Genomic DNA, 56,100 nt, shown 5'->3' with positions numbered 1-56,100 from the left:
CGTGCTGAAGCCGGTGCACCGGCTCGGGGTCGCCGCGCGGCGGCTCGGGGAGGGCAAGCTGGACACGCGGCTGCGGGTCTCCGGGACCGACGAACTGGCCGATCTGTCGCGGACGTTCAACAAGGCGGCCGAGGCGCTGGAGAAGCGGGTCGCGGACATGGCGGCGCGGGACGAGGCGTCGCGGCGGTTCGTCGCGGACATGAGCCACGAGCTGCGTACGCCGCTGACGGCGATCACCGCCGTGACGGAGGTGCTGGAGGAGGAGCTGGACTCCGAGGCCGGCGGTATCGACCCGATGATCGAGCCCGCCGTACGGCTGGTGGTCAGCGAGACGCGGCGGCTGAACGACCTGGTCGAGAACCTGATGGAGGTCACCCGGTTCGACGCGGGCACCGCGCGGCTGGTGCTGGACGACGTCGACGTCGCCGACCAGATCACCGCGTGCATCGACGCGCGGGCCTGGCTGGACGCGGTGGAGCTGGACGCCGAGCGCGGCATCCACGCCCGGCTCGACCCGCGCCGCCTGGACGTGATACTCGCCAACCTGATCGGCAACGCGCTCAAGCACGGCGGGTCGCCGGTGCGGGTGTCGGTGCGGGAGGCGGACGACGCGGTGGTGATCGCGGTGCGCGACCACGGGCCCGGCATCCCCGAGGACGTGCTGCCACATGTCTTCGACCGGTTCTACAAGGCCAGCGCCTCCCGGCCGCGCTCCGAGGGCAGCGGGCTGGGGCTGTCCATCGCGCTGGAGAACGCGCACATCCACGGGGGCGAGATCACCGCCGCGAACTCGCCCGAGGGTGGCGCGGTGTTCACGCTGCGGCTGCCGAAGGACGCCTCGGAGCTGGCGCGGCAGGACTCCGAGAAGGCCGCGGAGAACGCGGGCGACGGCGGCGCGAAGGGGAAGGGTGCCTGATGAACGTACGCCGTCCGCTGTCGGCCGTACTGCTCGCCGGGGTGGCCGGCGGGCTGCTCGCCGGGTGCGGGATCCGGGCCACCGAGGTGCCGACGGACTTCGGGCCCGCGCCGTCGCGCGCGCACTGCTCGCTCACCGCGCCGGACGTGACGACGCAGGCGTCGCGCGGGATGCCGGTGCAGGTGTTCCTGCTGTGCGGGTCGTCGCTGGTGACCGTCGACCGGACGGTGCGGGTCGCGGAGGGCGCGACGGACACCGAACGGCGGGTGCTGGTGGCGCAGGGGCTGCTGGACGAGCTGGCGAAGTCCCCGTCCCAGGCCGAGACGGAGGCCGGGTACAAGACGGAGGTGCGCGGCGGTACGACGGTCGCCGGACCGCGCCCCGGGGACCCCGAGGACACACTGCGACTGAGCACCGCGCCGTCCGCGCTCGCCGCCTCCGCGCTGGCCCAGATCGTCTGTACGTTCTCCGACTCGGCGGCGGCCGAGGGTGACGGCTCGGTCATCCTGGGCGGCCCCGACGAGGCGGAGCCGCGCCGCTACGAGTGCACGGACGAGGTCCGCGCCCATCCGGCCTCGACGGAGCCGCCCTCGACGGGCGTGTCGAACGGCTGACCCCGGGCGCTCCCGGGCGGGACGGCGCGGCCCCGCGGCGGCGGGTGTGGTGGACGCCTCACCCGGATGGGCCGTGGTGAAGCGGAACCGATCCCGGCGAAGGTCGCGTCTAGGGGGGCGTGCAGCGTCAAGGCTCCAGGGGCGGCAGCGCCGCGATCCGCATCCGGGTGACAGGGGGTGTCCTCCTCGTCGCGCACCTCGCGCTCGTCGCCTGGCTGACGCTGCGTCCGCTGGACCTGCCCTGGGTGATGCCCGCCAATCTGCGTCCGCTGGACGGCATCAGGGCCGATCTGGCGCTGGGCTGGCCGCAGGCGGCCCGGCGGATCGGGGAGGGGCTGGCGCTGCTGGCGCCGCTCGGGGTGCTGCTGCCGATGGCGGGCGGGCGGCTGTTCGTCTCGCCGCTGGTCTCGTTCGTCCGGACGACCGCCGCCGGGGTGCTGATCTCGCTGGCCATCGAGCTGCTGCAGAGCGGCGTGCCGGGCCGGGTCGTGGACGTGGACTCGCTGCTGCTCAACACCACCGGGGTGGCCCTGGCGCATCTGCTGGTGGTGCCGGCCGGGCGGGCGTGGCTGCGGCGGCGGGCGGGGCACCGGCCGGCGGCCTCCCAGGAGGGGCCGTCTCAGGGGCGTACCCCGACGATTCCCAGGGTCGGGATCGCCCCGTGGAGTGACGCTTTGCCCCCTTCGTCTCCGTAACGTGGAAGGGAGAGGGGGCGGCCGGCCGGGCTGCCTCGCCCGACGCTCATCGCGAGCATGAAGGAGTCGCCATGTCCCGCCTTGCCCGCCCCACCAGCGGCCGGATGATCGGCGGAGTGTGCGCAGCGCTGGCGCGGCGCTTCGGCACCTCCGCGACGACGATGCGGGTGATCTTCCTGGTCTCCTGCCTGCTGCCCGGGCCCCAGTTCCTGCTCTATCTCGCGCTGTGGATCCTGCTGCCCTCGGAGGGCAAGGCCGGCGACGCGACGCGTACGGCCTGGTGATCCGGCCGGCGCGGACACACCGACGGGGCGCACCCCCGGGAGGCCGGAGGTGCGCCCCGTCGGCGCGTGCGGGCGGCGGGTCAGCCCAGCGGGACGCCGTTCACCGGCAGGCCGTGCGTGGGCAGCCCCTGCACCGGCAGACCGCCGAGCAGGTGGGCGGCCGGACCGTTCGGGCCCTCGGCGAGCAGCTGCTCGGCGGCGGGCTGCGCGGCCCTCAGGCCCGGCTCCAGCGCGGTCTGCCCCTGGGCCAGCGCCTCGCTCGTGCCCGGCATCGTCTGGTCGAGGTTCTCCGCCGGGAGGGTGCGGTTGGCGGTGTCCAGGACCGTGCCGGTGGTGTCCGCGAGGCTGGGGGCGGCGTTGGCGGCACCCGCTCCGGCGGCGGCGAAGGCGGCGCCGAGGGCGGCGACACCGAGGGTCTTGGCAGCAGACTGCTTCATGGTGAATTGCGTCCTTGACTGATCGTGGGGGGATGACGGTGGGATGTGAGAGGCGTCCAGAAACGTAAACACGCGGGCCCGGCCGTCGCAAACATAAAAATGCGAACGGATGGTGAAAGCCCCTTCACGACCCCGGTCTCCCGACCGCCTCGAATCAGCCTTGCGGAGGGGTGAAACCGCTGGTGGAGGCCGTCTGCTGAAACAGCCATTCGGATTTCAGCTCGGCATATCCGGGTTTGATGACGTCATTGATCATGGCCAGTCGTTCATCGAAAGGAATGAACGCTGATTTCATCGCATTGACGGAGAACCACTGCATGTCGTCGAGCGTGTAACCGAATGCCTCGACAAGGTGCTCGAATTCCCGGCTCATGCTCGTCCCGGACATCAGTCTGTTGTCCGTGTTGACCGTGGCGCGGAACCGCAGGCGGCGCAGCAGGCCGATGGGGTGCTCGGCGTAGGAGCGGGCGGCACCGGTCTGGAGGTTGGAGGTGGGGCACAGCTCCAGCGGGATCCGCTTGTCGCGGACGTAGGAGGCGAGGCGGCCGAGGCGGACCGTGCCGTCCTCGGCGACCTCGATGTCGTCGACGATCCGCACCCCGTGCCCGAGCCGGTCGGCGCCGCACCACTGGAGCGCCTGCCAGATGGACGGCAGGCCGAAGGCCTCGCCGGCGTGGATGGTGAAGTGGTTGTTCTCCCGCTTCAGGAACTCGAAGGCGTCGAGGTGGCGGGTGGGCGGGTGGCCGGCCTCGGCACCCGCGATGTCGAAGCCGACGACGCCCTCGTCACGGTAGCGGTTGGCGAGTTCGGCGATCTCCAGCGAGCGGGCCGCGTGCCGCATGGCGGTGAGCAGCGCGCCCACGCGGATGCGCCGGCCGGCCTGTCCGGCCCGCCGCTCGCCCTCGCGGAAGCCCTCGTTCACGGCCTCGACGACCTCTTCGAGGCCGAGCCCGCCGTCGAGGTGCTGTTCGGGGGCGTAGCGGATCTCGGCGTAGACGACGCCGTCCTCGGCGAGGTCCTCGACGCACTCGGCGGCGACCCGGAACAGCGCGTCGCGGGTCTGCATGACGCCGACGGTGTGCGAGAAGGTCTCCAGGTACCGCTCCAGAGAGCCGGAGTCGGCGGCCTCGCGGAACCAGAGACCCAGTTTGCCGGGGTCGGACTGCGGGAGGTGACGGTAGCCCGTCTGGTGGGCCAGCTCGACGACGGTGGCGGGGCGCAGGCCGCCGTCGAGGTGGTCGTGGAGCAGAACTTTGGGTGCCCGGCGGATCTGGTCCGGGCTCGGGGTGGTCCCCATCCGGTCAGTCTGGCTCGTCATTTTCGCACCATAACGCCTACGCGCGTAGAGCGCGTTCCGTACGCCGGCGTCGATACGGAACGGTGACCGCACGGACGGATGGCGTACCCGGCGTCTTCTGACACTGTTCTGTCATGGCACAGCAAGCGACGGCGGTTCGCAGGGCCCGGCTGGGGCGGGCGTTCGGTGCGGAGCGGACGGCGGTGAGCGGTGTGGTACTGCTGCTCCCCGGCGGCGAGGAGACCTCCGACCGCAGGCCGTCCGCCCTCCTGGCGGCCGCGTCCGTACGGGCGTTGGGGCGGCGGCTGATGCGGGCGGGCGGCGGTGACGGCCTCGCCGTCCACGTCGTGCACTACCGCTACCGCGGCTGGAACGGCGGCGAGGCGCGGCTGGCGAGCGACGCGACCTGGGCCGCGGACGAGATCGTGCGGCGGTACGGCGATGTGCCCGTGTGTCTCGCCGGGGTCGACATGGGCGCGCGGGCGGCGCTGCACGCGGGCGGGCACCAGGCCGTCAACTCGGTGGTCGCGATCGCCCCCTGGCTGCCGGAGGAGGATCTCGCGGCGCCACCCGAACCGGTGAAGCAGCTGGCGGGGCGGCGGGTGCTGATGGTGCACGGCACGAACGACGAGCGGACCGATCCGGAGCTGTCGTTCCGGCTGGCGGCGCGGGTGAAGAAGGTGAACCGGGAGGTGTGCCGGTTCGAAGTGCACTCGGACCGGCATCGGTTGCGGCAGCACCGGGACGAAGTGGCGGCGCTCGTCGAGGACTTCGTGATGGGGGCGGTGTTCGGGCGGCCGTTGTCGCGGCCGGTGGAGGACGCGCTGGCGGCTCCGCCTCCTCTGGGGTTGCGGATGCCGCTCGCTTCCGGGTTCGGGAAGTCGTTGCGGCGGTAGCGCCGTTGGGGTGTCTGTTCGTCTTCGGGGTGCGGGTTGTGGGTGGTTGCTCGCGCAGTTCCCCGCGCCCCTTCGAGTGGGTCCGGTCGCCCTCAGTTCAAGAGGTTGCCCTTGCGTGAGAGGAGGAACTTCTTGAAGGCCGCGACCGGAGGGGTGTCCACGCTTCCCGCCATCCAGGCCACGCCGATCTCTCGTACGGCCCTCGGGGCAGTGACCGTCAGTTCCGCCACTCCGGGGCGGGGGACGGCGGGCGGGGGCAGGAGGGCGACGCCGAGGCCCGCGGCGACCAGGCCCCGCAGGGTTTCGGCCTCCTCGCCCTCGAAGGCGACCTTCGGGCGGAAGCCCGCCTCCTGGCAGAGCGCGTCGGTGATGCGGCGCAGGCCGTAGCCCGGCTCCAGGGTCACGAAGGACTCGTCGGCGGCCTCGGCGAGGCGGACGCGTTTGCGGGTGGCCAGGCGGTGGTCGGCGGGGACGACGAGGCGGAGCTTCTGTTCGTCCAGGCGGCGGGCGACGAGGTCGGGGGCGTCGGGGACCGGGGAGGTCAGGCAGAGGTCGAGTTCGCCGGCGCGCATCCGTTCGATCATGGCCTCGCCGTAGTTCTGGACGAGGGTGAAGCGCACGCGCGGGTGGTCGGCGCGGAAGGCGCGGATGAGGCCGGGCACGGTCTCCGTGCCCATGGTGTGCAGGAAGCCGAAGGCGACCTTGCCGGTGGTGGGGTCGGCGTCGGCGCGGACCTCCTCGGCGGCGCGCTCGATCTCCGCGAGGGCGCGCTCGACGGAGGTGAGGAAGGTACGGCCGGCGGGGGTGAGGGCGACGGTCCGGCCGCGGCGGGCGAACAGCTCGACGCCGAGGTCCTGTTCGAGGCGGACCATCGCCCGCGAGAGCGTCGACTGGGGGACGTTCATCTCCTGGGCGGCGCGGGTGACGTGCTCGGTGCGGGCGACGCCCGCGAAGTACGCGAGGCGGGGGGCGAGCGTCGTCGCCATGTCTTCTGTGTCACCGGACTGTGACAGGTGGGGCTGTGACCTCTGTTGATGCACCATGGGAACGATTATGGCGAATCCATGCATTGGACGGATGAGTGGTGGGGTCCGTACGTTCGAGGCATGTCTCCCGCCAGTACCGGGGCGTCCACCACCGTGGGCGCCGTATCGACCGTTTCCGACTCACGTATGGCCCCGGGCGGGCCCGGCTACCGCCGGATGAGCTTCGCCCTCTTCCTCGCGGGCGTGGCGACCTTCGCGCTGCTGTACTCCACCCAGGCCCTGCTGCCGCTGATCTCCGGTGACTTCGGGGTGACGGCGAGCGAGGCGAGCTGGACCGTGGCGGCCTCCACCGGCGCGCTGGCCCTGTTCGTCATCCCGATGAGCGCGCTGTCCGAGCGGTTCGGACGCCGTACGGTCATGACCGCGTCCCTGGCGGTGGCGGTGACCGTCGCGCTGCTGGTGCCCTTCGCGCCCTCGCTGACCGCGCTGGTCCTGCTGCGGGCGGTGCAGGGCGCGGCGCTGGCCGGGGTGCCGGCGTCGGCGACGGCGTATCTGGCGGAGGAGGTCCGGCCCCGGGCGCTGATCACCGCGATCGGTCTGTTCGTGGCGGGCAACAGCGTCGGCGGGATGAGCGGCCGGGTCATCACCGGCTGGGTCGCGCAGGAATGGGGCTGGCGGGTCGCGCTCGGCGCGCTGGGCCTGGTCGCGGTGGGCTGCGCGGTCGCCTTCCGGCTCCTGCTGCCGGCGCCGCGGCACTTCACGCGGGGCTCGCTGCGCCCGCGGGTGCTGGCCCGCACGGTCCGCGACCACCTCGCGAACCCGCTGCTGCGGCGGCTGTACGCGATCGGCGCGCTGTTCATGACCGTCTTCGGCGGGGTCTACACGGTGATCGGCTACCGGCTGACGGACGCGCCGTTCTCGCTGCCGCAGGGCGTCGTCGGTTCCATCTTCCTGGTGTACCTGGTCGGCACCGTGTCGGCGTCGGCGGCGGGGCGGCTGGTCGGCCGGCTGGGCCGTCGCGGCGCGCTCTACCTGGGCGGCGGTACGACGGCGGCGGGGCTGCTGCTGTCGCTGGCGGACTCGCTGCCGCTGGTGCTGCTGGGCCTGGTGCTCATCACGGCGGGCTTCTTCGCGGGGCACGCGGTGGCCTCCTCGGCGGTCAGCAGGACCGCGACGCACGGGCGGGCGCAGGCCTCGGCGCTGTACCAGTCGGCGTACTACGTCGGCTCCAGCGTGGGCAGCACGGCGGGCGCGGTGGCCTTCCACGCGGGCGGCTGGGCCGGGACGGTCGGGGTCGGGCTGCTGGCGGTGGCCGGGGTCGTCGGCATCACCGTGCTGGGGACGCTGGCGGCGGCGCGCGGCCGCTCCCGGACGGTCGCCCGGGCAGCCTGATCCGCGGAAACCCTTTCACCTGCGGCTTTTCCCGCTCCGGGGGCCATTGTCAGTGGGCTGCGGTAGCTTCCGAAGTGCTGGGGCGCGAAGGCGCGGCACGGAACGGCCACATGGGGTGGGTGGACGATGAGCGACACCACGGCGACGACGGACCTCGACGTCGAACTGGAGAAATACCGCGTCGAACTGACCGGCTACTGCTACCGCATGCTCGGCTCCTCCTTCGAGGCCGAGGACGCGGTCCAGGACACCATGGTCCGCGCCTGGCGGAGCCACGACAAGTTCGAAGGCCGTTCCAGCCTCCGTTCCTGGCTCTACCGGATCGCGACCAACGTCTGCCTGGACATGCTGACGGCGGGCAACAAGCGCGCCCGGCCGATGGACCTGACCGAGGCGACGCCGCTCGCCCAGGCGGCCCTCTCCCCCCGCCCGGACCACACCTGGCTGGAGCCGATGCCGGACGCGCGGGTGCTGCCGGCCACTGCGGACCCGGCGGAGGCCGCGGTCGCCAAGGAGTCGGTGCGGCTCGCGTTCATGGCGGCGCTCCAGCGGCTGCCGGCCAAGCAGCGGGCGGTGCTGATCCTGCGGGAGGTGCTGGCGTGGAAGGCGAGCGAGGTCGCCGAGTTGCTCGACACCTCGGTCGCCTCCGTGAACAGCGCGCTGCAGCGGGCCCGGGCGACGCTCTCCGAGCGGGCCGAGTCGGGCGCCGACGCGGCGGTCTCCGACCCGCTGGACGAGGAGCAGAAGAAGCTCCTGGAGCGCTATGTGGCGGCCTTCGAGGGCTATGACATGTCGGCGCTGACGGCGTTGCTGCACGAGGACGCCGTGATGACGATGCCGCCGTTCGACCTGTGGCTGCGCGGCCCGGCCGACATCACCGGCTTCATGACCACCCTGGGCTCCGCGTGCGCGGGCTCGAAGCTGCGGCCCGTCGAGGTCAACGGCCTGCCGGGCTTCGCGCACTACAAGCCCGACCCGGACAGCGGCGGCTTCGTCCCGTGGGCGGTGCAGGTGCTGGAGATCTCAGACGGCCGGATCACCGGGTTCCACTGCTTCCTGGACACCAAGCGGTGGTTCCCGCTGTTCGGGCTGCCCCTCCACCTCGAAGCGGAGGCCGACCAGGTCGAGAAGGGCGTGTAGCGCGGGGTCCGGGTCCCGCAGCCGGATCCGGCCCCCGGCGCGGCGGGCCGTCAGATGAAGCCGGGCGAGCAGATCGACGGCGGCGAGTCCCGGTGGCCCGAGCCCGCCGACGTCACACACCACGATCCGCGCCCCGCCGCCCTTTCCTTCCAGCAGAGCGCGCACGTCCTCGCACAGGCCCCTCACCTCGTCCCGGGTGACGGGGCCGGCCAGCACGAGTTCCGCGGGTGTCATGGCGTCCACGTGCGGTAGACCGGGCGGGCGGGCGGAACTCATCGCGGCGTGTCGCCGAGTGGGGTCGTCGGCGTCACATTGACCGGGGCGGGCGCGGTGACCAGGGTTGCGTGCATGCCCCATCGATCATCGTCGCGCTCCCCCGGCCGTCTGTGCCTCCGTCTCACCGAGGGGGCGCCGTGCAGGGGGTGCTGAGCGGCTTCGCGGTGATCGCGGTGGTGATCGCCGTCGGCTACGCGATCGGCCGGCTCGGCTACCTCGGCGAACAGGGCCGGGAGGTCCTGACCAAGCTCGCCTTCCACGTCGCGTCTCCCGCGCTGCTGTTCACCACGCTCGCGGAGGCCGACCTGTCGGTGGTCTTCTCGACCCGGCTGCTGGTGACCGCGCTCAGCACGGCGGCGATGGCGGCGGCGTTCGTGGCGGTGGGGGTCGTACGCCGGTGGGGGGTGGGCCGTACGACGATCGGCGCGCTGTGCGCCGGGTACGTCAACTCCGGCAACCTCGGCATCCCGATCGCCGTGTACGTCCTCGGCGATGCCTCGCTGGTGGCGCCGGTGCTGCTGTTCCAGCTGGTCGGGGTGACCCCGGTCGCGGTGACGATCCTCGACCTGGCGTCGGGCGGGGCGAAGCGGCCCCTGTGGCAGCGGCTGCTGACTCCGCTGCGCAATCCGATCGCGGTGGGTTCGCTGGCGGGGGTCGCGGTGTCGGCGGCGGGCGTCTCGGTGCCCGGGCCGGTCATGGACCCGCTGACCCTGATCGGCAACATGTCCGTCCCGGCGGTGCTGCTGGCCTTCGGCATCGCACTGCGGGGCAGCACCCTGCCGCTGCGGGACGGGGAGAGGGGGCCGGTGCTGCTGGCCGTGGGACTCAAGACCCTGGCCATGCCGGTGGTCGCCTGGGCCCTGGCGGCGGGCGTCTTCGGCCTGCGGGGAGCGGCCCTGCTGGACGTGGTGGTGACCTCGGCCCTGCCCGCCGCGCAGAACCTGTTCACCTACGCGAGCACCTACCGGGTGGGTGAGGTGCTGGCCCGCGAGGCGATCCTGCTGTCGACGGTGGTGTCGGTGCCGGGGCTTGTGGTGGTGGCGGCGGTGCTGGGGTGACGCCGGGTCAGCCGATGGGGAACTCGCCGGTGTCGAGGGTCAGGCCGAACGGCTCGGGCAGCTTGATCGGGTCGCCGAACTTGACCGCGCTCAGGACTGTGTAGACGTCGCCCTTCGGCTCGCCGTGGAGCGTCACGGTGGGGCCGCCGGGGGCCCAGCGGTCGACGAGGAGGTAGAACGGGATGCCGGCCATCGCGTAGGCGGCGGGCTTGCTGACGCGGTCGTGGCGGGCGTTGGACTGGGAGGTGACTTCGACGACGAGCTCAGCGAGGGCGGCTGACATATGGGACTCCGCTTCCTCGAATGCCCGCACCGGTGCCACCAGCAGATCCGGGATGAAAAGGCCCATCCGCGACGGCACAGCGACAGCCTGGGTCTGGGACATCTCCAAGTGTTCGGGAAGCACGGTGTAGAGGCGACGCTGAATGCGGGACGCGATCAAATTGTGGCGGGCCGCGGGAGCAGGTGTCACGGTGACGATCCCCTCAATGATCTCCACCTTGCTGCCCTCAGGCCATTCCGCCTCCTCCCAGAACCGGACGAGGTCGTCCCAGCCCAGCCCGGGGTCGTGGCTGACGGTGAGTGCGCTCATGGCGGTCTCCTATCGGTGCGTCACCGATCCCAGCATGCCGAACGGGACCGGTGGTGGTCCACCGATCCCGTTCACCCGTACGAGGAAACCGCAGGTCAGGCGATACGTTCCAGCACCACCGGGGACGGGGTGAAGTCCGTGCCGGGGGCCGCGATGTCGTACGAGCCCTCGGCCGCCTCCAGCGCGTACTCGAAGCGTTCCGGAGTGTCCGTGTGGAGGGTCAGGAGAGGCTGGCCCTCGGTGACCGTGTCGCCCGGCTTGGCGTGCATCTCGACGCCGGCCGCCGCCTGCACCGGGTCCTCCTTGCGGGCGCGGCCCGCGCCGAGGCGCCAGGCGGCGATGCCGATGTCGTAGGCGTCGAGGCGGGTCAGGACTCCGGAGGACGGGGCCTTGATCACGTGCTGTTCGCGGGAGGTGGGCAGCGGGGCGTCCGGGTCGCCGCCCTGGGCCGCGATCATGCGGCGCCAGACGTCCATCGCGGAGCCGTCGGCCAGGGCCTTCGCGGGGTCGGCGTCCTTCACGCCCGCCGCGTCGAGCATCTCGCGGGCCAGGGCGATGGTCAGCTCGACCACGTCGGCGGGGCCGCCGCCGGCCAGGACCTCGACCGACTCGCGGACCTCCAGGGCGTTGCCGGCCGTGAGGCCGAGCGGGGTCGACATGTCGGTCAGCAGCGCGACCGTCTTCACGCCGTGGTCCGTGCCGAGGCCGACCATCGTGGAGGCCAGCTCACGCGCGTCCTCGATGGTCTTCATGAAGGCGCCGGAGCCGACCTTCACGTCCAGGACCAGGGAGCCCGTACCTTCGGCGATCTTCTTCGACATGATCGAGGAGGCGATGAGCGGGATCGCCTCGACCGTGCCGGTGACGTCCCGGAGCGCGTAGAGCTTCTTGTCGGCGGGGGCGAGGCCGTCGCCCGCCGCGCAGATCACCGCGCCCGTCCCCTCCAGGACCGACAGCATCTCCTCGTTGGAGAGCAGCGCGCGCCAGCCGGGGATCGACTCCAGCTTGTCCAGGGTGCCGCCGGTGTGGCCGAGGCCGCGGCCGGAGAGCTGGGGGACGGCCGCGCCGCACGCCGCGACCAGGGGGGCCAGCGGCAGGGTGATCTTGTCGCCGACGCCGCCCGTGGAGTGCTTGTCGGCGGTCGGGCGGGACAGGGAGGAGAAGTCCATGCGCTCGCCGGAAGCGATCATCGCGGCGGTCCAGCGGGCGATCTCCCGGCGGTTCATGCCGTTGAGCAGGATCGCCATCGCGAGCGCGGACATCTGCTCGTCGGCGACCTCCCCGCGGGTGTACGCGTCGATGACCCAGTCGATCTGCTCGTCGCTGAGTTCACCGCGGTCCCGCTTGGTGCGGATGACGGAGATGGCGTCCATGGCCTGGCTTTCCTTCCGATGGTCCGGGAAGTGTCCGGGAAATGCGCGGCCCCTCTGATCAGTGTCGGTTCAGAGGGGCCGCGAACAGGAGTTACTTGGTGAGATGGTCCGGGCCGAAGGCCTGGGGCAACATCTGAGCGAGGCGGAGGATCCCCGCCGGGGTCTCCAGCAGGAGGTCCGGGCCGCCGAACTCGTACAGCAGCTGGCGGCAGCGCCCGCACGGGACGAGGATGTCGCCGTTGCCGTCGACGCAGGTGAAGTGGGTCAGCCGGCCGCCGCCGGTGCGCTGCAGCTCGGAGACCAGCCCGCACTCGGCGCACAGGCCGAGGCCGTAGGAGGCGTTCTCCACGTTGCAGCCGGAGACCGTGCGGCCGTCGTCGACGAGGGCGGCGACGCCGACCGGGTAACCCGAGTAGGGGGCGTAGGCGTGGGACATGGCCTCCCGCGCCACCTCCCGCAGGGCGTCCCAGTCGACGGTCACTTGCCCTGCCCCTTCCGGTACGGCAGTCCGTTCGCCTTCGGCATCCGCAGGCGCTGCGCCGACAGGGCGAGGACGACCAGCGTGATGACGTACGGCGTGGCGGAGACGACCTGGTTGGGGACCTCGTTGGTGCCGGCGTACCAGGCGAAGACGAGGGCGCCGACCACCAGGGTGATCACGGCGTGCACGTACTTCTTGCGGACCGCCAGCCAGATCGCGCCGACGAGCAGCAGGATCGCGCCGAGCAGCAGCAGGGCGTGGACGTTCTCGGAGCCGCCGCGCAGGTTGAGACTGTCGGTGTAGCCGAACAGTCCGGCGCCGAGGGCGAGGCCGCCCGGCATCCAGTTGCCGAAGATCATCGCCGCGAGGCCGATGAAGCCGCGGCCGGAGACCTGACCCTCCAGGTAGAAGGGGTTGGCCACGAGGGACAGGAAGGCGCCGCCGAGGCCGGCCAGGCCGCCGGAGATGATCACGGCGAGGTACTTGTACTTGTAGACGTTGACGCCCAGGGACTCGGCCGCGACCGGGTTCTCGCCGCAGGAGCGCAGCCGCAGGCCGAACGCGGTCCGCCACAGGATCCACCAGGTGGCGGGGACCAGGGCGACGGCGATCAGGGTCAGCCAGGACACGTTGGTGACCAGGCCGCCGAGCAGGCCGGCGATGTCCGAGACCAGGAACCAGCCCTTGTCGTTGAGGTCCCGGAGGGCATCGGACAGGCCCGGCACGGTGAAGTGGCCGAGGGGCTCGACCGCCGGGGACTGCTTGGCGGAGCCGCCCTGGTGGCCGACGAAGGCGAGCGGGGCCAGGTAGCGGGTGGCGCCGAGGGCGAGGATGTTGATCGCCACACCGGAGACGATGTGGTTGACGTTGAAGGTGACGGTGACGAAGGCGTGCAGCAGGCCGCCGAGGCAGCCGCCGATGATGCCGACGAGGACACCGGTCCACGGGCCCCACTGGAAGCCCGCCCAGGCACCGAACCAGGTGCCGAGGATCATCATGCCCTCGAGGCCGATGTTGACGACGCCCGCGCGCTCGGCCCACAGGCCGCCGAGGCCGGCGAGGCCGATCGGCACGGCGAGCTGGAGCGCGGTGGACATCTGGCTGACGTTGGTGATGCCGTCGGCGCCGGTGATGATGCGCACCAGCGAGGTCAGCGCCAGGGCTCCGGCGATGACCAGGAGCAGTACGGGCCACGACATCCGGCGGCCGGTCGGCGCCGTGGGCTGGAGGGTGGGCTGGTTGACGTCGGTCGCGGTGGTCATCGGCCTGCCGCCTCCTTCGTGTTGTTGTCGGCGCCGAGGACGTGACCGGCGGCCAGCTCCGCGCCGACCCGGCGCTGCTGGCGGCGCAGGCCCCACTCGCGGACGGCCTCGTAGGAGACGACGACCGAGAGGACGATCAGGCCCTGCATGATGACCGCGATCTCCTTGTCGTAGCCGTGGAAGTCCAGCTCGGGCGAGGCCTTGTCGAGCCAGGCCCACAGCAGCGCGGCGAAGGCGATGCCGACCGGGCTGTTGCGGCCGAGCAGGGCGATGCCGATGCCGAGGAAGCCGATGCCGGTGGGGAAGTTCAGGCTGTAGGTGTGGGTGTCGCCCATCAGGATGGGCAGGCCCGCGAGGCCGGCGATGGCGCCGGAGATGAGCATCGCGGTCAGGACCATGCGCTTGGGGTCGACGCCGCTGGCCGCCGCGGCGGTCTCGGAGGCGCCGGAGGCGCGCAGGTCGAAGCCGAAGCGGGTGCGGTTGAGGACGACCCAGTAGCCGATGCCGAGCAGCACGGCGAGGACGACCAGGCCGTAGATCTCGCCGGCCTTGCCCAGGTCGATGCCGGGGATCCAGCCGGAGGAGTGCATCTCGCCGGTGGTGTTGTTGTTGCCGACCTTGACGCCGAAGACGTCCGGCAGCCACAGGTAGGCGATGACGGAGGTGGCGATCGCGTTGAGCATGATCGTCGCGACGACCTCGCTCACGCCCCGGGTGACCTTGAGGACACCGGCGATGCCGGACCAGAAGGCGCCGGTGAGCAGCGCGGTCAGCAGCAGCAGCGGCACCTGGAGGACGGCCGGCAGGTTGGCGTGGGCGCCGACGATGGCGGCCATCATGGCGGCGAGCTGGTACTGGCCGTCGACGCCGATGTTGAACAGGTTCATCCGGAAGCCGATGGCCACCGCGAGGGCCGCGATGTAGTACAGCGTGGCCTGGTTGAGGATCCGGACCTGGATGTCGGAGAAGGTGGCCTGCTCGAACATCACGGCGAACGGCTCGACCGGGTTCTTGCCGGAGGCGATCAGCACGATGGCGCTGAGCGCGAAGGCCACGGCGAGCGCGATGACCGGCCCGGCCACCGCGAGGAGCACGCGCTCCTTGTCGAACTTCTTCATCAGCGGGCCTCGTCTTCCGGAGACTCGTCAGACTTGCGCAGGCCGGGAGTCTCGGGGGTCTCTTCGTGTTCCAGGTGGCCGGTGGCGGCGCCGGTCATCGCCGAGCCCAGCTCCTCGGGGGTGATGGTGGCCGGGTCGGCGTCCGCGACGAGCTTGCCGTTGTAGATCACCCGGAGGGTGTCGGACAGGCCGATCAGCTCGTCGAGGTCGGCGGAGATCAGCAGCACGGCCAGGCCTTCGCGGCGGGCCTCGCGGATGTGGTCCCAGATGGCGGCCTGCGCGCCGACGTCCACACCGCGGGTGGGGTGCGCGGCGATCAGGAACTTCGGGTTGTGGCTCATCTCGCGGCCGACGATCAGCTTCTGCTGGTTGCCGCCGGAGAGAGAGGCCGCGGTGACGTCGATGCCGGGGGTGCGGACGTCGTACTCCGTCACGATCCGGCGGGTGTCGTCCTGGGCCGCCTTCGGGTCCAGCCAGACGCCCTTGGCGTTGGGCTTCTCGGTGACGTGGCCGAGGATGCGGTTCTCCCAGAGGGGGGCCTCCAGGAGCAGGCCGTGGCGGTGGCGGTCCTCGGGGATGTAGCCGATGCCCTGCTCACGGCGCTTGCGGGTGGCCCAGGCGGTGATCTCCTCACCCTCCAGGGTGATGGTGCCGGAGTCGGCGTGCCTCAGGCCGATCAGGGCGTCGACCAGTTCCGTCTGGCCGTTGCCCTCGACGCCGGCGATGCCCAGGACCTCGCCCGCGTGGATGGTGAAGGAGATGTCGTCGAGGATCGCCTTGCCGCCGGGGGCCGCGAGGCGCAGCTTGTCGACGGTGAGCACCGGGCGGTCGGTGACCGTGGACTCGGCGGTCTCGGGGGTGGGCAGCTCGCTGCCGACCATCATCTCGGCGAGCTGGCGCGGGGTGATCTCGGAGGGGACGGCCGTGCCGACGGTCGTGCCGCGGCGGATGACGGTGATGTCGTCGGCGACCGAGAGGACCTCGCCCAGCTTGTGGGAGATGAAGATGACCGACAGGCCCTCGGCCTTCAGCTCGCGCAGGTTGGCGAAGAGCGCGTCGACCTCCTGCGGCACGAGCACGGCGGTCGGCTCGTCCAGGATCAGGGTGCGGGCGCCGCGGTAGAGGACCTTGAGGATCTCCACGCGCTGGCGGGCGGCGACACCCAGCTCCTCGACCAGCAGGTCGGGCTGGACGTCGAGGCCGTAGCGCTCGGAGATCTCCTTGATCTTGCGCCGGGCCTTAGCGCCGATGCCGTACAGCTTCTCGCTGCCCAGCACCACGTTCTCCAGCACGGTCAGGTTGTCGGCCAGCATGAAGTGCTGGTGGACCATGCCGATGCCGCGGGCGATGGCGTCGGCCGGGGACGAGAAGGAGACCTGCTCGCCGTCGATCGCGATGGTGCCCTCGTCCGGCTTCTGCATGCCGTAGAGGATCTTCATCAGGGTCGACTTGCCGGCGCCGTTCTCGCCGACGAGGGCGTGGACGGTGCCCTTGCGGACGGTGAGGTGGATGTCGTGGTTGGCCACGACTCCGGGGAATCGCTTGGTGATCCCGGCGAGTTCGACGGCGGTCGCCTGACCGTTGACCGCCGCTCCGGCCGGAGGGCTGCTGGACGCGTTGATGGCGCACTCTCCTGGGGACGGGGGTCGTCTACGCGCGTAGCGCCCCTACGGCATACAAGGGGGCCGACGCACCGCGACAACGGGGTACGAGGAGCGGACTCCCCGTACCCCGTCGAGCGGACGCAACCCCGTGGTTACACGCTGCTCAGGGTGTACTCAGGGTGCAGCGGACGATCAGCTGTTCTTGACCTTGATCTCGCCGCTGACGATCTTCTCCTTGGCGGTCTCGACGGCTTCCTGGACCTCGGCGTCGTCCGCGAACTTCGGGTTGGAGTTCGACAGGCTCACCTCGCCGGACTTCAGATCGCCACGAACGATACCGGTCTGGGGCTTACCGTCCTCGACCGACTTCGCCAGGTTGTAGACCGCCTTGGCGACGTCCTTCATCGCCGAGGTGAGGATGTAGTCCTTGTACTTGGCGAGGGCTTCCTGCTTGTACTGGTCGGAGTCGACGCCGATCGCCCACACCTTGTTGGCGGCGGCGGCCTCGATCACGCCCTGGCCGGACAGACCGGCGGCCGCGTAGACGACGTCGGCCTTCTTCTCGATCTGGCCCTCGGCGGCCGTCTTGCCCTTGTCCGGGCTGGAGAAGCCACCCTCCTCGGCCGTCTGGGTGAGGTACTGGGAGAGGACCTTGACCTTGGGGTCGGTGTCCTTGACGCCCTGCTCGAAGCCGGCCTGGAACTTGTGGATCAGCGGGATGTCCACACCGCCGACGAAGCCCACGACGTTGGACTTGGTGGACTTGGCGGCGGCGACGCCGGCCAGGTACGAGGCCTCCTCCTCGGAGAAGACCAGGTCGGCGACGTTCTTCGCCTGGACCGTGGAGTCGTCCACGATGCCGAAGGTGGTGTCCGGGTACTTCTCGGCGGCGCCCTTGACGGCGGCGGCGTACGCGTAGCCGACACCCACGACCGGGTTGTAGCCCTGCTTGGCCAGGGACTCCAGGCGCTGCTGCTTGTCGGCGTCCGTCTCGCCCTCGGTGGGCTCGATGTCGGCCGTCTCGTACTTGAACTCCTTCTTCGCCTGCTCCAGGCCCGCGTACGCGGCGTCGTTGAAGGACTGGTCGCCCTTGCCGCCGACGTCGTACGCGATGGCGAGGCCCTTGTCGCTGTCGGCGGACGAGCCGCTCTCGGTGGAGGTGCCGCCACAGGCGGACAGGGCGAGGGCGAGGGAGGCGGTCGCTGCGCCTGCGACCGCGATGCGGGAAACCCGGCGCATGGTGTGGTGCTCCTGTCGTACAACGCGCCGCGAGAGGTTCAGCATCGGCGCTGGCTTCGCCGCAGATTAACGCGCGTAGACCTGCCTGAAAACCCCTTCTGTCCACCTTGTTATCCGCCCGTGGCCAACGCCACGGAAGCCACGGCGGAAGGCTTGCCGACCGCAAACGCGGGGTGGCGGTGGGTGACCTGGGCGCCGTCGTGGCCCGCGCCGGCGGGAACGAAGAAGCGGGCGGGGCGCGTGGGGCGCCCGCCCGCTTCCGGTTGATACGTCCCGGTTCGCCCGATCAGATGGGCGGGTACGCCGGGACGCGTGCCGAGGCTCGGCTGTTCGGTTACTCGGTCTTGACCTTGATGTCGCCGTCGACGATGCCCTGCTTGGCCTTCTCGACGGCGTCCTTCAGGCCCGGGATCTTGGCGTACTCGGGGTTGCTCTCGGACAGGCCCACGCCGTTCGCCTTCAGGTCGAAGGTCTGGGTGCCGGTCAGCGGCTTGCCGTCCTCGACGGACTTGGCGAGGGCGTAGACCGCGCCGCCGACGTCCTTCAGGGCGGAGGTGAGGATGGAGTTCTTGTACGCAGCGAGGGCTTCCTGCTTGTACTGGTCGGAGTCGACGCCGATCGCCCAGACCTTGGCCTTGGCGGCGGCCTCGATGACGCCCTGGCCGGAGAGGCCGGCCGCCTGGTAGACGACGTCCGCCTTCTTCTCGATCTGGCCCTCGGCGGCGGCCTTGCCCTTGTCCGGGCTGGAGAAGCCGCCCTCCTCGGCGGTCTGGGTCAGGTACTGGGAGATGACCTTGACCTTGCCGCCGCTGGTGTCCTCGACGCCCTGCTTGTAGCCGGCCTCGAACTTGTGGATCAGCGGGATGTCCACGCCGCCGACGAAGCCGACGGTGTTCGTCTTGGTGGCCTTGGCGGCGGCGACGCCGGCGAGGTAGGAGGCCTGCTCCTCGGCGAAGACGAGGGAGGTGACGTTGTCGCCCTCGACGACGGAGTCGACGATGCCGAAGGTGGTGTCCGGGTAGTCCTTGGCCACGGCCTCCATCGCCGGGCCATAGGCGAAGCCGACGCCGATCACCGGGTTGTAGCCCTGCTTGGCGAGGGACGCGAGGCGCTGCTCCTTGTCGGCGTCGGTCTCGCCCTCGGTGGGCTCGATGTCGGCGGTCTTGTAGCCGAACTCGTTCTTGGCCTTGGTCAGACCGGCGTAGGCGGCGTCGTTGAAGGACTGGTCGCCCTTACCGCCGATGTCGTACGCGATGGCGAGGCCGAGGTTCTCCTTCTCGCCGTCGCCGCCGCCTTCGCCGCTGGTGCCGCCGCAGGCGGTGGCGGCGAGGGCGAGGGACGCGACGCCCACCGCGACGCGGGTCAGTTTGGATATCCGACGCATCTGAAGTTCCCCATTCTCCAAAGCCCCGCAGTGGGTGCTCGGTTCGGCGCACATTAACGCGCGTAGACACTCCAGGGAACGGGGTTCCGTGTGGCCGTTATCCATTCGTGCCGGTGGTCGTTACGTGCAGGTGAACCACTTGCTCGAAAGGTGTGCTCGGGACACTTCCTAGGCTGCAACGGCGCTGCGCTGGGCACAAGCGGGGGGGTCGTCGAGGTGGGTGCCGGTCCCACGCCTCGGCTGCGCCATCGCCCCGGGTCGTCTCCCACCCGCACCACCCGTGCGGCAGTCGTCGCCGGGTGCGGGTGGCCCCCGAGGGGCTCGTTCGCCGTCGGCGTCCGCACCTCCGTGGGGCGGGGCGGACGGGAAGGGGGCGGGGCGTGCTCAGACCGGCGAGCCGGGGGCGGCAGGGAACCTTCGGGGGTGGGGCGCCCGCCAGGGACTACTCGGCCCGCCGCCGACGACCGCACGGGCGGGAAGCCGCGACGGCGGACGCGCCGCACGGGGGTCACCCGCACCCGACGACGCATCCCGCACGGGTGGTGCGGGTGGGAGACACGGCGGGCGGTGGCGCAGCCGAGGCCGCACGGCCCCGCACGGGCGGGAAGCCGCCGACGGTGGACGCGTCCCACGAGGGGCCACCCACACCCGACCACGCATCCCGCACGGATGGTGCGGGTGGGAGACACGGCGGGCGACGGCGCAGCCGAGGCCGCACAGCCCCGCACGGGCGGGAAGCCGCCGACGGTGGACGCGTCCCACGAGGGTCCCGCCCCCTCCCCGGAGGGGTCAGTGGGCGCCGTCCAGCAACGCTGCTGCTGTGAAGAGTTCCACGCCGACCGTGATCGCGTGTTCGTCGACGTCGAAGTCGCCCTGGTGGAGGTCGCGGACGGTGCGTTCGCCGGGGGTGCGGACGCCGAGGCGGGCCATGGCGCCGGGGACGTGCTCCAGGTACCAGGAGAAGTCCTCGCCGCCGAGGCTCTGCTCGGTGTCCTCGACGGAGTCCATGCCGCGCCGCACGGTCATGGCGTCGCGGAGGAGCTCGGTGACGCCGGCGTCGTTGACGACGGGCGGGACGCCCCGGACATAGTTGATCTCGGACTTGGCCCGGTGCAGGCCCGCGACCTCGTCGATCGCGGCGTGGACGAGGTCGGGTGCCTGCCGCCAGGCCTCCAGGTCGAGGCAGCGGACCGTACCGGACAGCTCCGCGTGCTGGGGGATGACGTTCGGGGCGTGGCCGGACTCGATACGGCCCCAGGTGACCGAGAGGCCGCTGCGCGCGTCGACGCGGCGGGCGATGATCGCCGGGACGTCGGTGACCACCCGGGCCACGGCCGTGACCAGGTCGGTCGTCAGGTGAGGCCGGGCGGTGTGGCCGCCGGGGCCGTCGAGGGCGATCTCCAGCCGGTCGCAGGCCGAGGTGATCGGGCCGTGGCGCAGCCCGACGCGGCCGGCGTCGACCCGCGGGTCGCAGTGCACGGCGATGATCCGGGCCACCCCGTCGAGCACCCCGCCGTTCTCGATGGCGTCGGCGGCACCGCCGGGGAGGACTTCCTCGGCGGGCTGGAAGAGCAGCCGGACCGGGCGCGGCAGCAGGCCCTGCCGGTGCAGGTCGGCGAGGACGAGTCCGGCGCCGAGCACGACCGTGGTGTGCACGTCGTGGCCGCAGGCGTGGCAGCGGTCGGGCACGGTGGAGCGGTAGGCGCACTCCGTCTTGGCGTCCGGGATGGGCAGGGCGTCGATGTCGGCGCGCATCGCCAGCATCTCGGGCCCGCCGCTCCACTCGCCGCCGTCCGCGCCGATGTCACAGACGAGGCCGGTGCCGCTCGGGAGTACCCGCGGCTTCAGGCCGGCCTGCTCCAGCCGGGCCTTGATCGCCTTGGTGGTGCGGAACTCCTGGTTGCCCAGCTCGGGGTGCATGTGCAAGTCGCGGCGGAACGCGACCAGTTCCGCGCGCAGCGGCTCCGGCAGGGTGCCGGGCAGCATCGCTTCCCCGGGGAGATCGGCCTCGGACTCCAGTGACATCAATTGCTTCACCCTCTGAAGGGTAGGACGTCCGGACGGCCAACTGTCCTGAGATCAACAAAACTTCAACCCGTTAGGGGAAGAAAAGTTGGCCGCCGAGCGCATAGGTACCGGGTCGGGTGGGTAAACTCGCTCGACTCGGCCGACCTCGACGACCGCCCGGGCCGGTGCAAGACCCACCCACTTCTCCACGGATACCACGCCCTGCCCCACCCACGCTCAACTGTTCACCCACCGGAACGGCCCGTGGCGGGGCCCGGGGCCTAGACCGCCCGCACCGCCGACAGCCGGTGGACGTCGCGTGCGGTGCCCGTCACACCCTTCAGGAAACCCTGGGCGCGGGGCGAGGCGGTGCTGGTGAGCCAGGCCGGGTCGATGTCGCAGACGGCGACGCGCACCTCGGTGCCGGCCAGGGCCAGGGGCAGGGTGTGCACGACGGTCGAGGGAAAGCTGAGGATCGTACGGCCGATCGGGCCCCGGCGGGCTATCAGCTCCAGGGGGAGGTCGGGGCGGACGACCTCCAGGCCGGTCTCGACGGCCAGCCGGTGGAGTTTCTCGGCGCTCTCGCGGCGGTGGGCGAAGTAGCGCAGCGCGCCGTGGGTGTGCGCGAGGGAGCGTACGGCGGCCAGATAGCGGTCGCCGTCGACGACGCCGGTCTCCACCAGGGAGGTGCCGACCATGTCGGCGCCCTTGGTGATGCGGGGCGGGCCGAAGCGGGACCGGGTCCAGGAGAAGTCGTTGGCGCGGACGGTCACGCCGCCCGGGGCCTCCTCGATGGGCATCGAGGAGAAGATCTCGACCCGGCGGTCCTCGGCCGGGGTGAGGCGGCGGCGGGCCGAGGAGGAGACGGGGGCGAAGGCCAGGTCGCGCGGTCCGGGGCGGGTGCCCTTGCGGTGCCAGCGGACCAGGCGTTCGCCGCGGGCCAGCTGGGTGACGAACTCCATCGTGGCCGTGCCGTCGTCCACGACGACCAGGTCACGGGCGCGGGTGATGGTCAGCAGCAGCTGGACGTAGCGGGAGAACGGGTCCCCCATGACGATGCGGCGGGCGCGGCGCAGGGGGCCGGTCAGTCCGCCGACCGTCTGGAAGGGGGCCAGCGCGCCGCCGCGCGCCTCCTCCCAGCGGACCTCGTGGCCCTCCCGCCGGGCCAGCTCCGCCATCCGGCGCAGCTGGCCGCGGGTCATCGGGTCGACGGGCGACAGGACCACCAGGGTGAGCCCCGCGCCGGGTGCGTGGGCGTGCGCCCACTCCAGCACGTTCAGCAGCTGTACCGGACTCTCGACGAAGGCCAGGGTGTCGAGGGTGCGCGGACCGGCGTGGTGGCCGGCTTTCCCGGCGCGGGGGCTCATCGGCGTACGACCGTCCCGTCGTCAGTGATTCGGATTCACACCGTGACCGGCTCGCCCGCCGCCGCGGCGATCTCCGCCTCGGCGACCACGCCGGTGACGCGGCGCAGCTTCTTCATCGGGGCCAGCTCGGAGTCGTAGACCTTCTTCACGCCGTCGCCGAGGGAGGCCTCGATGGTGCGGATGTCGCGGACCAGGCGGGTGAGGCCCTGGGGCTCGACGGAGGCGGCCTGGTCGGAGCCCCACATGGCGCGGTCGAGGGTGATGTGGCGCTCGACGAAGACGGCGCCGAGGGCGACGGCGGCGAGGGTGGTCTGCAGGCCGGTCTCGTGGCCGGAGTAGCCGATCGGGACGTTCGGGTACTCCTTCTCCAGCGTGTTGATCACGCGGAGGTTCAGCTCCTCGGCCTTGGCCGGGTAGGTGGAGGTGGCGTGGCAGAGGAGGATGTTGTCGCTGCCCAGGACCTCGACGGCGTGCCGGATCTGCTTCGGCGTGGACATGCCGGTGGAGAGGATGATCGTGCGGCCGGTGGCGCGCAGGGCGCGCAGCAGCTCGTCGTCGGTGAGGGAGGCGGAGGCCACCTTGTGGGCGGGGACGTCGAACTTCTCCAGGAAGGCGACGGCCTCGGTGTCCCACGGGGAGGCGAACCAGTCGATCCCCTTCTCCTTGCAGTACTCGTCGATCTGGCGGTACTCGTCCTCGCCGAACTCGACGCGGTGGCGGTAGTCGATGTAGGTCATCCGGCCCCAGGGGGTGTCGCGCTCGATGTCCCACTGGTCGCGCGGGGTGCAGATCTCCGGGGTGCGCTTCTGGAACTTGACCGCGTCGCAGCCCGCCTCGGCGGCGGCGTCGATCAGCTTGAAGGCGTTCTCGAGGTCGCCGTTGTGGTTGATGCCGATCTCGCCGGTGATGTAGACGGGGCGGCCGGGGCCGACCTCGCGCGAACCGAGCGTGCGCAGGCGGGAGTTGGTGCTCATGGCAGTACGTTCCTTACTTGGTGACGGGGGCGGGAGAGTCGAGAGAGGGTCCGAGGATCCAGCCGGCGATCTCTCGGATCGCGCCGTCGCCACCGGGGAGGGTGGTGACCGCGCGTGCGGCGCCGCGTACGACGTCATGGGCGGAGGCGACCGCGACCGGCCAGCCGACGAGGGCGAAGCAGCCCAGGTCGTTGACGTCGTTGCCGACGTAGAGCACGCGCTCCGGCGCGATGCCCTGTTCCTCGCACCACTGCTTGAGCGCGAGGTCCTTGCGGTCGATGCCGTGCAGCACCGGGAGCCTCAGCTTCCGGGCGCGGGCGGCGACGACCGGGTTCTGTTCCGTGGACAGGATCAGCAGCTTCAGGCCCGCCTTGCGCAGGGCCGCGATGCCGAGTCCGTCGCCGCGGTGCACGGAGACGAACTCCCGTCCGTCGGAGTCGATCAGCACCCGGTCGTCGGTCTGGGTGCCGTCGAAGTCGAGGACGACCGCGTCGATGTCGTCGGCGGTCGGGAGGGCGCCGGGCCTTTCCGCGTCGAAGAGCGGCGCGAGGGCGCGGGCGCGGGCGAGGTCGTGCGGGTCGTCGATCTCCAGCACGCGCGCGGGGTCGGTGCGCACGAGTTCGGTGCGGCCGAAGAAGCGGTGCTGGTGCTTGCGGAAGCCGGGCGCGTCCATGGCGTAGGCGGCGCCGGTCTCCAGCAGGTCCTGGGGGCGGTCCTGGCGGCGGGGGCGGTACGCCTTGTCGTGGTTGACGCCGTGGCCGCCGTCCCCCTCCGCGTCGCCGTCGCGCCAGACGAAGCCGTGGAAGGGCGCCACGGTGACGGCGGTGTCGGCGCCGTTCTCGGCGACGGCCGCGGCGACGCCGTCGACGTCCTCGCGGGTGAGGAAGGGGCTGGTGCACTGGACGAGGAGGACCACGTCGACCGGGGAGCCGTGCAGTGCCTCGTGGGCGTCCAGGGCGTGCAGGACGGCCGCCTCGGAGGTCGCGGTGTCACCGGCGATGACGGCGGGGCGCAGCACGACCTCGGCGCCGGCCGCGCGGGCGGCCTCGGCGATGGCCTGGTCGTCCGTCGACACGACGACGTCGGTCACCAGGCGGGCGGCGCGGCACTCGCGGACCGCGCGGGCGACCAGCGGCACACCGCCGACCGGGGCGAGGTTCTTCGCGGGCACGCCCTTGGAGCCGCCGCGCGCGGGGATCACCGCGAGCACCCGGCGTACGGTGGCGCCGTGGCCCGCTTGCGGGTGGGACATGGGTTCTGCTCCTTGGGGTGAGGTCCCGCGGCTCACAGCTCGCCCATCCGCCGGATCACCGGTGCCACGCGCTGCACTCCGTGCCGGTAGGCGCCGCGGGCCGCGCGGCGGACGATCTGCCGGACCGGGCCGGGTTCCCTGTCGTGGGCGGGGGCGCCGGGCAGCGGGGTGCCGTCGGGGCCGAGGTGGTGGCGGGCGAGGATGCCGGGCAGATAGCCGGGGGCGGTCGCCGGGGTGTAGTAGGGGGTGAGCGGCGGCAGCGCGTCCGAGGCGAGGAGTTCCGCGATGCGGGCGCGGGCCGCGTCGAAGGCGGTCGCGTACTCGCCGTCCGCGGCGACGCCCTGCCGGGCCACCCACTCCGGGTCCGGCGCGGGCCGGTGGCCGGCGTCGAGCTGGTCCCAGGAGGCGAGGCAGCCGGAGCCCACGAAGTGGTGGTTGCCCAGCACCTCGCGGACGCCGAGGTCGGTGAGGACGACGGTGGGGATCCGGCGGTGCAGGGACTCCAGGGCCGCGGTCGAGCTGACCGTGACCAGCAGGTCGGTGCGGTCGAGGACCTCGCCCATGTTGCCGTAGACGAGCCGGAAGTTGGGCGGCAGGTCGAGCTTCTGGGCGAGCTTCTGGTAGGGCAGCTCCTCGATGTGCGTGGTGTGCTCGCCGGGCTTGGAGCGCAGCTTGAGCAGCACCTCGCGCTCGGGGTGCAGCCGGGCGTGCCGGACGAGCCGTTCCAGCAGGTAGGTGCGGTCCTTGCGGCTGTCCGGGACGGACGGCTGGGCGGCGAAGACGACCGTGTAGGGATCGTGTTCACCGGCGTACGGCGCTCCGCCGAGGAACGGGAGTGCCACCTCGGTCACGGCGGAGTAGTCCGCGCCGACACCGTCGTAGACGGCCCGGAAGCGTTCGGCGTCCTGGCGGGAGTTGGCGAGGACGAGGTCCGCGCCGTGCCGCAGCAGCAGGCCGTCGGCGAGCTTCTCGTAGACGACGCCGACGTAGCCGGTGACGACGACGGGCCGCTTGGGGCGGTCCTCCCACACGCGCTTGAGCCCGTGCAGCATCGCCTGCACACCGCCGCCGACCAGGGCGAGGACGAGCACGTCGTACGGCTCGCGCGCCATGGTGCGCAGGAACTCGACGGCGGTGACCTCCCGCAGGGAGTCGGCGCGCACCCCGACCTCCGCGAGCTGGCGCGGGGTCGGGGTGGCCCGGCCGCGCAGCAGGAATCCGTCCAGGACGGGCGCGGTTTGCGCCCCTTCCGCGGGGGCGGTTTCCATGGACGGGACGGACGGGCCCGCGGCGATGCGGTTCGCGGTCAGCGCACCCCATTTCCAGCGGGTGTCGGAGTCCGCGAGTACCGCGACGCGTGGGGGCTTCGTTGGACTTGGTGGCACGTCCAAGACGCTAGGAAGCAATTCCGTGTTGTGGCCCAACCGGGACTCAACAAAAAGTTAACAGCGCCCCACCGAGAGCCGAACTGGCTTGTCGCGGGCCGGAAAGTACACGGCATGCACCGTTCCGACACATGGAGTTCACCCCCCGTACGGCCACCGGAAAGTTCCGCAGCCGGGCCGCCTCCTAGGCTTTCTCGAGTGCCAAAGCTTTCCGTGATCGTGCCGTTCTACAACGTTCAGCAATACGCGCCGGACACCCTCAGAAGCCTTCGCGCGAATGCCCGGCCAGACTTCGAGTTCATCCTGGTGGACGACAAATCGAAGGACGAAACACCGGCCATTCTCGAACGCGCGGCCGAGGAACTTTCCGAGGTCGCGCGGGTGCGCTGTATCCACCGTGAGGAAAACGGCGGGCTCGCCACCGCGCGCAACACCGGGCTGGACGTGGCGACCGGCGAGTACGTGGCCTTCCTGGACGGTGACGACTGGCTCGCGCCCGGCTATCTGAGCGAGCTGGTCGCGGCCATCGAGGGTCTGGGCTGCGACTTCGTACGCACCGACCATGTGCAGGCCACCGCGCGGGCCCGCTCCGTGCACCGGGTGCCGGTCGGGCGGCGCGGCGAGGTGCTGAACCCGCGCGACGCGATCCTGCCCGCCGACCGCACCACCTCGGTGGACTACCCCTACGCCTGGGCGGGCGCCTTCCACCGGCGGCTGCTCGACAAGGGGCTGCTGCACTTCACCGACGGGCTGCGCACCGCCGAGGACCGGCCCTGGATCTGGAAGCTGCACCGCGAGGCCGAGTCGTTCGCCGTGGTCGGTCTGCTCGGTGTGTTCTACCGGCGCGGGGTCGCCGGGTCGCTCACCCAGATCGGTGACGTGCGCCAGCTCGACTTCATCCGCGCCTTCGACCAGGTGATCGGGGAGACCGCCGCGGACCGCGACGCGGACCGGCTGCTGCCGAAGGCGGTGCGCACCTACTGCGCGATCATCGCCCACCATCTGTCGGAGATCGGCAAGTTCGAGCCGGCCGTGGCCCGGCAGCTGCGCGCGATGAGCGCGGCGGCGATCAAGCGGATGCCGCAGGACGCGCTCGGCGACGTGCTCGACACCATGGACTTCCAGCGCGCCTCCAGGCTGCGGCGCCTGCGGCGCCGGATCACCACAGCGAAGGCGGCGGCCTGATGTCCCGTACCACCCAGATCTTCTGCGTCTCCACCCTGTACGGCGGGGCCACGCTCGCCGCGGCCCTCGACGCCGGCTGCTTCCCGGAGCCGGACCGGCGGGTGCTGCTGGTGTTCAACAACTCGGCGACGCCGGAGACCACCCCGGCCGTCGACGAGATGCCGGGCTTCGACACGCTGCGCCACCACTTCGGTGACGTGCTGTCGTACAACGAGGCGATCAGCCCATTCCATCCCGGCGCCTGGCAGCCGCGCTCCGACGACCTGCCGCTGTTCGAGCGCTATCTGCGGCAGCTGTGGGGGCTGGGCGACGACCGGGTCGAGCTGGTCGTGGAGTCGCTCCAGGTCAACCCGGCGCTCGGCCTGGCGCAGATCTTCACCGACGCCCCCGTGCACGTCTACGCCGACGGCCTGATGAGCTACGGCCCCACCCGCAACAAGCTCGACCCGCTGGTCGGCACGCGGGTGCGGCGGCTGTTCCACCTGGACCTGGTGGCGGGTCTGACGCCGATGCTGCTGACCGAGTTCGGCGTGCCGGCCGAGGTGGTGCCCACCGACCGCTTCCTGAAGGTGATGAGCGACCTCACGGGCGCCGCCGGGGACCTGCCGGACGTGCCGGACGGCGCGGCCCTGCTGCTCGGCCAGTACCTGTCCGCGCTGGGCATCCTCACCCCCGCCGAGGAGGAGGAGCTGCATGTGCGGATGTTGCGCGGAGCCGTCGGACGCGGGCACCGCTCCGTCGTCTTCAAGCCGCACCCCACGGCCCCGGCAGGCTACAGCCTGGCGCTGCGCGCCGAGGCCGAACGGCTCGGCGTCGACCTCCTCGTCCTGGACACCCCCGTGCTCGCCGAGGTGCTGTACGCGAAGGCGCGGCCCGCGCTGGTGGTGGGCTGCTTCTCCACGGCCCTGTTCACCGCGTCGGCGTTCTACCAGCTGCCGGTCGCCCGCATCGGCACCGGCATGCTGCTGGACCGGCTGGCGCCGTTCCAGAACAGCAACCGCGTCCCCGTCGCCCTCGCCCACGCGCTGCTGCCGGACCTGGAGTCCACCGGCCGGGACGACGACCGGGCCCTGCCCCGCGACCTGCTCCAGGGGCTCGTCACCGCCATGAGCTTCGCGATGCAGCCGCAGATCCATCCCTCGCTGCGGCCCGCGGCCGAACGGTTCCTGGCCGAGCACTTCGGTCCCCGCACCCAGCACTACTTCAAGCGGCGCCGGCTGACCGCGCTGGGGCTGCCCGGCGGACTGCCGCAGCGGCTGGCGTTCCTGCCGCGCAACTCCGCCGCCCGCCGGGTGGCGCATCGCGGCCGGGTGATCCTGAAGGCCGTACGCCGCTGAGCGGTGCGCGGGGAGAGTGTTCACCCGCCGTCCACCGGAAAGGCACCCGCGTCCGGGTGCCTTGGGGCACATTCGGCGTCCGGTCGAACGAGCCGGCCCGCGGCCGGCCGGTTCGGCCTCCGGTCGGACGAACGGTGGAACACATGACGAACCCCCTGGCGGGACTGTTCAAGCCACGGCAGAAGGAGGCCGCCGGGCCGGCCCTGTACGCCCGGGCCGTCCGTGAGTGCGGGGAGTACCTCGCGGCACGGGACGACAGGTCCGCTGCCGCGCACGCCCGGCTCGTCCGGGCGGTCGGCGTCCTAGCCGCCTCCCTGGCCTCCCTGGCCTCCGCGGGCTCCCCGGGCGCCGTGCCCGCCGATCCGGGCGCCGCGTCCGCCGACCCCTTCGACGCCCTGCTGCGGACGGCCGAGCGCGCGCTGGAGGCCGGCGGGGAGGACGGGCTGGGCCTCGCCCTGGCGGTCACCGGGACGGCGACGGAGATCCGGCGCCGCTCCAAGGGCGCCTGGCGGCTGCGCGGCCTGGCGCTGGACGGGCTCGGCCGCGACGCGGAGGCGCTGGAGTGCTACGAGCGTCATCTCGCGCTGGCGGGCGACGGCGGCGCGTCGGCGGAGGTGGTCCGCAGGGCCGCCACGCTGCGGCGCCGGCGGGAGTGCGTCGAGGCGGCCGTGGCGCTGTTCCCCGAGGTTGGGTCCCCGCTGCGCGAGCCGACCGCGGCCACCACGGCGCGGGTGGCGCCGGAGTTCGCCGCGTTCGTGCGGGCGCGCGTCGCGCAGTACGGCGTCGGGCAGCCCGAGGTGCGGCGTCTGCTGCGGCTGTACGGCGCGTACCGAAGGCTCGTGGAGCGGGACGGGCCGCTCGTGGCGGGGGACGACTCGGACGGCCCGCGTCCCGGTGGATGCGCGCCGATCGGCGTCAGCGGACTGCGCGGTCTGCTCGCGGGCCGGACGGTGTGCCTGGTCGCGGACACCGAGGAGGTCGCCGCGAGCACGCTGGGCCCCGAGATCGACCGCTACGACGTCGTGATGCGCTGCGACTCCTTCCGCCTGCGCGCCCCGGGCACCGGCGAGCGCACCGACGTCCACGCCGTCTCGCTGCGCGGCGCCACCCCGTGGGAGGGGCCCGCGTGGACGCGGCCGGCGGGCGTCCGGCTGGTCTTCGGCGACCCGGCCGCGGCGTGGCGCCGCGCCGTCCGGCAGCGGCTGGTGCCCACGGCGCAGGAACACATCGGCGACGCCTCGCTGCGCCGGCCCCTGAGCGACCCGGCGCTGCTGGGCGAGGACGGCTGGGACGGCGGGACGACCACCGCCTTCACCCTCCTGCGGCTCCTGGACTTCCTGGACGCCGGAAGCAGCCTGGACCTGATCGGCTTCCGGTCGCCCGGCGCGCTGCGCCCGCGCGAGGCCGAGTGGGTCATGGACCGTGCGACGCGTGTCGACGACAGCAAGATGAGGATCGCCCTGCGATGACCCACCCGACCCACCCCGTCACCGGCTCCTCCGGGAAGGGTTTCCCGGACTCCTCCGCGGACGACAGCAGGACCGTCACCGGCAAGCGCCGGATCGCCTTCGCCGTCCACACCGACGGGGACCGGCTGCCCGCCGTGGCCACGCTGATACGCAGTCTGGCCCTGACCAATCCGGGCGTGTGCGAGGACGTCGTGGTCCTGCACCCCGGGCTGCCCGACTCCTCGTTCGACGCGCTGCGCGCGCTGCACCCGCGGATCGTCCCGCGCCGGGCGGACGGCCGCGGGGACGTCCTGCGGCTGGAGGGCTACGACACCGTCATCGCCCTCACCCCGTCCATGGTCGTCCTCGGGGACCTCGGCGAGCTGCTGCGGATGCGCCACGGCGTGGGCGCCGTACGGCAGTTGCTGGACGGCGGGGCGGCCGGCGAGCGGTGGGCCGTGCTGCCGGACGGGCTGCTGGTCGTGCAGCGCGCCGACGTGGACGACGCCCTGGCGGCGCGGTTCGCCGATGCCGATGCCGGTGACGGCGGTGGCGGTGACGGCGACCTGGACGCGGCGCTCGGTGAGGTCCTGGTCCCCGTCGACGCCCGGTACGACTTCCTCACCCGCCGGCTGCACGGGGACACGCCCGTGCCCGCCCATGTCGCCGTCCTGCGCTTCACCGGCCCGTTCGACGAGCCCGGTTACGGCCCGGCCGCCGAGGCCCGGCGCCGTTTCGAGATGAGCGACGAGGAGTTCCGGGCCGCCTACCGCGCCGTGCCGGGCGGCAAGCACCCCGATCTCCTCGCGCACCTCGCGCCGCCGCTGCTGCGCGCGCGTCCCTCCCTGGACCTGGCCCGCACGGTCGCCGACGGGTACCGCCGGCAGGGCCGGTACGACGAGGCCGTCGGCGTGCTCGCCCCGGTCCTGGGCGACCGGCTGGACGCGCCGCGCTGCCAGGAGACACTCGGCCTGTGCCTGATGGCGCTGTCCCGCTACGAGGAGGCGGAGGCGCGTCTGCTGCTGGCGGCGGCGTCCCCGGACGTCGCGCCGCGTGCCTTCGCCCAGCTCGCCCGGCTGGCCTGGATCCTCGGGCGGGACGAGGACGCGCACGCCTACGCCCGCGAGGGACTGGAGGCCGACCCCACGGACGCGGGGTGCCACGCCTGGTCCGTCCGCACCCGCCCGGGCGCCGACCCCGAACCGCCGCGGGCGGCGCGTCCCGCGGAACAGCTGGCGCACGTGGCGCTGTTCGCCGAGGGCCGGGAGAACGCGGGTGACAGAGTGCTGCCCGAGGCCGTGCGGCTGTGCTTCGGCCCGGACACCGGCCCGCGCCGCTGGTACCCGCAGCCGGTCCACCGGCTGGTCGACGAGGCGGCGCTGGCGGAACTGAACGCCCGCCGCGGGGTGATCGTGGGCGGCGGCGGGCTCTTCCTCCCGGACACCTCGCCCAACGGCAACAGCCACTGGCAGTGGAACCTCCCCGACGACGTCCTGGCCCGGATCACCGCGCCGCTGGCGGTGTTCGCGGTCGGCTACAACGTGTTCGACGGCCAGCTCTACCGCCGCGCCCGGTTCGCCGAGAGCCTGCGCGCGCTGGTCGAGCGGTCGGCGTTCTTCGGACTGCGCAACCACGGCTCCATCGAGCGGGTCCGCGACCTGCTTCCCGCCGGACTGCGCGACCGGGTGCGCTACCAGCCCTGTCCGACCACGGTGGCCCGGCACCTCGTCCCGGGCTGGACCGATCCGGCGCGGCGCTCCGACACGGTCCTGGTCAACTGCGCGTACGACCGCGCGGGCCTGCGCTTCGGCCACGACTACGGCCACTTCCTCGGCCAGATGGCCCTCGCGCTGAAGGAGCTGCGGGGAAGGACCGACGTACGGTACGCGGCGCACATGCCGGACGACGAGAGGTTCGTGCACGACCTGCGGCGGGAGCACGGCATCGCGCTGCCCGTCGAGCAACTGTACGACCTGTCCAACGACGCGATCCGCGACCTGTACGCCCGGTCGCGGCTGGTGATCGGGATGCGGGGGCACGCGGGGATGATCCCGTTCGGCTGCGGCACGCCGATCCTCAGCCTGGTCTCCCACCCGAAACTCGCCTATTTCCTCTCCGACATCGGCCATTCCGAGTGGGGGCTGTCGGTGCACGACCGGTGGCTGGGCCCCCGGCTCGCCGAGCGGGCGGGCGCGATCCTCGACGCCCATCCGGCCGCGGTGGCGGAGGTGCACGGCGCCCAGGAGCTGCTGTGGAAGACCACCCGGTCGAACATCGGGGAACTCCGGGAGATCTTCGGTCAGGCCTGAGACACCGAGAATTCACGCGCACCGAGTACGGAATTCACCTTTCCGCGCCTCGGACGACACCGCCCTCTCCGGGGTCGTAGCTAGCCTGTTCCAATCGCCACCCTTCAAACAGGAGAGGGCCCTGTGCCTAAGCTGTCCGTCGTCGTACCCATGCACAACGTGGGGGAATTCGCCGAGAGTACGCTTCGGAGTCTCGCCAACAACGCGGACGACACCTTCGAGTTCCTTCTCGTCGACGACTGTTCCACCGATTCCACTCCGTGGGCCATCGACCGCTGGGCGGCGAAACTCCCGAACGCCAGGGTGATACGGCACGAGAAGAACATGGGGATAGCCCAGGCGCGCAACAGCGGAATCGACGCGGCGGGCGGGGAGTTCATCACCTTCCTCGACGGCGACGACTGGTACGGCCCCAGCCACCTCGCCGAACTGGTGTGCGCCGTCGAGGAGCTGGGCTGCGACTTCGCCCGCACCGACCATGTGCAGGTCACCGGGAAGGAACGGGTGATCCGGCGGCCCCCGGCCCGGGTGCGCGACGCCGTGATGGACCCGCGCGACGGCATCGCGCCGGCCGACCGGGAGACCATGGTCGACTATCCCTTCGTCTGGGCGGGGATCTACCGGCGGCACCTCTTCGACGACGGCGGGATGCGCTTCGCGACCGAACTGCGCACCGCCGAGGACCGGCTGTGGATCTGGCGCCTGCACCTGAAGGCCCGGTCGTACGCCTCCGTCGGCCTGCACGGGATCTTCTACCGGCGCGGTGTGGCGACCTCGCTCACCCAGATCAAGGACTCCCGGCAGCTGGACTTCATCCCGGCCTACGACATGCTGCTGCGGGACGTGCTGGACGACCCGGAGTCCGACCGCTTCCTCCTCAAGGCCGTACGCACGTACTGCGCCATGATCGCCTTCCACATCGGCAAGGCGGACGAGTACGAGCCCGCGGCGGCCCAGCGGCTGCGCCGCGAGGCGAGCGCGGCGCTGCGGCGCATGCCCGAGGCGGCGCTCGAGGAGACCCTCGGAACCATCGACAGGAATCGTGGCAGGTTGCTCAGCCGCCTGCGTGACGGGCGGAAGGCTGCCTGATCCATGCCCCACAGAACCCAGATCTTCCAGGTGTCGACCCTGTACGGGGCGGCCACGCTCGCCGCGGCGCTCGACGCGGGCCGGTTCGGACCGCGGGAGTCGGCCCGGCGCATCCTGCTGGTCTCCAACAACGCCGCGATACCGGAGACCGCGCTGCGCCTGGACGAGATGCACGGCTATGAGCGCATAGCCTCCCGGTTCGACAGCGTGGTCAGCTGGAACGAGGCGATCCGCCCGTACCACCCCAGCACCTGGGGCCCGCGGGGGAACGACACGGTGATCTGGCAGAAGGCGTTCCGTCTCGCCTGGGGCATCGGCGAGCGGGACCGGATCGACCTGGCCGTCGAGTCGATCCAGGTGAGCCCGGGCCGCGCCCTCGCGGCGATCTTCTCCGAGGCCGCCGTCCACGTGTACGCCGACGGCCTGATGAGCTACGGACCGACGCGGAACAAGCTCCCGCTGACCATCGGGTGGCGCATCCGGCGCCTGCTCCACCTCGACCTGATACCGGGTCTGAAGCCGCTGCTGCTGTCCGAGTTCGGCGTGGAGTCCGAGGTCGTCCCGGACGCGGCGTTCCGCCGGGTGCTCGACGAGATCTCCGAGGACGCGGCGGACGACCCGCGGCTGGCCCCCGTCCTGGCGGAGAAGCCGACGGCGGTGCTGCTGGGCCAGTACCTGGCGGCGATCGGCATCCTGAGCGCGGACGAGGAGGAGGACCTGCACGTCCGGATGCTCACCGGGGCGGCGCGGGCCGGGCACCGGTCGGTGGTCTTCAAGCCCCACCCGACGGCCCCCGCCAGTTACTCGGCGGCGCTGAGCAAGGCGGCGGCGGAGGCGGGCGTCCGGCTCACCGTGCTGGACGCGCCGCTGCTGGCCGAGACGCTGTACCACCACGCTCGTCCCGAACTGGTCGTCGGCTGCTTCTCGACGGCCATGGTGACCGCCTCCGCCTACTACGACGTGCCCGTCGGCCGGGTGGGGACCGCGCTGGTGATGAACCGGCTCACGCCGTACGCCAACAGCAACCGCGTGCCGCTGGCCGTCGTCGACCACCTGGTGCCCGACCTGGAGCGCGGTGGGACCCCGGCCGTCGTCGGCGCCGCCCCCGAGTCCCTGGCACCGCTCATGCGCGCCATCGGCTTCTGCATGCAGCCCGAGACGTACAAGGACCTGCGGGAGCCGACGGCCGCCTGGCTGCGCGCGCATCTGGCGAGCGGCCCCCGGCACTACTTCCCCGAGCTGCGGCTGGCCGAGCTGGGTCTGCCCGGCAGCCGCCCGCAGGTGCGCGCCAGGCTCCAGGTGAGGCGCGCGAGGCGCGTCGTGCGCCGGGCGGTGCGCCGCGGCGACACCCGGAAATGACCCGCCCGTCCCCCACGGTTCCCACGTCCCCAGCCATCCCCCAGGAAAGGTGCGCGGTGCAGAACCACACAGCCGTACTCCTGCCGCAGCAGAGACAGGACACGTCCGAGCAGCCCGCGCGGGAGCGGGAACACCGCTACGACGTGGACCTGATGCGGCTGATCTGCTCCGCCACCATCATGCTGGGTCACGTGGGCGCGCAGTTCATCCTCGCGACCAGGAACGACCCGGCCAACGGCGGCGGTTCGTACTGGGCCGGGCATGTCGCCGAGGCGGTCAACCCGTACGCCGTTCCCATGTACTTCGCCATCGCCGGCTGGGCCGTCCTGGTCGGCGCGCCCCCGCGCGACACCGGGAAGATGTGGAAGCGGATCGTCCGCAACACCGTTCCGCTCTTCGCGTGGACGGCGATCTACCTGGTGTGGGCCTGGCTGCGGAACCGCAACGACGAGCCCATGACCGAGCTGGCCGCGGACTCCCTCTTCGGCTCCGTGCAGCCCGCGTACCACCTGTGGTTCATGTACACGTACATCCCCATCATCGTGCTGCTGGCCTTCGCGGTGCTGATCCGGGCCGGGCAGCGGCCCTGGCGGCTCGGAGCCGTCCTGCTGGGCATCGCGGTGCTGCCGAGCGTGATGACCACCCTCTCCGAGGTCACCGGCCGGGAACTTCCGAGCGTCGCCTGGGGCTTCGGCACCTACTCGCTGGTGTACGCGGTCGGCGGGGCGCTGCTGTTCTCCCTGCCGCGGGTGAGCGCGCGGTGGCGCCGGCTGCTCCTGGTGCTGCTGCCGCTGACGATGGCCGGGAGCCTCTGGTACAACACGCAGATCCACTACGTGATGCCCAACGCGCACCTGTTCGTCGCCGTCATGAGTATCTGCGTGCTGCTGCTGGTCAGCAGGGTCCGGGTGCCCGAGAAGTGGCGGCCGGGGCTGAAGAGGCTGGCCGGCGCGGCACTCGGCGCGTACATGGTGCACGTGCTGTTCGTGGAGGAGATCGTCCGGCCCCTGGTGTCGCCGGACCTGAGCGGGCCGGTGGCGGGGCTGCTGCTGGCCGGTCTGGTGATCACGGTGATGGTCCTGTCGTTCGCCACCAGTCTGCTGTGGGGCCGGCTGAACCTGCGGCGCCTGCTCGGCTGACCGGGTTCACCGGCTGTTCACCGAGCGGTCGACTCCGCGGGCCTCTGCCCCGGATGCCGCCGACCTAGCCTGGCTCCAGTTATCGGACCGCAACACTCCGACCCGACTTCCGACGGATTGAGGTTCTCGGTTCCATGAAAAGCCGCTCCCTGCTCACCAGTCCGGCCTCCCGGCGTCTGCTGCGACCGGTCGCCGAACTCATCGACCAGCGCATCGAACGTCGGCTGCGTTCCGCGGCGGCCCGGGACGCGGCGGAGAGGGAACGGCTGCGGGACGCCGTGGAGCTGATGAAGCAGCATCAGCTCACCCTCGACCTGCTGCTCGGATCGCGGGCGCGCGGCCTCTCGCGGATCGTGCACCAGGGCCCCCTGGACCGGCTCCAGAACGAGGTGGCCGCCCTCGTCGGGGACCGGGACGCCGCCGTCCGCAATGTCGCCACCGCGTTCCGGCTGCTGGTCGCGCTGGAGTCGCTGGGGGTCGGCCGGATCGCCGGCGGCACCATGAACATCTGCGGCAAGCTCGGCACGATCCCCCTGCTCGCGCCGCCGGACAACGACGAGATACTCGAGATCGGCACGCTGTACGGCATGTTCTCCACGGGGCTGATCCGGATGATGGAGCGCGACGGCCGCAGCCCGAGTGTGACGATCGTCGACCCGTTCGCCGGTGTGCAGCTCCAGCCCGGCACCCCCGAGCGTCCCGACCCCACCGGCGCGCCGGTCGACGAGCACGCCGTGCGCACCAACCTCGCCCTGGCCGGCCCGGCGGGTGCCGCCGCCCGGATCCAGCGCGGTTTCTCCGAGGACCCCGAGACCCGGGCGGCCGTCTCCGACCGCTCCTACGGCGTGATCGTCGTCGACGGCGACCACTCGGCCGAGGGCGTCCTCGCCGACCTCCAGTGGGCCGAGCGGATCGCCGCCCCGGGCGCCGTGATCGTCCTCGACGACTACGGCGACCCCAAGTGGCCCGGCATCAAGGAGGCCCTGGACAAGCACCTGAGCGGCGAGACGCGCTTCACCTATCTGGGGAAGGCCTCCCTCTCGGCGTATCTGCGCGCCGCGTGACCGGTGTTGGTGGGAAGCGAAGGGTGTGAGGGTGGCTGAGACGATCGTGAGCCCGGCCCCCGTGCGGCCGGTGACGACGGCGCTCACGAGCCCGCCGGCCGAGCGCGGCCGGCTGCGCGCGCTGGACGGCCTGCGGCTGGTGGCCGCGCTGATGGTGGCCCTCTACCACTACGGCGGCCGGGGCGGCGAGATCGCCGAGGCGTGGGGTTCCTCGCCGAAGCAGCAGTTCCCGACCCTGCACACCTGGTTCGCCTACGGTTGTCTCGGCGTCCAGATCTTCTTCGTGATCAGCGGTTTCGTCATCTGCATGAGCGGCTGGGGCCGTCCGTTGCGCTCCTTCTTCGCCTCCCGCGCGGCCCGGCTGCTGCCCTCGTACTGGGTGGCCGTCGTGCTGGTGACCGCGGTGTTCGCGCTGCCGGGCGTGGCGTTCGCGGCGGTCTCGCCGAGCGACGCGCTGCTGAACCTGACGCTGCTTCAGCAGCCGCTCGGCGGCGACCGGGTGCTCGGCGTGTGCTGGACGCTGTGGGTGGAGATCCGCTTCTACGCGCTGTTCGCCCTGTGCGTGGTGCTGCCGGGCGCGAACCGGCGGCGGGTGGTGCTGTTCTGCGCGGCCTGGACGCTCGCGGCGGCGATCGCCGAGGCCGCGGACGAGCCGCTGCTCGATCTGGTGCTGATGCCCGCGTACGCGCCGTTCTTCATCGGCGGCATCGGCCTGTACCTGCTGCACCGCGACCGGCGGGACGCGCTCGCCTGGGGCATCGTGGCGGTGAGCTGGCTGACCGGGCAGCACTACGCCGTGGCGGAGCTGTGGCACAGCCCGAGCCCCGGCCAGTTCTCCTACCGCTCGGCCTCCGTCATCGTCCTGATCGTCACGCTCGGCTTCCTCGCCGTGCTGGCGGTCGCGCTGGGGTGGCTGCGCCGGGCGGACTGGCCGTGGCTGACCACGGCGGGCGCGCTGACGTACCCCTTCTACCTCGTCCACGAGCATCTGGGCTGGGTGGCGGTCGAGGTCTTCCACCAGAGGCTGGCCCTGCCGTCCTGGCTGACCCTGACCGCCACCCTGCTGACGATGCTGCTCCTGGCCCGCCTGCTCAACCGGTACGTGGAGGACTGGGCGACACCCCGATTGCGGCGCGCGCTCGGCTAGCTTCCCGACGGCTCGGCCTGCTCGTCGCCGTGGAGAAGCATGTCGACGGACAACTCGAGGGGAACGCCCACGGACTCGGGGACGGGGACGGTCTGGCCTCGCTTGTAGCGAACGGGGTCGGGGTACTTGCCGTCGGCCGGATTCTGGAAGAGGAGAACTTCGTTGTGCCGCCGGTCGGCGATCAGGTACACGGGGATGCCGGCCTGGGCATAACAGTCCACCTTCGGGCCGAGATCGTCGGACCAGTTCGATGACGTCACTTCCACGACCATGCGGAAGACATTGGGCGCGTAGTAGTTCTTCGTGACATGGGCGTCGCGGAAGTCCGGGTCGACCACGGAGAAGTCGGGGATCGCGAAGTCCTCCGGCAACGTGGGCAACCAGAGCCCGACGCCCTGGACGTACTCGTACCCTGCCTCGACGAGCCCCGCCCGGTCGAATGCCCTGCCCAGTTTCGTCAGCGCCAGGGCATGCGAACCATCCGGCGGCGGTGTCACAGTGAGCCTCCCCTGGAGAATCTCCACGCGGTGGCCAGGCAGTGCGCGGGCGAGCTGATCGGCAGCCTCGCCCAGGGTCAGCTCCTGCTGCAGTACGGCCATGGCGTCCTCCTTCGGGGCCCACTCTCCACGAGAGTAACCGGGGCCGGGCAGCTTCCGCCCCCGGTCACTCGTTCGGAGGATCCGCCCAGATCAGAAGGCGTCCGACGGGACGTACGTCCCCCACACGTCCCGCAGCGCGTTGCACACCTCGCCCACGGTCGCGCGGGCCCGCAGGGCGTCCCGCATCGGGTACAGGACGTTGTCCTCGCCCTCGGCGGCCTTCCGCAGGGCGGCGAGGGCCGTGTCCACCGCGCGCTGGTCGCGCTCGGCGCGCAGCTTGGCGAGGCGCTCGGCCTGCTGGGCCTCGATGGCGGGGTCGACGCGCAGCGGCTCGTACGGCTCCTCCTCGTCGAGCTGGAAGCGGTTGACGCCGACCACGACCCGCTCGCCGGAGTCGGTCTCCTGGGCGATCCGGTAGGCGTTGCGCTCGATCTCGTTCTTCTGGAAGCCGTGCTCGATGGCGGAGACCGCGCCGCCGAGGTCCTCGACCTTGCGCATCAGCTCGACGGCCGCCGCCTCGACCTCGTCGGTCATCTTCTCGATGACGTAGGAGCCCGCGAAGGGGTCGACCGTCGCCGTCACGTCCGTCTCGTAGGCGAGGACCTGCTGGGTGCGCAGGGCGAGCCGGGCGCTCTTGTCCGTGGGCAGCGCGATGGCCTCGTCGAAGGAGTTGGTGTGCAGGGACTGGGTGCCGCCGAGGACCGCCGCGAGGCCCTGCACGGCCACGCGCACCAGGTTGACCTCGGGCTGCTGGGCGGTCAGCTGCACGCCCGCGGTCTGGGTGTGGAAGCGCAGCATCATCGACTTGGGGTTCTTCGCGCCGAACTCCTCCCTCATCACCTTCGCCCAGATCCGGCGGGCGGCACGGAACTTGGCGACCTCCTCCAGGATCGTCGTGCGGGCGACGAAGAAGAAGGACAGGCGGGGCGCGAAGTCGTCGACGTCCATGCCGGCCGCGACCGCGGTGCGGACGTACTCGATGCCGTCGGCGAGGGTGAACGCGATCTCCTGCGCGGGGGACGCGCCGGCCTCGGCCATGTGGTAGCCGGAGATCGAGATCGTGTTCCACTTCGGGATCTCGGCCTTGCAGTACTTGAAGATGTCGGCGATCAGGCGCAGGGAGGGCTTGGGCGGGAAGATGTACGTCCCGCGCGCGATGTACTCCTTCAGCACGTCGTTCTGGATCGTGCCGGTCAGCTTGTCCGCGCTGACGCCCTGCTCCTCGGCGACGAGTTGGTAGAGGAGCAGCAGGAGGGCCGCCGGGGCGTTGATCGTCATCGACGTCGACACCTTGTCCAGCGGGATCCCGTCGAACAGCACCCGCATGTCGTCGACCGAGTCGATGGCGACACCGACCTTGCCGACCTCGCCGTGCGCGATGGGGGCGTCGGAGTCGTGGCCCATCTGGGTGGGCAGGTCGAAGGCGACCGACAGGCCCATGGTGCCGTTGGCGATGAGCTGCTTGTAGCGGGCGTTGGACTCGACGGCCGTGCCGAAGCCGGCGTACTGGCGCATGGTCCAGGGCCGGCCGGTGTACATCGTCGGGTAGACGCCGCGGGTGAACGGGTACGCGCCGGGCTCGCCCAGCTTCTCGGCGGGGTCCCAGCCTTCCAGGGCGTCCGGTCCGTAGACCGGCTCGATGGGCAGTCCGGACTCCGACTCGCGCGCCATGGTGTTGCCTCCCGCCGAGCGCTCACGCGCTCTGATCGCCAGTTGCTCGTTTGCCAGTTACTCGCCAGTACGTATCGACCCTCGCGACGGACTGTAGCGGCGGCCGGTGCGCCGGGTGGAGGGCCCCACGCTGGGACCTTCCTCACAACGATGCCGCGCCGTTCGCGACGCGTCACGCGCGGGGAACATGACAGGTGACACCGGAGGGGTACCGGAGTGCCGAGGGGGCTGTCATGCGTACGACAGGGAGAAGGCGGGCGGTCGCGCCGCTGGCCGCGCTGGCCGCGCTGCTGGGGGCCGCCGGCTGCGAGCCGCAGACGACCGGCGCGGACGGCGCGTCCGGCGGGCCGGTGCGCATCGAGGTGACCACCACCGGGCCCGCGACTCCCTCCTCACGTCCCTCCGCGCCTCCTTCCGGCCCGGTGGGCGGCACCTCGGGCCCGGCGGGCGGCGCCTCCGCCCCGGAGGCCGCAAAGCCCGCCGCGCCCCCTCCCCCGGTGCTGTGGTCACGCGGCGACAGCGGCCGGGACGTCCGCGAGCTCCAGGCCCGGCTGCGCCAGGTGGCCTGGCTGTACGACGGGCCGACCGGGACGTACGACGACCTGACCGAGCGTGCCGTCAAGGGGTTCCAGGGCAAGCGCGGACTGCCGCGCACCGGGCGGACGGACACCGTCACCTGGCAGCGGCTGCTGGGGATGACCCGCGAGCCGGGCCACTGGGAGCTGTATCTCATGGGCGGCCAGCCCGCCGACGCGCCCGACCCGCGCTGTCTGACCGGCCGGGTGCTGTGCGTCAGCAAGTCCAGCCGCACGCTGCGCTGGATGATCGACGGGCGGACGGTGACGACGCTGCCGGTCCGCTTCGGCTCCGAGTACACCCCGACCCGCGAGGGCGAGTTCGAGGTCTACTGGAAGTCCCGCCACCACCACTCCACGCTCTACGACGCGCCGATGCCGTACGCGATGTTCTTCAGCGGCGGCCAGGCCGTGCACTACTCGTCGGACTTCGCCGCACGCGGATACGCGGGCTCCTCGCACGGCTGTGTGAACGTGCGGGACGAGGCGGCGATCGCGGAGGTGTTCGCGCAGGTGCGGACCGGCGACAAGGTCGTCGTCCACTGGTGAGACGCGGGGTTGCGCACGGCGCGGGCCGCGGGCCGGGCGGCGGGAGATTGCGGGGCGCGGGCGGGACCGGGGGAACGTGTCCCGCCCGCGCCGTGTGCACGAGCCGTGGGTACGGGGGGAACCCCGGCTCCGTGCGACGGCCGATGACCAGTCGGCTCACTCTCTACTGCGCCACGGCGGCCGAAAACGTCACACCCTCGCGGAAAAAAGTTGAGCGACTTAGAAAACCGCAGGTCAGCGAGTTGTGTAGGGAGGGGTGACGGAGGGCTCGGGGGTGGGGGCGGTGCGGTCCCGGGGCTCCTGGGTGTCCTGGGAGTTCCCGGAGTCCTGGGGGAGCCGGCGGTCCTCGGGCTCCTGGAGGTGCCGCTGCTTCTGACGGCCGGAGCCGCCCTCCTGGCCCGCGCCGGCGTTGCCGTGACCGTTCCCGCCGGGACGGCCTATGCCATGGCCGTCGTCGTCACCCTTGCCGTCCTCGCCCTTGCCGTCGCCGCCCTTGCCGCCCGCGTCGTTGCCGCCGTTGGCGTTGTCACCGTTGTCGCCCTTGCCCTGGCCCTGGCCGGCGGTGGACCCGGCGAGCGAACCGCCCGTGGTCCCGGCGAGGGAACCGCCGGTGGATCCGCCGGAGGCCGCGCCGGTGTCCCGCAGCACGTTCTCGCAGTAGCGGCCCACCCGCGAGGAGCCGCCCGCCGCGCCCTCCAGGGCGCGCCGGCGGTCGGCGTCCAGGCCGCGGCCGTCGCGCACGGCGCGGCAGGCCGAGGCGATCTCGTTCCACGAGCGGCCGGAACCGCCGGGGCCGCCGGACGGGGTGGCCCGGTCCTCGCCGTCCCGGCCGGTCTCCGTGCCCCGCGCGCCCGGCTCGCGGCCCGTCGCGCCGGGCCCGGCCGTACCGGCGCCGCCGTGGGTGCCGTCCGGGGTGGGCGTGAGCAGCGGGCGGTCCGGGGTGGCCGCGGCGGACACCGAGGCGGCGGGGCGCGGCTCGGTGCCGTCGAACGGCGTCGGCAGGACTCCGGTTCCGGCCGCGAAGGCGACTCCGCCGACCATGCCGACGGCCAGCGTGGCGGCCAGCGCGAGGCGCAGCGGGCGACCGCGGCGCGGGCGGCCGGAGGCCGTCGTACGGCCGTGGGCGCGGGCGCCCATGCGGAACAGGCCGGCGGCGGACGGGCGGGTGCGGACGGGGTCGGCGAGCGCCGCGTGGTGTTCGTCGCGCTCCGCGCGCGCCTTGCGGAAGGCGGCCAGCGCGGCGGCCTCTCCGGGAAGCTCTTCGCTGGTCAGCGGGGGTCTCGCGGCCAGCGCGCCGAGCGCTTCGGCGAGCCGTTCGGCCTGGTCGCGGGCGTCCGCGCCGACGGCGTCCGGTGACTCCCCGCGCAGCAAACGCTCCGCCGTCTCACGGTCCAGCCACCTGTACTGCTCGTCGGCCATCACATGTCCTTCTGCGTCCGCGGGCGCGTATGCGTCACACTCGCGGACGTCACCGCGCGGCGGCGCGGTTCTCGCGGGGGCGGCACGGCGTCGAGCACCCCTGCGGATTCCGGATCGCCGCCGCTCTCACCCAGGAGTTCGGCCAGCCGTTTCAGTCCGCGGTGCGCCGCCGTGCGGACCGCGCCGGCCCGTTTGCCGAGCGTCTCGGCGGCGGTCTTGGCGTCCAGGCCGACGACCACGCGCAGCACGACGGCCTCGGCCTGGTCCTGCGGGAGCCGGGCGATCAGGGAGAGGGTGCGGTCGGTGGTCAGCGCCTCGATGGCCTCACCGGCGGTGTCGGACTCGGCGGCCTTGCCGGTCAGTTCCGTCTCGTCGCCGCCGATGGCGGGGCGGCGGCCGCGCATGCGTATGTGGTCCAGGGCGCGGTTGCGGGCGATGCGGGCGGCCCAGCCGCGGAAGCGGTCCGCGTCACCGCTGAACCGCTCGAGGTCCCGGGCTATTTGCAGCCAGGCCTCGGACGCCACGTCCTCGGCGTCGGGTTCGCCGACCAGCGTCCGTACGTATCCGAGCAGCCGCGGGTGCACCGAGCGGTACACAGTACGGAACGCGGTCTCGTCCCCGTCCTGTGCCGCGAGCACCGCTGCCGTCAACTCGGCGTCGTCCCCCAGCACCGCACTCCCTCTGCGCCTCACCGGCGCCGCTTTCGCGCGGGCGTCTGCCACTTCGCTCTGTCTTTCCACCTGTCCGCGGTCCGGTGCGAATGGCACGTTACGACCTGAAACCGCTCCCCGTCCATGTCCCCGGAAGATACGTAGAAGATGCAACTAACTCGTGACGCGGCGGGAGTGCGCGGGGGTGGGAGCGGGGGTGTGACACAAAGCGCACCGGTGGCGCTGTATCAAGTACGGGCCGCCGCGCGGCCCGTGCCGCGCGACGGCCGGGGCCTCTCCTGTGGGGGGTGGCGGCCCCGGCTGTTGCCTCGGCGGGGTGAGCGGGGCGGCGGATGTGACGAGCCGCACAGGATCCGAGCCCCGCGTCCCAGCTCTGCGGGCGGCCCTGTCGCTGGTCGGCCCTGCAGGAACCGGCCTTGCCGAAAGTCCTGCGGCAACCGGCCCGGTTACGAGCCCTGTTTCCCCGTCGCCTTGTCCGGCCTGCTCTGCCGCGCCTGTCCGTCGGCGTCCGTCGGCCTGGCCTCGGGGGTGGGCGCGGCGTCCGGCGCGGGCGGGGCCTCGGGGCGCGTCCGGTCGTTCGGCACGCTCGTCCGGCCCGGCGCGCTCGGCGTGGCCGGGCTGCCCTGACGCTGCTGCCGCGCGCAGTACTCGGCGACCTTGTCCGCGCCGCCCGCCGCCTCGGTGAGCCGCTTCCAGGCCGTCGCCGCGAGGGCGTGGCCACGGCCCTCGACCCGTTCGTAGGCGCGGCAGTGGGCCTCGGTGTCCGCTGCGGTGACCGGGTGCTCGGGCCGGGCGGGGCCGGGGGTGGTGGAGGCCGGGGCGCTGGTGTGGCCGTCGTCCCGGGCGGGGGTGCTGTGGGTCGGGGCGCTGCGGCGCCGGTCCTCGCCGGAGTCCTCCGGGCCGGGTTGGCCCGAGCCGATCGTCGCGAACGCGACGCCGCCCAGCGTGAGGCTGACCGCGAACAGCGAGAGCACGCCCTTCACCGACCGCGCCAGGCCGCGCTCCCCGCGCGGTCGCCAGTCGTCGCGCCGCCGGGTCCGCGCGCGGTGCGCCCCCGCGTCCCGAGCGGCCCGGAACGCGGCCACGGCCCGGGTCTCCCCCTCGGCGTCCAACCGCTCCTCGCGGAGCACGGCGGCGAGCAGCTTCCGCATCCCGGCCTCGTCGAGGTCGCCGGGACCACCGAGATCGGACACGGCGCCCGCGGGACGGCCGGAGGTCGTGGCGGCGGGGTGTGTGGGCCGACGGCGGTCGGGTGCCCCGTCGTCGCTCAGCCGTTCACCCATGTCCGCTTCCCGTTCTGTCCGGCCCCTGCCACGCGTCCGGCCGGGTCTGTCGCTCTCACCGTCGTCGTCACGGTTCAATTCGGCGTTCATCGTTCGTTTCGCCGTTCTTTCCGACGTTCGTGCCGACGTGCCCGTCGACGTTCATTTCGACTCCCCCAGCGTCCCGGGGCCGCCATCCGTCACACCCCGGTCGCCGAGCTGCCGGGCGAGCCGCCTCAGTCCGCGGTACGCGGCGGTGCGCACCGCGCCGGGGCGCTTGCCGAGGACGCGGGCGGCGGCGGGGCCGTCGAGGCCGACGACGATCCTCAGCAGCACCGCCTCCGCCTGGTCCCGGGGCAGCCCGCGGACCAGCTCCAGGGCCCGCGCGGTGGAGATGGACTCCAGGGCCTGGTCGTGGGTGGTGTGCGCGGCGGGCAGCTCCAGTACGTCCTGCTCCAGCGCGGAGGAGCGGGGCCGTACCTTCTGCCGGCGCAGATGGTCCAGGGCCCGGTGCCGGGCGATGGTCGCGGTCCAGCCGCGGAAGCCCGCGCCGTCGCCCTTGAACCGTCCGAGGTCGCGGGCGATCTCCAGCCAGGCGTCGGACGCCACGTCCTCGGCGTCGTCGCCGACGAGTCCCCGCAGATAGCCGAGCAGCCCCGGCTGCACCAGCCGGTAGGCGACCGCGAAGGCGGTCTCGTCACCCTCCTGGGCCCGCGCGACGGCCGCGCCCAGTTCCCCGTCGTACGCCTGCGCGCGGCGGGGTTCCCCTCCCTGGCCCAAGAACTGTCCTCGCCCTAAACCGGTCTGTGGCGGATCGGCACCGGGGACACGACCGCCTCTGCCCCGCGTCCCCAAGGTCATCTGCGTCGGGCCACACGGAAATGTCACAGCCGGTGAGGGCGGCACCGGCGAGCCGGGCCCGCGCCACGCCGGGACCGCCTCCGCCCGGGCCCCGACGCCGGGACCGCCCCCGCCCGGCCCACCAGGCCCGGACCACCCCGCGGGACCGACCGGTCCGGACCGGCCGCCCCCTCCGGGCCCTTGCCGCCGCGCCGGGACGGCCCGCGCCCGGACCCCCCTCCCCGTCCGGACCGCGTGCCCGGCCCACGATGCCCGGACCACGATGCCCGGACCGCCACGGCGGGACCGCCCGCGCCTGACTCAGGCCACCGCCCGGCGCGCCCGCCCGTGCAGCGTCAGATAGAACGTCTGGAGCGACTCCTCGGGGCCGCCCGAGTCGAAACGGTTGTGGACCTTGCCGAGCGGGTTCCAGACCCGGCCGTCCGGCATCCGTACGCCGAGCGGCTGGCCGAAGTACGCGCGCTGCTCGGCGTCGAAGTCCACCCACACCGCGCCCGCGCGCCGCACCAGCACCTCGCCGACGTACGCGCCGAGTCCGAACAGCGTCTCGCGCAGCCGCTCCCGCTCGGCTCCGCCCTTGCGCAGCCCGTCGATGAGGAAGTCGACCACCCGCAGGCTGGCCACGGAGTAGTCCAGCGGCAGCCGGTTGCGGGAGGTGACGCGCGCCACGAAGGCCATGGTGTACGGGCGCATGTCTCTCGCGCATGGCCTCGTGGTGTTGTCCGCCCCGTTCATGAGCCCGTCCCTTCGCTCAAATGGGAGAGCCCCTTCCAGCCCCCGGATGACCAAGCGGACGGACCCTCAGGAACATCACGGGGCGCGGGTGTGTCCATTCGCACACAGGCAAATCACAGAAGTCGTACAACCTTTTCGCCCGTTGGGCGTCGTCGATGGCATGCGCGAAGACCCGGTGACGTTTCGTGTTCCCGGCGCGCTGAGTGAGTGTTGCCTGTGTGACAGGTGATGCGACCGTGTCCATTTTCTAGGGGTGGGGAAGTTGAGTCCTCGCAAGGCCCATGCGTACAGACCGCTCAGTCTCAAAAGACGGGCATGGCTGACGGTCGGAGCCGTCGTACTGAGCGGCGCCGGCGTCGTCACGTACGCGATGGCCGATCCGTCCGAGCCGGCCGGCGACCAGGCGGCCGAGGTCCGCGAACCGGCGATCCACACGCTGAAGCTGAAGGACCGCGGCGCCGGCCGCAAGGGCCTGGAGCGGCGGAGCACCGAGCAGTTCAGCGCCGTGGTGCTGACGTGGAACAACCCGGAGGCCGAGACCAAGGGCACGCCCCAGGTGCGGACCCGCGACGTGGAGACCGGGAAGTGGTCCGCCTGGCAGGAGGTGCCCGCCGAGCCGCCGCAGGCCGACGGCGCCGAGGGTGAGCGCGCCGCGCTGCGCGGCGGCACCGAGTCGGTGTGGACCGGCGCCTCCGACGGCGTCGAGGTGCGGGTCGTGAACGCCGACGGCACCGAGGCCACCGGCCAGCCCGCCGGCATGGACATCAAGCTGCTCGACCCGGGCGTCCTGCCCGAGGAGACGGACCAGACGTCCCGCAGGTCCCGAACGGACCTTCAGCCCGCCGCGTTCGCCGCGGAGGAGACCGTGACGCCGACGCCGTCGCCGACGGTCACGGAGACGGAAACCGCTTCGCCGGCCCCGACCCCCACCGACACGGTGACCGGCTCGCCCACGCCGACCGTGTCGCCCACGACCACGGCGCCCACCACCTCCCCGTCGCCGACGGCGAGCCCCTCCCCCACCTCCACGGTCCCGGCGCCCCGCCCCTCCACGGTCGTGAAGCCGCCGATCATCACGCAGGCCGAGTGGGGGGCGTCCACGGACTACGACGGCACGCCGAGCTACGGCACCGACATCAAGGCCGCCGTCATCCACCACACCGGTATCGACGCCGACAACACCATCTCGTGCGCCGAGTCCGCGGCCCGCCTGCGCTCCATCCAGCAGGCGCACTTCAGCCAGGGCTACTTCGACATCGGCTACAACTTCGTCGTCGACAAGTGCGGCCAGATCTTCGAGGGCCGCAGCGGCGGCATGGACCTGCCGGTGATCGGCGCGCACGACGCCGGGTTCAACACCGACACCCTCGGCATCTCCTACATCGGGAACTTCGAGAAGGCCGCGCCGAGCCGGGCCGGGATGGACGCGATCGCGCGTGTCATCGCGTGGAAGTTCGGCATGTACGGCATCGACCCGACCGGCAAGGTCACGCTGACCTCGCGGGCCCCGCTGAACTACAGCGGCAACAAGGTCCCGGAGGGCCAGCAGATCACCCTGCCGCGGGTGTTCGGGCACAAGGACACCAACGCCACCGCCTGCCCCGGCGTCTCCCTCTACAACAAGCTCTCCCTCATCCGCACGCTGGCCAAGACCCCGGGCATCTCGCACGCCCTGGCCACCTCGGACTACAACCGGGACGGCATCTCCGACCTGGTCGCGGGCGTGCCCAAGGCGAACCTGGTGAAGGTGGTCCCCGGCGGCCTCAACGGCCCCGACACCGCTGCGGACCTGACGCTCACCCAGAACAGCACCGGCGTCCCCGGCTCCTCCGAGACCGGTGACAACTTCGGCGCCTCCACCGCCTGGGGCGACGTCAACGGCGACGGCCACGCCGACCTCGCGATCGGCGCCCCCGGCGAGGACGACACCAGCGGCAACGCCGACCGCGGCCAGGTCACGGTGATGTACGGCCCGACGCTCGACACCGGCTTCTCCTTCACCACCTCCGGCGTCACCGCGGCCGGCGCGAAGCTCGGCTCCACGGTCACCGTGGGCGACTTCGACGCCGACGGCAAGGCGGACGTGTTCACGGCCGGCACCGGCAAGGGCGGCCACTACAACGTCAAGCACACCGGCGGCACCACCAAGACCGGCACGCTCACCACCGCCACCGGCGCGATCTCCTACCTGGACGCCGCGACCGGCGACTTCAACCGCGACGGCTACGCGGACGTCGCCCTCAACTACCGCGACACCGGCGGCATCGGCCGCGTCGTCCGCTTCGCGGGCTCCGCCTCCGGCCTCACCAAGGTCGGCGTCATCTCCGTCAAGGGCGGCCGGTCCATCGCGGCCGGCGACGTGAACGGCAACGGTTACGACGACATCGTCATCGGCCAGCCCGTCGCCTCCGAGTCCGGTGCCATCTCCGGCGGCCAGATCACCATGGTCCCCGGCACCTCCACCGGCTTCACCACCACCGGCATGACCGTCATCCACCAGGACTCCGCGTCCATCCCCGGCGGCAACGAGTCCGGTGACGCCTTCGGCACCTGGGTCTCGGTCGGCGACTTCAACGCCGACGGCTACCTGGACGCCCTGGCCGGCGCGCCCGGCGAGGACCTGGCCCGCAGCGGCGTCAACTACGCCGACGCCGGCACCGCGATCCTGGTCCGCGGCAGTTCCTCCGGCCTGACCGGCACCGGCTCGGTCGCCATCTCGCAGGACACCACCGACATCCCGGGCTCCGCCGAGAAGGACGACCGCTTCGGCTCCGCCGTCACCCTGACCGACCTCTCCGGCTACGGCCGCGCCGACCTCACCTTCGGCGCCGACGGCGAGGACGGCACGGACGGCATCCTCCTCCACATCCCGAGCAACTCCACGGGCCTCGGCTACAAGGACGCCCTCATCTACAGCAAGACCACCCTGGGCACCCCCACGGACGCCCGCCTGGGCCAGTCCCTGACGCCGTAACCCCCACATCGGCCACGACACGAAACGGCCGGGACCCCGCCACACGGGGCCCCGGCCGTTCCTCATGGGCGCGTCGCTCAGGCCCTTATGTGATATCCACCGCGAGACTATGCCACGGCGTCTCGACCTCGGCCGGTAGAGCGGGGTCAATGTTCTCGATCTCCGCCAGAATGAGCCCGGCATACGATTCACGCTGATCGTATTCTGCGAGGACATCCTCTTCTGTGAAAGGCCACTCGACCCGGGGGAGGTTCAGCATCAGTTCACGAGCCGCTCGCCAGCGCCAGGAGATACCGACGAACCGAGTGAGAGAAGAACTCAGGAGCAGGGGCTCCTGTACTACTGAAGGAAATGCAAGGACCCTGCCCTGATCCACCTGCACCCCTATTTTGGGAGTGAATTCATTGGCGCCCCAATGGCCGAGATCGTAGGCTTCGCAGCGCGCAACGGCTCCGCACTCATGTCGATCGGAATCCGTTGCACAGGCAAGCCGTGGTTCGGCTCCGTCCTGGTACTCCGGCTGCATCAGGAGGTCATCGGGCAAGCCGAACTCGACGAGCGCACCCGATTGGTCTTCAGGCAGCCGCCATCGGGCAATGATGCCCTGGTCCGCACAGACTTGATGCGCCGGATCAATCAGCTCTTCGAGAGGTCCTCGCATGATTCTGGTGATCCGCTGCTCTACGACATCCATGTATCAACCTTGTCGGGAGTTTCGTCCTCGATGTTCTTCGTGGACCGGTCGGCCATCAGCACCTTGGCGCCCGGGAGGGACACCTTGGCGAAGCGGCCCGAAGCCGTGCTCGCCGGGAATACCGGAGAGCACCCGGTAAGAGTCGCGTCCTCCATCGCCGTCTCGCCCCACGAGCTCATCAGAAGAGCGTGTCACCAGGTGGGGCGACATGTCCCTCAGGTCCGGGCAAGTCGCCTGAGCTCTGCCCAAGTTCCGAGAAAACCGATACTCCTTCCACCTCGACGTCCGGTTCGTCAGGGGCAGGTGTGTACAGAGCAATGCCACTCCCCCGCAGGGTGCATCCGGAATCGTCGAGGTCGACTGCCACACCGTTACGAAGAAGATCTGAAACAACCACCCCGAAGGGACGCCCGGAGAGAACTGTTCCCGCAAACTCCACTTCTGCGGGCTTTACGATCTCGATGAAATCCAGACGATCGGAGGCGTCGAAGCTGAGCAGAAGCCCCGCCTCAACGTAATGGTCTATCAGCGGCCCGTGGGGTTCCCTTCGGAAGGAAGAACGGTCACCACCGATGCGTTCCCTCAGAGTCGCCCTGGATTCACCGAACCGCGCCATCTCGACACCGACCCAGGAACTAATCTCCATTACTCAGCCTCATCACTCCTTGCCGATGGCAGCCGCACGGCCCGAGCCCTTTCGTCACCAACTCCCGATGATCCCCGGCCACCAGCCGAACTTCCCGCCCTCTGCCACTTGCGGATCCAACGCGCACGCCAGCTTATGGAACCGCTCAAGACTGTCGTACAGCTGCTCATAGTCGTCCATACGCCTGAGCACAGGGATCGCGAGTCCCCATCGCCAAGCCGTCTCCACAAAAGGCCGAGCCCCGGAATTCACATAGGCGACCGGCCGGCCCGACTCGGCCGGCACAGCCACCACCTCACCCGTGCCCTCCAGCACACCGAGAGATCGCCCCCAGTAGGTACCGAGCCGGAACACCGGCCCGGCGGCGGAATCGATGACGGGGTGTTCGGAGGACTGGACGTCTCCGACCAACTGCACCCCGTGACGCCCCCCTCCAGGCTCGAAGACCGGGACGCCGAAATACCGAAGGGCCCGTTCGTCCTCCGCCCTCAGACGCCAAGAAGCCAGGTCCCCGTGCGGGAAGGACACCCCCATGGCATGGCGAGGAAGCTGCCACAACTCGCTGTGCAGAAGATCGTCGAATTCCCGCTGCGCTTCCCTCTCACTCACCGTGCCCTCCTCCACGACGTCACAGAACGACGCGGCACATGCGGTGGCTCAGTCGAACCCGCCCACCATGCCGCCCCACATCGAATCGTCGGTCGCGAGGGGGTCCATCTCGCGGAATCTCTCCCGCACGGTGCGGCAGAGACTGCGGTACGGCGCGGAAAGATCCGGCATGGGCTCCCGGGAACCGGCTGCCCGCGACTGCTTCCACGCCGCCATCTCGGCTGCGTCGACGGCCGTTTCCTGTTCCGCCAGCACAGGCGCCAGCCGGGTCCAGCGCCAGGCGAAGTCCACAAGTCGGCCGACGCTGGAATTGATCTTCTCGTCCCGGATGCCCTCCGGAGCCAGACGAGCGAGTTGCGGAATCAGTTGCCGCGACTCCGGGACGGCCAGCACGAGGCCCGAGCTTTCCAGCGCGACGATGCGCGCGCTGCCACACACCCCGAGTACATAGGCCCGTCCTCCGGGGCTCGGATATTCGGGCTGCTCGGAACACTGGAACATCCCGCCAACGCCCAGGTGGTCCTCCGTCGGGCCGAGCTTCGGAAGTCCGTGGGTGAAGAGAGAGGACTTGTCACCTTCGGGCAGATTCCACGCATGCCCGGCAGTCGGCGGAAACACCGGGGGAGGTCCGTCTGTGACGAGGTCTCTTAGATCGGCCGCGAGGATACGCGCCACTTCCGAGCTTGCTTGCCGGCTGTCCATCGCTTCTCCCCTCCTGGCCCGCCCGTGAGCGGGCGGGGTCCGGTCTGCTCGCTACCCCGCGGGCTCCGGTACGACCGCCACTGCCACCGAGGGCAGGGAGTCGTCCCCGGCGCGGGCCGTCCACACGCTGAACCCCGCCTCCGGGAAGCGGAGCGCCGCCTCTTCCGGCCGTACCGGCAGACCTCACTCCCGTGCGGCCGCGACGATTTCGCCGAGCGGCCTGCCCAGCAGCTCCATCCCCTGGTACGTCACACGCGCCGGCCCCGTGATCACCACACGCGTGGCGTGGTCCGACTGGTCGTAGCCCACCACGATCCCGCCCGCGAAGAAGTTGTCCTGCGCGGCGGGCCCCACGTCCGGCACCGACGCCATGCCCGCCCCGAGCAGCTCCCGGAGCTCCTGACGCGCCAGACCGGTGCGGACCGGGCCGAACCCGGCGTGCGGTACGACCTGGAACTCCTCGGGCAGCGGTGCGCCCGCTCCGCCTTCGAAGAACGAGATGGCGTAGTCGACGCGGGGACGGGAGGAGACAAGCACGCTCTCGAAGTCCTCCGGGGTGTCCTGGCGGGGCCGCCCCAGGGCGATGCCCAGCTCCGGCAGCACCCATTCCTTGTCGACTTCCACAGGCGCCACCCCGGCGGCCCGCAGTTCCGCGAGCACGGCCCGGTGGTCCCGGCCGATCAGCCCGACTCCTCGCAGACTGACCGGCGCGGGAAAAGCCACCTCGACCGAGTGCAGAAGATCCCGCTCGTCGTAGTTCAGCATCAGGCCCTGACGAACGTACGCATCCGTGAGCACCGGAGAGTACGCCGCCCTCCGGAGCGCCCATGCCTCCCTGACGGACCACCTGGACCGGCCGAACGCCAGCGTGGCCAGCCCTTCCAGGGGCCGAATCTCCATGCCGGTCACCTCACTGTCCCCGGGGCAGCGTCAGAAGCCGGTCGCGATAGACGTGCGCCAGGTGGAGTGACGCCTCGTCCAAGGGATCGGTGACCGTCCGGCCGACAGCACACCCGCGGACCGCCTCGAGGTCCCGGCTCCGGCGCACGGCCTCCAGGTCGGTCAACGGCGGCGCACCCTTACCCGCCGCGGGCGGGCTCATCTCCTCGACCATGTCGACGAACGAGTCCACGGCGATGAGCGCGTCGAGGCACGCCTCCTCGTTGTCCCCGTCCTCGACTCCATGCCACCCGGTGACGGCGTAATCCGCCACGTCCAGAACGTCCGTGCTCCACGCCGCGGGACCCTCGGGCTCCTCGGCGTAGTCGCCGTCCACCTTGACCAGCGCCTCGTACTCCGCACGCAGCGCCCGCGGGCCGAGGTCCGTGACCTCCTGCCGCATACGGGCCACGCAGTACGCCAGCGCCCGCCGAAGATACGGCCGGGCGTCCGGCAACGGCTCGGCGAACCGGTCCTCCTCGACGACCAGCGACAGCCGTCGCAGGGCCAGGGTCGCGAGCACCGCCCGCGCCTCGGGAGCGACCCGGCCCAGCTCGGTGCGCAGCCGCTCGTCTTCGCCAGCCGCGTCAGTGCTCACGGAACCAGTCCGATCCAGCACCGCGCAGGGCGCGGGTGAGGTAATCCCGCAGGGAGAAGGCCACACGCCACCTGCCGTCGCTTTTCCTGACGAAGGCGGAGAGATCACCGCCACCTCCGCCACCGAAAAACAACAGCGGTTGGAAAGGTACGTACAGCTCGGCTAGGCCTGCGGAGTTCCGCAGCTTCAAGTCCTTGCGAAGGATGACCGTCACCACCCACGCGATTCCATTTCACCGCATTCCACCATGAAATCCACGAAATCGATGAAGTCTCGGCACATCACAACGGATTACGAAACGCCCGAGGAGTCAAAGGGCTGGGAACCATCGGCCAGCGGTCGGAAGCCGAACTCCTGCCATGTCATCCAGTAGAGGTGTCGCCAGTAGCTTTCTGGCTGCTCGAAAGCTTCAGAGTCAGCTGCCCTGAACAGGGGAAGATACTTCGAGTAGACAGCCCACATCGATTCATCGTCGCCTGGAGAATCCTCGGATACATCACGTGCCGAGACGGCCCCGAAGAGCTCCATGTACTCGGCCCCAACCAGTTGAAGGCAATCTACGAACTGGCGAACAGACGAATTCACGAGGCGGGCCGGATGGAACTCCGTGGCGGGGTCAACCTGCACGGTGGGAGTCACGGGATGCGCACGAAAGACTCGCCCCGTTCCCCTCTCCACACCGAAACACGCATAGGCGGTGTCGGGGTTCCACCGGGAAACAACACGGCATACTTCATACAGTGGATCGAGCTCAGGGAAGTGGAGCTTCGGATCACTACCTCTTTGAATCCGAGCGGTGATCCAGAGGCCTACCATCGCCGGAATGCCCTCCAACCGGAGAACAAGCTTACAGTCGTGCGGAATGTCCCAATCGGACACTTCCACCCCTGCCAGAACCACGTCTTGGCCGCAAGAACCAGAAGCGTCTACCAAAGCAAACCTCCGTCGGAATCAGACTGCCACGGATCGAGAACGAGGGCCGAGGCATGAGAATGCCTCGGCCCCCTCCGGTCACAGGATACCTAGATACCGGACCGCCACTTGGCAGCCCTGATCAGGCCGTCCAGGATTTCCGTACTGTCCTTCATGACTTGAGCGTCGTTCACCCATGCCACCGAGTAACTCACGGGAACACCAGGGAATTCCGTGGCAACAAACGCCGCACAGTCCTGGTCCCAGGGCCCGCAGGGTGCTCGTTCTGTGTAGATCCCGGCTACATCCCCCTTCCCGTACCCGGCCTTGCCGATCGCATCAGGGAGCAGCTTCTCCGAATGGTTCGGTCCCCCCTTGCTGATCGCCCCCACGAATGTCCCATCGTTCATCTTGGCGACGGCGACGTTCCTCCCGGAAGAGAAGTTCTTGATCTTCTTCCGGAAGTCGAAGGCTCCCTTGCTCATGCCTTCGTGGCCGTACAGCTCATTCACCTGCCCGACCGGGCACGTCTCGTCGTTGTGGACGAGGACCGGCGAGTCGCCCACCAACACGTAGTACGTGTGCTGGCCCTCGACGGTGAGGTTGTGAACCTTCTGGCTGCGGTGGGCGTCGTCGACGGCGGTGATCTGGACCCAGGTACCGGATGCGGTCTGCAGCCACATGCCCGGTTCGAGGTCACCGGCCTCGGCCCATCGGCCGTAGTCGGGCAACCAGAACGGGTGGTTGGCCGTGGCCGTTATCTTGCTGGCCTTTGCCTTGCCGTCCTTGCCGTCGGGGTCGATGGTCAGGGCCACCAGGTGCTTGAGGCCGTCACCAGTGATGGTGTCGGTGACCTGACGGGCCTGGAGGCTACCGGTCTCCGGGTCGGAGGTCAGTACCCATTCGCCGACCTTGACGTCCTCGATGACCTTCGTGGACCCGTCGGCCATCAGCACCTTGGTGCCGGGGACGAAGCTGTTCTTCTTCTTGGTCCCCTTCTTGCACTCACCACCCTTCTTGGACGGCTTCTTCTGCTTGGGCTTGGCGTGCTTGGGCTTGGAGCTCTTCGGCTTGGTCGCCTTGGTGCCCTTGCCGCCCTTGCTGCCGCCCTTGACCGCGTCAACGGCCTTGGCGCCCTTCTTGGCGTACTTGGCGGCGGTCGCCGCCATGCCGATGCCCGGGACCGCCGCCGCCATGGACAGCGCCGCGTCCTCGTAGTTGCCCTCGGCCGCGTACCAGATGCCGTTGGCGACGTCGGCCGCCTCGCCGATCACCGGGACCATGCCCGCCACGTCGAGGGCCGCGTGGCCCACGTCGGACAGGGAGATGTCGATGTCGAAGAAGTGGCCGTCGATCTCGACGAAGGAGATCGGGTTGCCGCCCGCGAAGGCGTAGCGGTTGCCGGTGTACGGGTCGGTGGCCAGGGCCATGTCGTCCAGGGCGCCGCCGTACATGTCGCGGGTGAGGAAGCGGTTCAGGCCCGGGTCGTAGTTCCGGAAGCCCATGTCGTAGGTGCCCGAACCGTCGTCGTACCGCTGGGCGTTGTAGCGGTAGTTGTTGTACTGCTCCTTGTCGGGG

53 protein-coding genes (2 of these 53 only partly in view) are annotated in these 56,100 nt (G+C 71.4%); 19 read left to right on the top strand and 34 right to left on the bottom strand.

Translation table 11 applies throughout. The annotated features are described in order from the left end of the window. The 4 genes from ACIG0D_RS17130 to ACIG0D_RS17115 form a co-directional block, all read left to right on the top strand. Window positions 1-916, top strand: partial view of an ATP-binding protein gene (locus ACIG0D_RS17130; RefSeq protein WP_399801139.1) — the 3' portion only. The gene continues 671 nt to the left of window position 1, outside the view; the window shows 916 of its 1,587 coding nt (coding positions 672-1,587); the start codon falls outside the window, past its left edge; it ends in the stop codon at window positions 914-916. Beyond that, window positions 916-1,530 (top strand): hypothetical protein, encoded by a 615-nt coding sequence (locus ACIG0D_RS17125; protein WP_399801137.1) that lies wholly within the window; start codon window positions 916-918, stop codon window positions 1,528-1,530. Before ACIG0D_RS17130 ends, ACIG0D_RS17125 begins: the two co-directional genes overlap by 1 nt. A gap of 119 nt (window positions 1,531-1,649) precedes the next feature. Continuing rightward, the gene (locus ACIG0D_RS17120; protein WP_399801135.1) at window positions 1,650-2,225 is read left to right on the top strand and encodes a VanZ family protein; all 576 of its coding nucleotides are present in this window, start codon (window positions 1,650-1,652) and stop codon (window positions 2,223-2,225) included. 71 nt (window positions 2,226-2,296) lie between these two features. Then, window positions 2,297-2,509, top strand: coding sequence for a PspC domain-containing protein (locus tag ACIG0D_RS17115; RefSeq protein WP_399801133.1), 213 nt, complete (start codon window positions 2,297-2,299; stop codon window positions 2,507-2,509). Between the two features lie 80 nt (window positions 2,510-2,589). On the opposite strand, the gene ACIG0D_RS17110 is transcribed toward ACIG0D_RS17115, so the two are convergent. Then, on the bottom strand, window positions 2,590-2,946 hold the full coding sequence (locus tag ACIG0D_RS17110) for an ATP-binding protein (RefSeq protein ID WP_399801130.1): 357 nt from the start codon (window positions 2,944-2,946) through the stop codon (window positions 2,590-2,592). 154 nt (window positions 2,947-3,100) lie between these two features. Then, on the bottom strand, window positions 3,101-4,264 hold the full coding sequence (locus ACIG0D_RS17105; RefSeq protein ID WP_365761844.1) for an adenosine deaminase: 1,164 nt from the start codon (window positions 4,262-4,264) through the stop codon (window positions 3,101-3,103). A gap of 113 nt (window positions 4,265-4,377) precedes the next feature. Here ACIG0D_RS17105 and ACIG0D_RS17100 point away from each other — a divergent pair, with 113 nt between their 5' ends. Next, window positions 4,378-5,139, top strand: coding sequence for an alpha/beta hydrolase (locus ACIG0D_RS17100; protein WP_399801127.1), 762 nt, complete (start codon window positions 4,378-4,380; stop codon window positions 5,137-5,139). Between the two features lie 92 nt (window positions 5,140-5,231). On the opposite strand, the gene ACIG0D_RS17095 is transcribed toward ACIG0D_RS17100, so the two are convergent. Then, on the bottom strand, window positions 5,232-6,182 hold the full coding sequence (locus ACIG0D_RS17095; protein ID WP_399801125.1) for a LysR family transcriptional regulator: 951 nt from the start codon (window positions 6,180-6,182) through the stop codon (window positions 5,232-5,234). A 63-nt stretch (window positions 6,183-6,245) separates the two neighbouring features. Here ACIG0D_RS17095 and ACIG0D_RS17090 point away from each other — a divergent pair, with 63 nt between their 5' ends. Both ACIG0D_RS17090 and ACIG0D_RS17085 read left to right on the top strand, forming a co-directional pair. Beyond that, the gene (locus ACIG0D_RS17090; RefSeq protein WP_399801123.1) at window positions 6,246-7,517 is read left to right on the top strand and encodes an MFS transporter; all 1,272 of its coding nucleotides are present in this window, start codon (window positions 6,246-6,248) and stop codon (window positions 7,515-7,517) included. 126 nt (window positions 7,518-7,643) lie between these two features. Next, window positions 7,644-8,657 carry a sigma-70 family RNA polymerase sigma factor gene (locus ACIG0D_RS17085; RefSeq protein WP_399801120.1) on the top strand — a complete coding sequence of 338 codons (1,014 nt, stop codon included), beginning with the start codon at window positions 7,644-7,646 and terminating at the stop codon, window positions 8,655-8,657. Here the strand turns inward: ACIG0D_RS17085 and ACIG0D_RS17080 are convergent. Beyond that, on the bottom strand, window positions 8,541-8,933 hold the full coding sequence (locus ACIG0D_RS17080) for an STAS domain-containing protein (RefSeq protein WP_399801117.1): 393 nt from the start codon (window positions 8,931-8,933) through the stop codon (window positions 8,541-8,543). The two genes, ACIG0D_RS17085 and ACIG0D_RS17080, sit on opposite strands and share 117 nt — an antisense overlap. 137 nt (window positions 8,934-9,070) lie before the next feature. Between ACIG0D_RS17080 and ACIG0D_RS17075 the strand changes: the two genes are divergently transcribed. Continuing rightward, window positions 9,071-9,991, top strand: a complete 921-nt coding sequence (locus ACIG0D_RS17075; RefSeq protein WP_399801115.1) for an AEC family transporter — start codon at window positions 9,071-9,073, stop codon at window positions 9,989-9,991. Between the two features lie 7 nt (window positions 9,992-9,998). Here ACIG0D_RS17075 and ACIG0D_RS17070 read toward each other — a convergent pair whose 3' ends face one another. The 13 genes from ACIG0D_RS17070 to ACIG0D_RS17010 form a co-directional block, all read right to left on the bottom strand. Continuing rightward, window positions 9,999-10,583, bottom strand: a complete 585-nt coding sequence (locus ACIG0D_RS17070) for a Uma2 family endonuclease (protein WP_399801113.1) — start codon at window positions 10,581-10,583, stop codon at window positions 9,999-10,001. A gap of 95 nt (window positions 10,584-10,678) precedes the next feature. Continuing rightward, a complete protein-coding gene (locus ACIG0D_RS17065; protein ID WP_399801110.1) occupies window positions 10,679-11,956 on the bottom strand; it encodes a thymidine phosphorylase in 1,278 nt (425 codons plus the stop codon). A gap of 91 nt (window positions 11,957-12,047) precedes the next feature. Beyond that, window positions 12,048-12,437, bottom strand: a complete 390-nt coding sequence (locus ACIG0D_RS17060) for a cytidine deaminase (RefSeq protein WP_399801108.1) — start codon at window positions 12,435-12,437, stop codon at window positions 12,048-12,050. Next, window positions 12,434-13,699: an ABC transporter permease gene (locus tag ACIG0D_RS17055; RefSeq protein WP_399801106.1), complete on the bottom strand. Its 1,266-nt coding sequence runs from the start codon at window positions 13,697-13,699 to the stop codon at window positions 12,434-12,436. Before ACIG0D_RS17055 ends, ACIG0D_RS17060 begins: the two co-directional genes overlap by 4 nt. After that, the gene (locus tag ACIG0D_RS17050; RefSeq protein ID WP_399801104.1) at window positions 13,696-14,817 is read right to left on the bottom strand and encodes an ABC transporter permease; all 1,122 of its coding nucleotides are present in this window, start codon (window positions 14,815-14,817) and stop codon (window positions 13,696-13,698) included. The genes ACIG0D_RS17055 and ACIG0D_RS17050 overlap by 4 nt, the downstream gene beginning before the upstream one ends. Next, on the bottom strand, window positions 14,817-16,439 hold the full coding sequence (locus tag ACIG0D_RS17045) for an ABC transporter ATP-binding protein (RefSeq protein WP_399801263.1): 1,623 nt from the start codon (window positions 16,437-16,439) through the stop codon (window positions 14,817-14,819). Before ACIG0D_RS17045 ends, ACIG0D_RS17050 begins: the two co-directional genes overlap by 1 nt. A 174-nt stretch (window positions 16,440-16,613) precedes the next feature. Continuing rightward, window positions 16,614-17,660, bottom strand: coding sequence for a BMP family protein (locus tag ACIG0D_RS17040; protein ID WP_399801102.1), 1,047 nt, complete (start codon window positions 17,658-17,660; stop codon window positions 16,614-16,616). Window positions 17,661-17,994: 334 nt separating this feature from the next. Beyond that, window positions 17,995-19,044, bottom strand: a complete 1,050-nt coding sequence (locus tag ACIG0D_RS17035) for a BMP family ABC transporter substrate-binding protein (protein ID WP_365761820.1) — start codon at window positions 19,042-19,044, stop codon at window positions 17,995-17,997. A gap of 789 nt (window positions 19,045-19,833) precedes the next feature. Further along, window positions 19,834-21,069 carry a M20 family metallopeptidase gene (locus tag ACIG0D_RS17030; RefSeq protein WP_365761880.1) on the bottom strand — a complete coding sequence of 412 codons (1,236 nt, stop codon included), beginning with the start codon at window positions 21,067-21,069 and terminating at the stop codon, window positions 19,834-19,836. Window positions 21,070-21,332: 263 nt separating this feature from the next. After that, window positions 21,333-22,418 carry a hypothetical protein gene (locus tag ACIG0D_RS17025; protein ID WP_399801100.1) on the bottom strand — a complete coding sequence of 362 codons (1,086 nt, stop codon included), beginning with the start codon at window positions 22,416-22,418 and terminating at the stop codon, window positions 21,333-21,335. A gap of 35 nt (window positions 22,419-22,453) precedes the next feature. After that, a complete protein-coding gene (locus tag ACIG0D_RS17020) occupies window positions 22,454-23,392 on the bottom strand; it encodes an N-acetylneuraminate synthase family protein (RefSeq protein WP_399801098.1) in 939 nt (312 codons plus the stop codon). A 13-nt stretch (window positions 23,393-23,405) separates the two neighbouring features. Beyond that, on the bottom strand, window positions 23,406-24,644 hold the full coding sequence (locus ACIG0D_RS17015) for a cytidylyltransferase domain-containing protein (protein WP_399801096.1): 1,239 nt from the start codon (window positions 24,642-24,644) through the stop codon (window positions 23,406-23,408). Window positions 24,645-24,676: 32 nt separating this feature from the next. Beyond that, complete coding sequence (locus tag ACIG0D_RS17010; RefSeq protein WP_399801094.1) at window positions 24,677-26,029, bottom strand: DUF6716 putative glycosyltransferase; 1,353 nt, start codon at window positions 26,027-26,029, stop codon at window positions 24,677-24,679. 198 nt (window positions 26,030-26,227) lie between these two features. On the opposite strand from ACIG0D_RS17010, the gene ACIG0D_RS17005 reads away from it, so the two are divergent. The 9 genes from ACIG0D_RS17005 to ACIG0D_RS16965 all read left to right on the top strand — a co-directional run bounded on the left by ACIG0D_RS17005 (window position 26,228) and on the right by ACIG0D_RS16965 (window position 38,106). Continuing rightward, window positions 26,228-27,214 (top strand): glycosyltransferase family 2 protein, encoded by a 987-nt coding sequence (locus ACIG0D_RS17005; RefSeq protein WP_399801092.1) that lies wholly within the window; start codon window positions 26,228-26,230, stop codon window positions 27,212-27,214. Beyond that, window positions 27,214-28,551, top strand: coding sequence for a polysialyltransferase family glycosyltransferase (locus ACIG0D_RS17000; protein ID WP_399801090.1), 1,338 nt, complete (start codon window positions 27,214-27,216; stop codon window positions 28,549-28,551). The genes ACIG0D_RS17005 and ACIG0D_RS17000 overlap by 1 nt, the downstream gene beginning before the upstream one ends. A gap of 143 nt (window positions 28,552-28,694) precedes the next feature. Continuing rightward, on the top strand, window positions 28,695-30,020 hold the full coding sequence (locus ACIG0D_RS16995; protein ID WP_399801087.1) for a tetratricopeptide repeat protein: 1,326 nt from the start codon (window positions 28,695-28,697) through the stop codon (window positions 30,018-30,020). Further along, complete coding sequence (locus tag ACIG0D_RS16990) at window positions 30,017-32,308, top strand: polysaccharide pyruvyl transferase family protein (RefSeq protein WP_399801085.1); 2,292 nt, start codon at window positions 30,017-30,019, stop codon at window positions 32,306-32,308. The genes ACIG0D_RS16995 and ACIG0D_RS16990 overlap by 4 nt, the downstream gene beginning before the upstream one ends. Before the next feature lie 123 nt (window positions 32,309-32,431). Then, window positions 32,432-33,397, top strand: coding sequence for a glycosyltransferase family 2 protein (locus ACIG0D_RS16985; RefSeq protein WP_399801083.1), 966 nt, complete (start codon window positions 32,432-32,434; stop codon window positions 33,395-33,397). 3 nt (window positions 33,398-33,400) lie between these two features. Next, window positions 33,401-34,756: a polysialyltransferase family glycosyltransferase gene (locus tag ACIG0D_RS16980; RefSeq protein ID WP_399801081.1), complete on the top strand. Its 1,356-nt coding sequence runs from the start codon at window positions 33,401-33,403 to the stop codon at window positions 34,754-34,756. Window positions 34,757-34,812: 56 nt separating this feature from the next. Further along, a complete protein-coding gene (locus ACIG0D_RS16975; protein ID WP_399801079.1) occupies window positions 34,813-35,895 on the top strand; it encodes an acyltransferase in 1,083 nt (360 codons plus the stop codon). A gap of 134 nt (window positions 35,896-36,029) precedes the next feature. Next, entirely contained in the window at window positions 36,030-36,959 is a 930-nt protein-coding gene (locus tag ACIG0D_RS16970) for a class I SAM-dependent methyltransferase (protein WP_399801077.1), read from the top strand. 31 nt (window positions 36,960-36,990) lie between these two features. Further along, on the top strand, window positions 36,991-38,106 hold the full coding sequence (locus ACIG0D_RS16965; RefSeq protein WP_399801074.1) for an acyltransferase family protein: 1,116 nt from the start codon (window positions 36,991-36,993) through the stop codon (window positions 38,104-38,106). Here the strand turns inward: ACIG0D_RS16965 and ACIG0D_RS16960 are convergent. Together ACIG0D_RS16960 and ACIG0D_RS16955 are read right to left on the bottom strand one after the other, a co-directional pair. Continuing rightward, window positions 38,103-38,705, bottom strand: coding sequence for a Uma2 family endonuclease (locus ACIG0D_RS16960; protein WP_399801072.1), 603 nt, complete (start codon window positions 38,703-38,705; stop codon window positions 38,103-38,105). The two genes, ACIG0D_RS16965 and ACIG0D_RS16960, sit on opposite strands and share 4 nt — an antisense overlap. Window positions 38,706-38,795: 90 nt before the next feature. Then, window positions 38,796-40,376, bottom strand: a complete 1,581-nt coding sequence (locus ACIG0D_RS16955) for a methylmalonyl-CoA mutase (RefSeq protein ID WP_399801070.1) — start codon at window positions 40,374-40,376, stop codon at window positions 38,796-38,798. Between the two features lie 233 nt (window positions 40,377-40,609). Between ACIG0D_RS16955 and ACIG0D_RS16950 the strand changes: the two genes are divergently transcribed. Next, a complete protein-coding gene (locus tag ACIG0D_RS16950) occupies window positions 40,610-41,500 on the top strand; it encodes a L,D-transpeptidase family protein (RefSeq protein ID WP_399801067.1) in 891 nt (296 codons plus the stop codon). A gap of 234 nt (window positions 41,501-41,734) precedes the next feature. Here ACIG0D_RS16950 and ACIG0D_RS16945 read toward each other — a convergent pair whose 3' ends face one another. The 5 genes from ACIG0D_RS16945 to ACIG0D_RS16925 all read right to left on the bottom strand — a co-directional run bounded on the left by ACIG0D_RS16945 (window position 41,735) and on the right by ACIG0D_RS16925 (window position 46,391). After that, window positions 41,735-42,919 (bottom strand): hypothetical protein, encoded by a 1,185-nt coding sequence (locus tag ACIG0D_RS16945; RefSeq protein ID WP_399801064.1) that lies wholly within the window; start codon window positions 42,917-42,919, stop codon window positions 41,735-41,737. Next, a complete protein-coding gene (locus ACIG0D_RS16940) occupies window positions 42,919-43,590 on the bottom strand; it encodes an RNA polymerase sigma factor (RefSeq protein ID WP_365768293.1) in 672 nt (223 codons plus the stop codon). The genes ACIG0D_RS16945 and ACIG0D_RS16940 overlap by 1 nt, the downstream gene beginning before the upstream one ends. A gap of 446 nt (window positions 43,591-44,036) precedes the next feature. After that, the gene (locus ACIG0D_RS16935) at window positions 44,037-44,873 is read right to left on the bottom strand and encodes a hypothetical protein (RefSeq protein ID WP_399801061.1); all 837 of its coding nucleotides are present in this window, start codon (window positions 44,871-44,873) and stop codon (window positions 44,037-44,039) included. Between the two features lie 141 nt (window positions 44,874-45,014). Then, window positions 45,015-45,632, bottom strand: a complete 618-nt coding sequence (locus ACIG0D_RS16930; RefSeq protein WP_399801058.1) for an RNA polymerase sigma factor — start codon at window positions 45,630-45,632, stop codon at window positions 45,015-45,017. A gap of 381 nt (window positions 45,633-46,013) precedes the next feature. Beyond that, a complete protein-coding gene (locus ACIG0D_RS16925; protein WP_399801260.1) occupies window positions 46,014-46,391 on the bottom strand; it encodes a hypothetical protein in 378 nt (125 codons plus the stop codon). A gap of 427 nt (window positions 46,392-46,818) precedes the next feature. On the opposite strand from ACIG0D_RS16925, the gene ACIG0D_RS16920 reads away from it, so the two are divergent. After that, a complete protein-coding gene (locus tag ACIG0D_RS16920; RefSeq protein ID WP_399801056.1) occupies window positions 46,819-49,422 on the top strand; it encodes an FG-GAP-like repeat-containing protein in 2,604 nt (867 codons plus the stop codon). A gap of 85 nt (window positions 49,423-49,507) precedes the next feature. On the opposite strand, the gene ACIG0D_RS16915 is transcribed toward ACIG0D_RS16920, so the two are convergent. The 10 genes from ACIG0D_RS16915 to ACIG0D_RS16870 form a co-directional block, all read right to left on the bottom strand. Beyond that, window positions 49,508-50,116 carry an SUKH-4 family immunity protein gene (locus tag ACIG0D_RS16915; protein ID WP_399801053.1) on the bottom strand — a complete coding sequence of 203 codons (609 nt, stop codon included), beginning with the start codon at window positions 50,114-50,116 and terminating at the stop codon, window positions 49,508-49,510. Next, on the bottom strand, window positions 50,104-50,295 hold the full coding sequence (locus ACIG0D_RS16910; RefSeq protein ID WP_399801050.1) for a hypothetical protein: 192 nt from the start codon (window positions 50,293-50,295) through the stop codon (window positions 50,104-50,106). Before ACIG0D_RS16910 ends, ACIG0D_RS16915 begins: the two co-directional genes overlap by 13 nt. Next, complete coding sequence (locus ACIG0D_RS16905; protein WP_399801048.1) at window positions 50,295-50,762, bottom strand: hypothetical protein; 468 nt, start codon at window positions 50,760-50,762, stop codon at window positions 50,295-50,297. Before ACIG0D_RS16905 ends, ACIG0D_RS16910 begins: the two co-directional genes overlap by 1 nt. A 54-nt stretch (window positions 50,763-50,816) precedes the next feature. Continuing rightward, window positions 50,817-51,386: an SUKH-4 family immunity protein gene (locus tag ACIG0D_RS16900; RefSeq protein WP_399801045.1), complete on the bottom strand. Its 570-nt coding sequence runs from the start codon at window positions 51,384-51,386 to the stop codon at window positions 50,817-50,819. Between the two features lie 33 nt (window positions 51,387-51,419). After that, entirely contained in the window at window positions 51,420-52,073 is a 654-nt protein-coding gene (locus ACIG0D_RS16895) for an SUKH-4 family immunity protein (protein WP_399801042.1), read from the bottom strand. Between the two features lie 183 nt (window positions 52,074-52,256). After that, complete coding sequence (locus tag ACIG0D_RS16890; protein WP_399801039.1) at window positions 52,257-52,973, bottom strand: hypothetical protein; 717 nt, start codon at window positions 52,971-52,973, stop codon at window positions 52,257-52,259. A 10-nt stretch (window positions 52,974-52,983) separates the two neighbouring features. After that, window positions 52,984-53,610, bottom strand: a complete 627-nt coding sequence (locus tag ACIG0D_RS16885; protein ID WP_399801036.1) for a hypothetical protein — start codon at window positions 53,608-53,610, stop codon at window positions 52,984-52,986. Next, window positions 53,600-53,827 carry a hypothetical protein gene (locus ACIG0D_RS16880; RefSeq protein WP_399801033.1) on the bottom strand — a complete coding sequence of 76 codons (228 nt, stop codon included), beginning with the start codon at window positions 53,825-53,827 and terminating at the stop codon, window positions 53,600-53,602. The genes ACIG0D_RS16885 and ACIG0D_RS16880 overlap by 11 nt, the downstream gene beginning before the upstream one ends. A gap of 74 nt (window positions 53,828-53,901) precedes the next feature. Further along, window positions 53,902-54,495 carry an SUKH-4 family immunity protein gene (locus ACIG0D_RS16875; protein WP_399801257.1) on the bottom strand — a complete coding sequence of 198 codons (594 nt, stop codon included), beginning with the start codon at window positions 54,493-54,495 and terminating at the stop codon, window positions 53,902-53,904. A gap of 137 nt (window positions 54,496-54,632) precedes the next feature. Beyond that, window positions 54,633-56,100, bottom strand: partial view of a DNRLRE domain-containing protein gene (locus tag ACIG0D_RS16870; RefSeq protein WP_399801031.1) — the end only. 7,613 nt of this gene lie beyond the right edge of the window; only the last 1,468 of its 9,081 coding nucleotides appear in the window; the start codon falls outside the window, past its right edge — the gene reads right to left on this strand; its stop codon occupies window positions 54,633-54,635.

Source organism: Streptomyces sp. NPDC052773 (assembly GCF_044547145.1).
Lineage (GTDB): Bacteria > Actinomycetota > Actinomycetes > Streptomycetales > Streptomycetaceae > Streptomyces.
This window is presented reverse-complemented; position numbering and strand designations above follow the sequence as displayed.

Coding starts and splice junctions, on each gene's coding strand:
- ACIG0D_RS17050 (WP_399801104.1), bottom strand. CDS start 14,817: ATGAAGAAGTTCGACAAGGAGCGCGTGCTCCTCGCGGTGGCCGGGCCG.
- ACIG0D_RS17090 (WP_399801123.1), top strand. CDS start 6,246: ATGTCTCCCGCCAGTACCGGGGCGTCCACCACCGTGGGCGCCGTATCG.
- ACIG0D_RS16990 (WP_399801085.1), top strand. CDS start 30,017: ATGACCCACCCGACCCACCCCGTCACCGGCTCCTCCGGGAAGGGTTTC.
- ACIG0D_RS17105 (WP_365761844.1), bottom strand. CDS start 4,264: ATGACGAGCCAGACTGACCGGATGGGGACCACCCCGAGCCCGGACCAG.
- ACIG0D_RS17080 (WP_399801117.1), bottom strand. CDS start 8,933: ATGAGTTCCGCCCGCCCGCCCGGTCTACCGCACGTGGACGCCATGACA.
- ACIG0D_RS16925 (WP_399801260.1), bottom strand. CDS start 46,391: ATGGCCTTCGTGGCGCGCGTCACCTCCCGCAACCGGCTGCCGCTGGAC.
- ACIG0D_RS17030 (WP_365761880.1), bottom strand. CDS start 21,069: ATGTCACTGGAGTCCGAGGCCGATCTCCCCGGGGAAGCGATGCTGCCC.
- ACIG0D_RS16980 (WP_399801081.1), top strand. CDS start 33,401: ATGCCCCACAGAACCCAGATCTTCCAGGTGTCGACCCTGTACGGGGCG.
- ACIG0D_RS16955 (WP_399801070.1), bottom strand. CDS start 40,376: ATGGCGCGCGAGTCGGAGTCCGGACTGCCCATCGAGCCGGTCTACGGA.
- ACIG0D_RS16960 (WP_399801072.1), bottom strand. CDS start 38,705: ATGGCCGTACTGCAGCAGGAGCTGACCCTGGGCGAGGCTGCCGATCAG.
- ACIG0D_RS16995 (WP_399801087.1), top strand. CDS start 28,695: ATGACGAACCCCCTGGCGGGACTGTTCAAGCCACGGCAGAAGGAGGCC.
- ACIG0D_RS17115 (WP_399801133.1), top strand. CDS start 2,297: ATGTCCCGCCTTGCCCGCCCCACCAGCGGCCGGATGATCGGCGGAGTG.
- ACIG0D_RS17110 (WP_399801130.1), bottom strand. CDS start 2,946: ATGAAGCAGTCTGCTGCCAAGACCCTCGGTGTCGCCGCCCTCGGCGCC.
- ACIG0D_RS17125 (WP_399801137.1), top strand. CDS start 916: ATGAACGTACGCCGTCCGCTGTCGGCCGTACTGCTCGCCGGGGTGGCC.
- ACIG0D_RS17100 (WP_399801127.1), top strand. CDS start 4,378: ATGGCACAGCAAGCGACGGCGGTTCGCAGGGCCCGGCTGGGGCGGGCG.
- ACIG0D_RS16905 (WP_399801048.1), bottom strand. CDS start 50,762: ATGGAGATTAGTTCCTGGGTCGGTGTCGAGATGGCGCGGTTCGGTGAA.
- ACIG0D_RS17055 (WP_399801106.1), bottom strand. CDS start 13,699: ATGACCACCGCGACCGACGTCAACCAGCCCACCCTCCAGCCCACGGCG.
- ACIG0D_RS16950 (WP_399801067.1), top strand. CDS start 40,610: ATGCGTACGACAGGGAGAAGGCGGGCGGTCGCGCCGCTGGCCGCGCTG.
- ACIG0D_RS17025 (WP_399801100.1), bottom strand. CDS start 22,418: ATGAGCCCCCGCGCCGGGAAAGCCGGCCACCACGCCGGTCCGCGCACC.
- ACIG0D_RS17015 (WP_399801096.1), bottom strand. CDS start 24,644: ATGTCCCACCCGCAAGCGGGCCACGGCGCCACCGTACGCCGGGTGCTC.
- ACIG0D_RS17070 (WP_399801113.1), bottom strand. CDS start 10,583: ATGAGCGCACTCACCGTCAGCCACGACCCCGGGCTGGGCTGGGACGAC.
- ACIG0D_RS17020 (WP_399801098.1), bottom strand. CDS start 23,392: ATGAGCACCAACTCCCGCCTGCGCACGCTCGGTTCGCGCGAGGTCGGC.
- ACIG0D_RS17040 (WP_399801102.1), bottom strand. CDS start 17,660: ATGCGCCGGGTTTCCCGCATCGCGGTCGCAGGCGCAGCGACCGCCTCC.
- ACIG0D_RS16915 (WP_399801053.1), bottom strand. CDS start 50,116: ATGGATGTCGTAGAGCAGCGGATCACCAGAATCATGCGAGGACCTCTC.
- ACIG0D_RS16895 (WP_399801042.1), bottom strand. CDS start 52,073: ATGGACAGCCGGCAAGCAAGCTCGGAAGTGGCGCGTATCCTCGCGGCC.
- ACIG0D_RS17085 (WP_399801120.1), top strand. CDS start 7,644: ATGAGCGACACCACGGCGACGACGGACCTCGACGTCGAACTGGAGAAA.
- ACIG0D_RS17065 (WP_399801110.1), bottom strand. CDS start 11,956: ATGGACGCCATCTCCGTCATCCGCACCAAGCGGGACCGCGGTGAACTC.
- ACIG0D_RS16890 (WP_399801039.1), bottom strand. CDS start 52,973: ATGGAGATTCGGCCCCTGGAAGGGCTGGCCACGCTGGCGTTCGGCCGG.
- ACIG0D_RS17000 (WP_399801090.1), top strand. CDS start 27,214: ATGTCCCGTACCACCCAGATCTTCTGCGTCTCCACCCTGTACGGCGGG.
- ACIG0D_RS16920 (WP_399801056.1), top strand. CDS start 46,819: ATGGCCGATCCGTCCGAGCCGGCCGGCGACCAGGCGGCCGAGGTCCGC.
- ACIG0D_RS16970 (WP_399801077.1), top strand. CDS start 36,030: ATGAAAAGCCGCTCCCTGCTCACCAGTCCGGCCTCCCGGCGTCTGCTG.
- ACIG0D_RS17035 (WP_365761820.1), bottom strand. CDS start 19,044: ATGCGTCGGATATCCAAACTGACCCGCGTCGCGGTGGGCGTCGCGTCC.
- ACIG0D_RS16945 (WP_399801064.1), bottom strand. CDS start 42,919: ATGGCCGACGAGCAGTACAGGTGGCTGGACCGTGAGACGGCGGAGCGT.
- ACIG0D_RS16910 (WP_399801050.1), bottom strand. CDS start 50,295: ATGAGCTCGTGGGGCGAGACGGCGATGGAGGACGCGACTCTTACCGGG.
- ACIG0D_RS16935 (WP_399801061.1), bottom strand. CDS start 44,873: ATGGGTGAACGGCTGAGCGACGACGGGGCACCCGACCGCCGTCGGCCC.
- ACIG0D_RS17095 (WP_399801125.1), bottom strand. CDS start 6,182: ATGGTGCATCAACAGAGGTCACAGCCCCACCTGTCACAGTCCGGTGAC.